Here is a 57,671-nt window from a genome sequence, read left to right on the forward strand (position 1 = left end):
ATATAAATCAAGGTCTCTGACCCTATCGATTCAAGGTCTCTGACCCTATCGATTCCAAGGTCTCTGACCCTATCGATTCAGATTCGATTCAAGGTCTCTGACCCTATCGATTCCTACTAGGTTAGAGTACCTTGCGACAAAGATGAAATTTCATTTAGTTAACGGAGATTCATTAGATTCGGTAGCCAAAGCTTTTAACAATGAAAATAAAAAACAAATAAATACTATTGGTGAAAGCGATGGTGTTAAAAGAGATATAACACAGGGCGATAGAAGCCGCGGAACACTTCAATCGAGTACATGGACGTATAACCAATTTGGAAAACCAAGAAAGCTTTTTTTAGTTGTTACTCGACAAGATCAGCCTTGGGCTCAGAATCAAGTGAATGATGAAGAAAGTTATGCTCTAGCGATATCTATCACGGATCGAGAAAATGAAGAAGCCAGATTGTACCAACAAATATCTGAAAAACTCCAAGCCCGTGAGCAAGTGAAGCAGCGAGCTAAAATCAGCTAAAATGACCAGCGGGTCAGTATCTTTTGGATCCGCAATGGATGTGTATTACGCACATCCGTGTGCCTATGGCTTTCCTGTCGATTTATTGATGCTCGCGATAATCTTAACTGTAGCACCGCTACTGCTCACGCAGCTATTGAGTACATAACCCCAAACGACCATCATTCTTGGCCATTTTTTAAGAAATATAATTCTGTAAACCCCATTTTTACAAATTCGGCATCTCTAAAATTTCTTACGGTAGCTTTGTCTTTACTGATTAAAGCAATTTGCTGCTCAGTTTGTAAAAATTGGGTCAGGTCTAGTCCTTCAGCATCGGCCACTGCCTCATGCATATTTTGATGGCGGCTGTAAGAAAAACTTATTTCTTTTGCTACACCATTAAACTTATAACGTACTTTATGGGCCATTTCTACTCACCTGGGTCCATCAATTTCGAAACTATTTGACCGCCATTATAAACGCAAATAACGGTGTTTATTCAATAAGCTTAACAAAAAGCATAAATGTCGGGGCCAGAACAAGGATCTGCGAGGTCAGAAAATTAAAATGATTATCTCTGTAAATGTTGAGCCATTCCTATGCTCAGTTCAGTTCAACGCAGCTGCGTTTTTCTAGTATCTATTTACTAGCCCCTATTCACTGCTCTTTTCTGCAACGACCTGCTTAACTCTGCTCCACACTGACTTTTTCTTTGCGGCATAGCGCTTTGTTCACTGTGGTGAATAGCTTTAGTTTTTAATGGTTGGGATGATCGCTTTTAATCGCTCTATATCGCCAGTGCCGACGTTTTGCTGCAGAAAGTAGGTTTGCCATTCTTGGGTAAGTTGGCGTACTTCATCAATTATTTTCTTAGCTTTAAATGGTTTTAAGCCAAAACGCATTGATTGGCTGAGTAGATTGTTGATTGTGCCTTCTCGCCCGTCATGGCCAATGCCTATACCATGTTGAGCTGAGTTATTAATAGGTAGCACGTCAAAAGCAGGTGATAAACGCCAGTGAGCTTTTTCGAACGGATAGATAAATCCATGGTTGCGGGAGTGGTCGTCGGTGTTACCGAGTAATACGTTAAACACCATTCGGTGATAAAGGTCATGGGCGTCTTTTGGTTCAGCGCCATTTTTCATTATGAATTCGGCTAAGTAGCCGTAGGTATAAATACTGCTGAGAACAGATGTACTCACCTTGTTCTGATTGAATATTGAGTTGGCGCTTAAGTAATGACAATTAGGTTTACTATGTTGCAAATCAAATCGTTCTACCAGCAACACGTCGCCGCTTGGTGATGGTAGTAGGTGAGTTTTAGCCACGCGGCAGGGCAGTTCATTTAGCATATTCATCGCGGCATGTTCGACTCTAACTACGTTGATCACGTCATCAAAGCGGTTGAATTTGGCTAGATAAGAAATGTCGCCATTTTGTATAATAGTTTTTGGCCTTGCCCCCCCCATGCTTGAGCCATATTCAAATGCTAGTTTGGCTTCTTGGGGGATCTGTTTATCTGCAAGAATGTCATCTTTGGCTTTGAGTAACATAGGTAAGTCGGTAAGCGTGTTCTTGTTGTATTTGGGTTTTGATTGGCTGCTTGAAAGACTAAACACCAATGCGCCTACACCCATGCCAGAACCTGCCAATAAAAACTCTAAAGCATTTTTAGGCTTGGTTGTGTGCAGCGATAAAATGATTTTTTTGCCCCATGAATCAGCACCTGCATCTGACAGAGCGCCAAATACCCCCTTATTGAATTGGGTCGACAGCTCTTTTTCTGTTAAGGGTAAGTTTACGGGGTCAAGAGCAAAAGAATCTGTGCGATTAAGGTAACTTTTACCGTAACGAAAGCGGCCTGTTTTCGTCGCTTCATCTATTTGAATAACGCCACAAACAATGGGGGTATCTTCTAGACCGTCAATAAATACGTAGGCTTTAGAAGTCATTATCTAATTCTTCTATTGGTTTGCGAGATTTACGACTGAGTTTAGATGCGGTGTTGTTAAGCTGCTGCTCGATATTTGCCTGCAGTTCGTCAATGATGTTCAGGTGTTCAAGCACTAGAAATAGTGATTGTGCATTGACACTTTTGCCATTTTCTATTGAAGAAATTGTATTGCGACCCACGCCAACACGAGTACCTAACTCTGCTTGATCCATAGTTGTGCTTCTGGTGTTTTTAACCAGTTCACCTATGGACTTAAGTAAATCTTGTGTTTTATGCATGATATTTCAAATATAAGTTAGCTTGTGTTTGAAATATAGGGCAGGTTAATTGAAAAGTAAATGTTTATTAAATCATGCATTATGCATCATATGTTTAATTTATTAAGCATATTGTTGGGGTTTGGTCTTAGTGGTTTAAGTTTCCAGTGCTGTTTTGAGCTGGAGTTTATTTTGATGTTGTCACTGTGGATCCCTGCTAAAAGCGTGCAGGGATGACGGGGGGGAGTCATTGCTACAGTGTTTTGGCTGGAGTTTATTTTGATGTTGTCACTGTGGATCCTTGCTAAAAGCGTGCAGGGATGACGGGGATAAGGGTCGTCATTGCTGCGATGTTTTGGGCTGGGGTTTATTTTGGTGTTGTTACTGTGGATCCCTGCTAAAAGCGTGCAGGGATGACGGAGTGTAGTGGGGTCATTGCCTGTTATTTCTTAGTCATCTACCGCTTTTAGCTATGAGCAAGGGCTGTGTGAGATCATCGGCGTTGCCGAATAAGAAATTACAATGGGGGGCTGTCATTCTGAAATTCCAGTTACGCTTTGTTACGAATAACCTCGGCTCGACACATCAAACTGGTTTCATTTAACAGGGACTCTCCTTATTCTGTTTTAAATCAAATTCACTCGTATACTCCTTTTCTAAACCAAGCAAAGTGATAACAAGTGTTATTGGTCAATCTCAGTTATTTTTGAGACACATTTTTAGCCATTTAAAACGATATATTTTTAACTAACTAAAGGTAGATTCATGTTTAAGATACTTGTGAAATTCGGACTTTTTGTCTCGCTATTTTTGCCATTACTAAGCCAGGCTGCTCCTAAAGATAATCTTTCTGAATTTCATTTGTTGATCGATGAATTGGTGTCGGCTCAGCGTGAATTTGATGACAAAGCACTATCAGAGTTATTGCATAGTGACTATGTGGAAATTTCACCAGCAGGTGAAGTTGACCATAGAGAAGAGGTGTTGGGGTTCTATGATAAGTCTCACAAAGAGAAGGGGCAAAAAAGCCCGATAATTGAGATCAGTGAACTAGAGATGAAAATGGATGGAAAGTATGCATTCGTCATCGCAAAAGAAACGTTCATTATCCCAAATAGCGAGCAGAAATTTTCTATGAGGGTGTCTTTTACTTTTAAGAAAACCCAGGGCAGCTGGCTATTCTATCAGGCACAATACACTGGTATACGACCCTAACAGGTGCGCCCGAAACGCTGTGCGGTGAATAGTTTTTAATTTTTTAAATTTAGTCTTTGAATCGGTTGCTGTTAACAACTGACAGGAATGATGATGGGCTGGATTTTATTTTGATGTTGCGACTGTAGATCCCTGTTAAAAGCGTGCAGGGATGACGGAATGTGCAAAAGGTATTATTTGTTATTTCTTAGTCATTTATCGCGTTTCGTTGTGACCAAAGCTAATGTTCTTCGAAACAATTGAGTGAGATCCGCTTTATAGGATTTTACTGAAAGTCTCTCTCCTTCAAATAAATTGAACCTACTTTTAAAGCACTTCTGTAAGTGCGTTGGTATGAGAAATGGCCGAATCAAAATCGTATTGTCTTAGTGCTTTTTCAGTATTTTTAAGTTCCTTCATCACATCAGGCGACAAACCATTAGTATTCTTTAATAGCTCCTCAAGAACGTCAATTGCTCCTGTATCATAATCGTCTAGTAAGCCGCGTAATTGCTCCAACGTCGCCTTAAATGTCGTTAAATCAACACTGTCATTTAGATACGTCTCGGTGGAACTCAATTGAGCAGATGCAGAATCTATAGATGAAATAACAAGGGCCAAACTATTTAACATGACTGCCATTGCCTTATCTGAGCCGAAATCTGCTTTTCGGGCTAATTCCAAAGCTTCGGCATCTTGATAGAGTGCTTGCGCACCAATGCTGCCAGCCAACCCTTTCATAGTGTGTATATTACGAGTTGTATCCGTACTGCTATTCTCTTCATCATGAATATCTAAGGTATCTGCAAACTGACGATATTTTTCTGCGAATTTAAGTAAATGCTTCTGGTAAAGTTCAGCATTATAGTTTGTTGATGACAGCCCTTTCTTAATATCGATGCCATTAAGGGTATCCACTGGAAAGTCAATTTGACTGACTTCATCGGCTTCATTGGTTTCAACAATAGCATGCACTTGATTTGGCGCTAAAATGTGCGTAAGTGTTTCATACATACCTCTTACGTTTATAGGCTTTGCAATGTGCGCATCCATACCACAGGCCCTTACTTCTGCTATGTCATCAGACATAACATTTGCCGTCATTGCAATAATAGGAAGGTGCTGATACTTAGGCTGCTTGCGGATTTCTCGGGTCGCAGTATAACCATCCATTACCGGCATTTGACAGTCCATCAAGATACCGTCAAAGCTCTGCTCTTCTATAAGGGACAACGCGACTTGGCCATTTTCAGCCAAGGTTGTTTTAATGCCAACAGCATGGAGCAATTCACATGCTAACTCTTGGTTTAATTCGTTATCTTCTACAAGCAGTAAATGAAGTCCAGAGAGTGCTTGGTTGAAGAAACTTTTTTCAGTTGCATTTTTTAAGGTGGTTTTCGACACTTTATTTATGCCCACACTGCGTGAGATTGTTTCTAACAAGGTTGACGCAGTCACTGGCTTTGTTAACGCACTTTCAATATTAAGTTGATTCGTTTCTTCCTCTATGTCTTTGTTATTAAACGCCGTCATTACAATAATTTTAGGTTGATAGGTCATTGATGACGAACTTCGAATACGCGCAACAGTTTCCAGCCCATCCATTTCAGGCATTTTTCGATCCATCAATATTAAGTCAAATGGTTGAGTATGCTGTTGAAGTTCTAGCAAGGACAAAGCTTCTTTTCCACTTCTTACCATTTGATGCTGTATGCCAAAGCTCGAAAGTTGCTTATGAAATACCTCTCTAGCAGTTTCACTGTCATCCACAACTAAGATATTTAACTCAGGTTTAATGTCATGTTCGAGGTGTCCTTGGCTTTTCTGTTTATAACCAAGATTGGTCGTAAAACAGAATTGGCTTCCCATATCTACTTCTGATTCTACCCAAATTTTCCCTCCCATTAACTCAACGAGATCTTTTGATATCGCGAGTCCCAGCCCCGTGCCACCATACTTTCGTGTAATAGATGAATCTGCCTGACTAAAGGACTGAAATAGTTTGGATTTTTGCTCCGGCGTCATGCCAATACCGTTATCCGCCACGGAAAACTCGATACAACAATGTTTAATGTCCGAGTTAGCAAGTTTTACCGTTAGGATGATCTCTCCGTTTTCTTTGGAGAATTTAACCGCATTGTTACCTAAATTAAGCAAGACTTGTCCTAACCTTAATGGGTCACCAATAAGGGTCTTTGGTACGTCTTTATCAATATCAAAGTACAGTTCTATACCCTTTTCATCAGCTTTAATTGCAATGGAGTTCGACATATTTTCCAGTACTTCGTCGAACTCAAATGGTACTTCTTCAATATCTAAACGGCCTGCCTCAATTTTAGAAAAATCGAGAATGTCGTTGATTATACCCAGCAGTAATTCTGCACTTTTGTGTACTTTTACGATGTAATTTTGTTGCTTCTGATTCAATTGTGTTTGTAAGGCAAGGTGGCTCATTCCAATAATGGTGTTCATCGGTGTACGAATTTCATGGGACATATTTGACAAAAAATCTGATTTTGCTTGGGTCGCACTTTCAGCTTTGTCTTTTGCTTCTTTTAATGCGGTCTCCATTGCCTTTGCAGTATTAACATCAAGATGGATTCCAAATACTTTGAGAGAGTGTGTATCGCTGTGCTCTCGAATCGCACGGCCCACGCTTAATACCCACTTATAAGCACCATCAGCGCATCTAACGCGATATTCACACCGATAGTCGTGAGTTTCATTTAATAGGTGTTTTTTCAATTCAAGCTCACATTTGTCTTTATCATCAGGATGAATTAAAAAATTAAGAAGATTGGAATCAACACCATATTGTTCTGAAAGTTTGTCCTTTGAATATCCCAACATTGACGCCCATACGGCATTTGTGATTAACGTGTCGCTCTCAGGATCCCATTCCCAGGTTCCTGCATTCGCGCCAGTCATAGCTAACTCCAATCGTTGCTCTGCTTCGGCAAGTTCTTCAAATGAAAGACTATTAGATATTGCAACGGAGGCAAAACTTGAGGCAATGCGGAATATGTTAATTTGCGATGTATCGAAGGCTTTTGGTGTGTTCGCATGAATTGCTACTACACCTAGTAGCGAGTTCCCTGCCATGAGCGGTTGGCATACCGCAGACTGCGTGTGTTCGCCATTTAAACTTAACGATGGATCTATTCCAACTTGCTCCCATTGCTCGGTAGTCTGTGCGATAAACTCCTTTTTATTATTCATTGTCCAAGCAATAGGGTCGTTTGACTGGTTGGACTTTACAGAAGAAGGTTGGATCTGTCGGCCATCAATCATTGAGAAAATAAAACTAACATGCTGAGACTGCGGATGGTACAAGCCCACCATAAAGCTACTAGCTTGAAGCGCTGTATCCAATTGTTGATGCAGTAACTTAGCAATGCTTTCTGTATCAGTAGTTGCCGCGAGGTCACGCCCTACGTCACCTAAAACAAAAATGTCTCGAGTTCTACGTTCAACTTGTGCAGATAAATATCGCTGTGTCGCTTGATGTTTTTTAACACGACTTGTGTAGAAAGCAAAGGCGAGAAGCAACAGTACCAGAGGGGTCAAAATTTTGAACCATGTAGTTTGATACCATAACGGGGGCACAGTTAACGTTAATGTTTGTGGATTAAGGTTCCAGGTGCCATGGTTATTACTGCCAATAACTTCAAAAATATAGGTGCCGGGTTGCATACGTGCATACGACACTGTATAGCGATCGGTTATATCTCCCCAAGAGTCGTAGTAGTTTACTAAGCGAGTACGATATTGATTGTCTTCGCTGGCATGGTAATCCAAGGCGGCAAAGGTAATGGTTAATTGTTTATAATCATTCGGAAGCTCAAACGATTCTGGCACTGGAAATATGACGTCTCCATCCACCTCGATACCGGTAATTGCAATAGGTGGTATAGTATCGTTGGTGTTTACTGCACTAGGGGCAAAACCTGTTAGGCCATCAATACTACCAAAGTAAATAAAGCCATCAGGCCCCATTAATGCTGAACGGGGTAAAAATGTATTACTGTGAATACCATCATTAGTCGTAAAATATTTAAAAACACGTGATTTAGGATTTAGTCGATAAATACCCTTTGATGTCGCTAACCAAAGGAACCCTTCGCTGTCTTGCACGATAGAAAGAACCGCAAAACCCACACCGTCTAAGTCTAAACTGATGCTTTCAAATTGGTCTGTAGATGGTGTGTATTTTTCTAAACCCCGATTGGTAGAGAACCAGATGGTATCGTCATCTGTTTGGATGGCGGCGTTTATATGATTGCTGCTCAGTGCATTGCTTTCGTCGTTGGTACTATAGTTTGTCACTGAATGAGTAGATGAATGTATCTTAAATAAACCCTCGCCTTGGGTACCTACCCAAGCATTGTTTTGTTTGTCTACGAAAGTGAATTCAGCATCAACCTCGTCTAGAAAGCTTTGAACCTCTTTAGTTTTGGGGTTCCATCGCACAACATGACGATATTTAGCTAAATTCAACCATAACCAACCATCAGCATCTACTTCAACCCATTCAACTGTGTTGTTTAGTCCCCCAGCCCAATCTAAAGATACTTCCTCCAAATTGCTCGTCGGCGTTGCTAAATAATACAGACCGAAATCAGTGCCAAGATATAAACCGTTATTATTATCGTAGCTCATACTATCAATGCGAAGTCGATTTAATTTGTCTAAACTTTGTTGGGACATGTGTGGTGTAAATTTTGAAGTACCGTCAAAATTGACCAAACTTCTGCCTGTGCCCAACCACATTTCTCCATTGGGCTTTTGAACCATTGAAATTATCTGGGAAAAAAGACCAGACAACATTTCACTACTTAGAATATCAGTCCAACCTTGAAAGTGAGGGGGCTTTAAGAAAACCTTTTTGATACCAGAGTAGCGCGTGGCGGCCCAAAGAAGCCCTGAAGATTCCACCAACACTTGACGTACATCGCGGTTTTCCAATAGTGCCCAATCGCCATTATCAGCAGCAGGTTCAAAAGCGGCTTTTCTAGTATCAAATTTAAAAATGCCAGCGAAGGTTGAAAGTAATAGAACGTCCTCATAGGGCGTAATCTTGGTAATACTTGGAATTGTGCTGGCGGGGAACGCTATAGGTGAATAGCGATTTAAACTAGGGTAAAAACGACCAAAGCTGTTGCGAGTGGCTAGCCAAATAGCACCTTTGTCGTCAATATAAATTGATCTAACCTCGGGGTGGTCCAATCCTTCTGCTGAATCGCCAAAGCGCTCAAATTGCTGTGAGGAGTGATTTTTTTTATAAAGTCCTTCAGAGGTGCCTACCCAAATGTTGCTATTTGGGTCTTCTGCAATACTCCATACTCGATTGTGTCCGAGAGTAGATTCATCATTAGGTTTGTGTACATAACGAACAAAGGTGTCATCGACATCATTGTACAGGTTTAGGCCGCCACCATTAGTACCAATCCATACTTGGCCAGAGCGAGACTCGAAGATAGCTTGAATTTTATTACCTCCTAAAGTGGATGGATTGGCGTTGTCGTGTAAATAGTGTTTGAAGTTTTGTGTTTTACGTTGATAAAGATTTAATCCTCCGCCCCACGTGCCAACCCACAATCTATTTTTCTTGTCGATTAACATTGCCCCCACGCTGTTATTAGATAACGATGATGAGACGTCCTTATCGTGTCGAAATGAAATGAAGTTATAACCGTCGTAGCGTTTCACCCCATCGGCTGTACCAAACCAAATAAAGCCTTGTTCGTCTTTCGCAACGTCGTAAACTTGAGGGTTTAGTAGGCCATCATGAAGGGACAGGCTTTCAATTTTTTGTTGGCTATATACTGGCAGCAAAACACAAAAAAATAGCAATAGTGTAGTAATTGTCCGTATGATTTTTAAAGAGCCATGACGAAGTAGTGTGTTCAGATCTTTAATGTTTAAAACCATGTTGCTTGCTGGAATAGGATTGCGATCACACATCAATAGTACCCTAACTGTGTAGTTCGAATGACTCGTCGCTGAAACGTGCCTGAATATCTCTTACCTTTTCTATACACTCTAGAAATAATGGAACTAGATTTGGGTCGAAGTGTTTACCGGATTCGGACTTAATAAGTGCGAGTGAACGCTCTTCGCTCCATGCCTTTTTGTAAGGACGCTCACTGGTTAATGCGTCAAAAACATCTGTAATTGCTACGATACGTGCCGAAAGAGGGATCGCCTCACCCTTCAGACCTTGGGGGTAACCACTTCCATCCCATTTTTCATGATGGTTCAGCGCAATGTCTCTTGCCATGTTCAATAAAGGCTCATCGCTATCGCCAATAATTTCGCCTCCAAATTGGGAGTGCTTTTTCATCACTTCCCACTCTTGTGGATCTAATTTTCCAGGTTTAAGGAGTATTGAATCCGGTATACCTATCTTTCCCACATCATGCATAGGGGCAGCGTTATGAAGAAGATCAATCCACTCATTAGAAACATCGAGCTTTTCGGCTAAAAATTTACTGAAGTAACTCATGCGAATAACATGCATACCGGTTTCGTTGTCTTTATATTCCGCGGCTTTACCTAATCGTCGAATCACCTCGAGTCGAGTATGGTGCAAGTCTTCGGTTCGCTTTGCTACGAGCGCTTCTAGATGTCGAGCTTGGTCATAAAGCGCAATTTGGGCATTCACCCTAGATACAACGATAGGGGGGCTTATAGGCTTAGCAATATAATCTGCTGCGCCCAGATCGAAACCTTTTTGCTCGTCTTCAATCTCGCTTTTTGCAGTAACAAAAATAATGGGAATGGCGGCGGTAGAAACATTGCTCTTTAGCTGTCGACAAACTTCGTACCCATCTAGATCAGGCATCATAACGTCTAGAAGTATTATGTCTGGTTTACTTTTACCCTGCGCTATTTTAATAGCCAATGCACCGTTCATGGCAGCTTTGACTTTAAAATACGGACTAAGTACTGCTGATAGTAGATCGATATTTTCTGGTGTATCGTCGACAACCAAAACGGTTTTCTTTTCTCCTAGCAACCTAAACTCTCCTTTTTACATGCTCGTCTAATGCTACAAATTAAATCTAGCATTATTACAACACATAATAAAAAATGATTGATTATTACGGAAGGAGACGGCTATAGATTCGACTTTAGTTTGGATATTAAACTGATGAAATGAAGATTTACAATATTCATCTTAATTTGAGGAATGTAAATCCATACCTTTATCGCTATTTTTATACGTAACACAATGAGTAGACCATCCACGATAATCAAATTTTGAAATAAACTTAGTTAAAACAATCAGCTATGATGTTTGATGTTAATTGCTACGTCGCGAGAAACAGGATTCTTTAGAAGCAGCGAAGCGCTCTGTGGTGAATAGTTTTTAATTTTTTAAATTTAGTCTTTGAATCGGTTGCTGTTAACAACTGACAGGAATGATGATGGGCTGGATTTTATTTTGATGTTGCGACTGTAGATCCCTGCTAAAAGCGTGCAGGGATGACGGAATGTGAGGGGGTATTTATCTGCTATTTCTTAGTCATTATTCGTTTCTAGCTATGAGAAAAACGCAGGTAATTACCAAGACATTCAACGCAATTTACTCAAGATTAAAATGTCCTCTGTAAATGTTGAGCCATTTCTTTGCTCAGTTCAGCGCAGCTGTGTTTTTCTAGTATCTATTTACTATTCACTGCTTTTTTCTGCAACGAACTGCTTCACTCAGCCTTTAAAAAGTGCATATCACGCCACTCATGTGAGCTTGAAGTTTTGGTAGAAAAGGGGTGAAGTTTAGCGGCTATAACTTTGCGCTCAACATCTAACTCAAAATGCATAAAAGCGTCGGAGGCCGCATTTTTATTGTCCCACTCTATTTTGTAGCTGGCATCTTGAAAGGCGCTAAGCGTGCCGCGTAGATTTGCCATGCGAGAGGAGGTGATGCGAAGCCTATTTGCTTTTTTGTTGGTTGTTTGTTCAGTAATGATAAAGTCACCAAACCATTGATCACTATAGGTACCCACCACCTGTTTATTACTAAGTGTGCCTTTGGCCAGCGCTTTTGGGGTGGTGTCGCCTCGGGATAAGTAGGCTTGCTCACGCTCGTCTTGATAAGCCACATACTCAGCCACCCAATCTTTTTGTTCGGTATCAATAAACATTTTCAGAACGGTTTGCATAACGGCGCTGCGCGCTCCGTAGTTAGATCCGTTATTAAGCACTACCACGCCAAGCTCCAATTCTGGAATAAGGGCAACAAAAGCCTGATAGCCCGACAGTGTGCCAGTGTGAGAAATATGTTTATAACCTTCGTAGTTACTTAAACGCCAGCCAAGGCCGTAGTTACGAAAATAGGTTGAGTCCCATTCGGTATCCGTGTCAGATACACCTAATATGGTGTACGACTGCCACATTTTATTTAACTGTTTATTAGAAAACGGTAATTGTTGGCTGCTCTGTGGTTGTTCACTTGTTTCGCTAAGGTCACTAAGCTCATCAGCCATTTTAGCGTCATTCAATAGCGCGCTGACCCATTTGCTCATTTCTGCGGCGCTGCACACCATGCCACCGGCGGCAGCAGACATTAGCGCGTCACCTTGAATGGCGTTGCGTGGAATAGGATAAATTCCCTCGCTGTCTCTATGGCCGTAACTCATGGCGCTTTTATTCACCGCAGTTTTGGGCATATCGCCGGCGTAACACTGCATTCCCAAGGGTTTAAATACGTGTTGGTCAACAAAGTCTTCAAAGCTCTTTCCTGAGATTTTCTCAACAATTTCACCGGCGGTAATGTACAGCACATTGCTGTATGCGTAGCGTTGTCTAAATTGATCGCGAGGGGTTAAATAGCGTAAATTTTTGACTACTTCTGCCCGGCTAAAACCGCTAGGCTCAGGCCAGATCATACTGTCGCCTGCGCCGCCAACTAAGCCACTTTTGTGGGTGAGTAAATCTTCAATGGTAAAATGCTGCGTGGCATAGTCGTCTTGCATTCTAAAATGGGGAAGGTGGTCGATAACCAAGTCTTTCCAGTCGAGCTTTTCTTGATCAACCAGTACCCCAATGGCTGCGGCTGTGAAGGCCTTGCTAGTAGAAGCTAAGCGAAAGTAAGTGTTTTTATTCACAGGCAATTGTTTTGCAATGTTGGCTAGGCCAAAGCCTTTTGCATATATCAACTGATTTTGGTGCACAACAGACACGCTCATGCCAGGAGTATAAAAGGTATCTATGGCGTTTTTCACAGTCGCATCAAGGCTTTGCGGATCCCACTTTGCTGCTGCGCTAGGTACCAGTGCTAATAATATGAAAATCAATGTAAAAAACTTCATAACCAAAGGTCTACTCGCTAACAAATTATGCGTTCAATTGTGCGTAAATTTTTCCGTAAATTCAATCTCTTAGGGACAAAGCGGTTGAGTTACTATAAATATGAATAAATGGTGCCAGAGCTTTTGGGAGCCCCTGGCAATCTATAGATGAAATGTTGGCTCGATTGTAGGCGTTTGTAATATTGCTTTAGCTGCCACCCGGTATCGTTTTAGCAACCTGTTATTTTCACACCTTTAGGCCCATAAATTGGTTGATTTTGTCACTGTGGATCCCTGCTAAAAGCGTGCAGTGATGACGGAATATTTGGGGGATCGTTGTCTGCTATTTTTTGATCTCCTATTGTTTTTCGTAGTATTTTACGAGCTCTGCGTTGAATGTGCTCTGTGCTTTAAATTCTTTGCGGTGTAGCGGTACTTGTGCTCTTTATTGCTTAACCCTGCTCAACACTGTCTGATTCCGTTTAATTCTGGTTCTAGCAGTATTTCCCTGCGGCTTTTCTGAAGTTACTCTTCACCCGAATAGCTAATCACTTTATTGGCAACTGAATAAGAAAACCCTTGGCCAATCAAATGTCGCAATGCTTTTTGTTTGAGTTTTTGATCTTCAATAGGGGATTCCCCGAATTTCTTAATTTTAAGTGCTAGGGCTTTATCTAAATAATCGTCTTCGGTGTTATCTATTGAATCTAGACATTCATTGATTATTTGGGATGTGAAACCTTTGGCGTAAAGCTTTTGTTTTATTTTATTAGGGCCAATATTCTTTTCTGAGAAACTTTGAGTCAAACGTTGTGCATAGCGAAGATCATCAACAATGCCTTGTTCGATAAGATAGTTAAGAGCTTCCTGATTAAATGAGGTGTCTTCTTGGAATAGTGTGTTGGCCTTTTGCATTAAGGTTTTTGCCGTGTAATCGCCATATTTTCCGATTAGCCACAAGAAATACCCTTTGACTCGTTCGTAGGTTATTTCCTTAGGTTTTTCATCCTGCTTTTTCTTAAACATGTTTCAGCGCTGTGATTTTACTTTGGCTTCAAAGTGCTAATAATAGAGTTAATCGCGGTAACAATAAAATGAATCTACTTTGCAGCAATTTCGCAGTGATCCTTGATTGGCAATTTAGCTGGGTAAGCGGGTAATCCTTGGCTATTGGATAAATTTGCGCGGGTTGGATTGCTTTGCCATGCATAACTAACACTCACTAACTTATTGGCTTCTTTCACTTTCAAAACGATGGAAGTCGGATGTAACTCACCTTCAATCCATCGATAGTTAGCGTTATCTTCACTAATAGAAAAACCTTGTACTTTGGTGTCTTGCCCAGTTATCGCTAATGGGGAAAACTCGCTGTGTATTTTAATTTCGTGGCCACTGACTCGTTCTGCGCAAGTTAACACTGGCCCTTGGTAGGAAAAATCAGGTTTGTTATAGACTTTTTGTAAAGCCGCGTTTGCGAGACGTTGACCCACAGATGCTTTATTTTTGGGGTGAATATCGTTCCATTCACCTAAGTCAATTGCCGATACCATAGCGGTATTACTGACGGTTAACCCTTGAGTTTGTGCTGCGCGAATCTCAGCCCAACCAGCAATGCTTGGATCTTGCTGCGCCTGCATATAGTTAGCTAGTTGCACATACAAAAAAGGTAATGTTGGCTGCGAAAAAAGTGCGCGCCATTGCCTTATCATATCTGGAAATAAGCTTTGGTATATAGTTGGCTCTTCGGCGTTACTTTCCCCCTGATACCAAATGACTCCCTTAAACTGGGTGTTAGCCAGTGGAGCCAACATCGCATTATAAAACACTGAGGGTTGTTCATTAGTTTTGAATTCAGGGCTAGGCATCGCATTAATCATGCGATGACCCACCTGATAACGCCACAAGCCATTTAGCGAAATCAGCGAGTCTTTAAATTCTAATTGATAGGGTTTCGCTGGCACAAAACCGGCGTGTCCGGGACGATGCGCCACAATTCGTACACTGATTTGGTTCTGGCCTGCTTTAAGTACGCCAGAGTCGAGTGAATATATGCGTTGCGGATACTGATATTGGGTTTCACCAACCTTTTGACCATTAATGTAAACATCGTCTTGATCTACAATGCGCCCAAGTACCAGTCTTGAAGCTTGGGAGGCTTGTTCAGCAGAAACCCAGAATCTAGTTCTAAACCACATGCTACCACTAAAGGCTTCTTGTCCTTGATTGGTCCAATATCCGGGAACAGAAAGTTGTGGCCATTGGTTGTCATTAAAGTGCACAGCAAACCAATTATGGTGTAAACCTAGGTCCTTAGCCGCCAACTCTTGTTGCCAACTTTGGTAGCGTTTTTTATCGCGTGTTTGTAACTTCTCTATTTCATGTGATTGTTTATTGCGCTGTAGCAGATTGACTTCTTTAGGATAGGCCGCCAACGCACTTTCGCTCATCCAGGCTTGAATACGTGAACCAGCATAGGCGTTGTTAATGATGCCAATTGGTATGCCTGTGTGAGTGTGAACTTGCTTTGCAAAAAAGTAGCCTACCGCTGAAAACTTGCTTAAGTCTTGTCCTTGGGCGATTGTCCATTGCCCTTTGGCGACGGTACTTAACGGGCCTTGATAAGCGGCATTCCGATCTACTCTGAATTGGCGGATATGTGGCAAGTTAGCCGAGAGTATTTCTGGCGAATAGTTACTACCTAGGGTACCAAGGGTGTACTCCATATTAGATTGCCCAGAGGCAAGCCATACATCACCAAACAGAACATTGCGTAATTCAATCAACTGAGTGGATGTTTGTATGTTTAAGGTATGGGGGCCACCAGCAATGTGTGCTGGCAATGTAAGCTGCCATGCACCTTGTTCTACTAATGTGGATTGCAGTTTTCTGTCATCTAAATAAACACTAATGGATTCAGGTTGGTCGCTATACCCCTGCAATATATTAGGGGTATCTCGTTGTAATACCATATCATTAGCAAATTGTGGGGCGAGAGTAATTTTCGCATTAGCAGAAAATACCGCCATCAAAATCAATAGCTGTGCGCTAATATTGACTGTCGCCTTCACAGGTCTAAGGTTATTTAACAACGATTTCATAAACCGAAATCGGGCAATCGTTATGGGTTTTCAAAAACTTAATTCTGAGGTGATCGGCATTAATGGGTGAGGTGAAAACACAGTCAACTACTGCTTGATAGTTATCTGTTTTCTCATACAGAATCTCTCCCTGCTTATCTAAAATTTGAAAGTGTTCAACACAAAAGGGTACACGATCTTCTGGGTGGCCATAAAGTGTGGATTCAAGGGCATGATCAAAGTCAGCATCAAAATGTAAAATTATTTCACTTATACTTTGTGGTTGTTGCCACTGCAGTGTTAATTCAGCATCAGAATGCTCCGTTGCCGCACACCACACATTGCTGCGTTGAAATGGTCGCGTATAGCCATTTGTGAGGTTGGTTGTGGCAAAGCAATTGAGCGGTGGACTAATTGATAAGGCAAAGTTATGACCGCCTGGGCGTCTTTCTGGTGTCCAAAATTCAAATTCATCCACCCCTTTGTCACCGTCTACAGTTTGTTTGCCTGTGTTAGATACTGCTTTGTTGACACCATTGAACACTGCGACCAATGATGAAATACGACTAGTAGAACAAGCAATTTCTATGTCTGGATTCGCTAAAAAGCACAGCATGGCATATTGGTCTTGTTTTAGGATCTCGGCAAATTTAATCTCGAGTTGATGTTCGCCAGCTTGCAACTCAAAACTCTGCTGACCCAATATGACCTCTGGGGTAAAGTTGGTTGCTTTTTCGCTATGACGCAATTGGGCGCAAAGCGTTGTGTTTTTTAATGCTCGTACTTTTACTGCGAATTGATAGGTGGTGTCTTTTAGCAAAGGTAACAACTGGCCAGCTGAGATATTTAGGGGCCGCCACGGCCCATTATTTGGCAGGCTGCTCAATAACAGCTCACTTGAAGCACTGATTGTCGCTTTACTCGCTAGGTTATATTGAGGGTGCATCGGCACATGGGGAATAAAATGCCCTTTTTCGTTAAGGTTTTGCTGTAACTTTTTAATATGTGTGGGTTGCAATAAATCAGTGGTTGAACAGTTGTCATTTAGACAATATGCAATCGCTTGACCAACCGCTTGACCACCGTGTCCGCAGGTAGCCATTACCCGGGTAGAGCCAAACGCAATATGTGAGGTACTAATGATGCGTCCAGCATAAAACAGGTTATCAATATCTTTGCTAACAAACGATCCCAATGGAATTTGATAAACCCCTTTGGTGTGATATTGCGTACAAGGAGGTTTATTGCTGTAAACACCGTCGCCAGGGTGATGGTCAATTGCCCACCCTCCGAATGAGATAGCATCATCTACAAGACGCTGCTCTACCACATCTTGTTGTGTCATAAATGAATGTCCAATAAAGCGACGGCTTTCACGTTTACCGGGGATAGTGCCAACCCACTCTAACGTGAGATTGTCGACATTTTCAAATTTACCGCTATTTTTGATGTAATCCCATATCCCATAGACGACTTTCCATAATTGCCACTTAATCTCTTCTGACTCATCTATCGTTTCACTGTTGCCTCCATATTCGAGCCACCATAGGCGAGGTCCAACATCTTGGCTGCGAATACGTTTCATGCGATCTTCTGTCATACCGTCAATTGAGGCAAATGAAGGGGCAACAAACTTCACAGGTTTACCCACGTCTTTACTGTAGAAATATATAGAGTGTCCTAACAGTTCTTTTCCTGGCTGTTCTGGCGCCATTTTTTCTGAAAACTCGTCAGCTGCTTCTGCGCCCATGCGAAATTCTGCACCGGCTTGAAAAGCGACAATACCGTCTCCAGACGCGTCGCAAAAATAGGTCCCATGAAGATCATAGAGTTTACCGTTCTGAGAGCAGAATCCTTCCACTGAAGCAATCTTACTATTGCCATTTTTGTGTGTGGCAAATACTGAGGTGTTGAGCAATAAAGTGATGTTTTTCTCTTCTGCCACTTTTTCTAACATGATGGTGTCAAAGATTAGTGCATTACCTTCTTTATTTCGAAACAGGTTTTCTAATAATAGTTCACCTATTATTCCCCCTTCGCGTGCCCAGCGATTGTTATTACCCATATGGGAGGTTGCACCTAAAACCCACAAGCGTACTTCGCTAGAAGCATTACCACCTAAAACTGGACGGTCCTGCACTAATGTGACTTTTACACCCGCCCTAGCTGCTGATATAGCACAGCACACGCCAGCGATACCGCCTCCAACTACGACAAGGTCCGACTTTATCGTTTCTACAGTAGATGACCTACCATGTGGTTCGCTAAGTTCGTGATACATGATTACTTTGCTCCTAAGTTACTTTATTCGTTTTAACAAAAACCACAGTGACGGCAGCGCAATGACAAGTCCCACACTAAGGGTCTCGATATTGGCTGAATCGGTAACAGCGCTTAAAACCATCAGTAAAATACCGATGGCACATACTCCAATACTGAGTACTTTTTTGCTGTAATCGTTGTCAGTGGTTTGTACTTCTGTGTTTGATTGTGTGGTTGCTTGGCGGCTTAATTGGTATGCGCGATAGTTATCGTAGTCAGGGTTAATGTTTCGAGTCTGGTAGTAGTAAATTTCAAATCCAATTAACCACAATACTGGGGTAATAACTCCTAACATCATTTCCCATTCTCTACTCAGAGCAAGATCAAACAAACCAGGCGTTACAAACTTAAAGAACGCATTGATTAGCAAGCTAAAAACGGTGGTTAACAACAGGCTTTTGCCAGTTTGACGTTTTGAAAAAATCGCCCATATAGGTGGCAAATACAGCGATGCGCCAGTGAGTGCGGCAATACTCAACACAACTTCAACAATTCCACCCATGCTTTGCACCGCCAAAGCCACAGTTATCGCCAAAAAACCAAAAACAAAAGTGGATATTCGGGCTGCTTTCATCAGACGTTGAGAAGGGTAGTCAGGTTTTAAGGGTTTAAGTAGGTCATTGGTGAACACTCCAGCGGCTATATTAATGGCCGTGTTGACCGAACTGGCGGTCGCAAATACCATGGCCGCCAGTATCAAACCGAGTAGCCCTTCCGGTACAACCAATTTGCTCATAAGCAGGTAAGCTTCTTCGGCTTCAGTGCCCGATAAATCTGGATTAACCACACGATAAATCATAGGGGGGAGCATCCATATGATTGGAGCCACTAAATACAAACTGCCAAATAGTAGGCCCACTTTTCGGGCTTCTTTGGGTTTTTCCACACTGGTGTAACGTTGTACATATGCCCAGTTACCACCAATAAATACGGTGTTGTAAATCACAAATGCAACGAGAAAAATCCAACTGTAGTTTTCATTTTGTAATGCGAGAAAACCCTCGGGTAACTTGTTTAAAAAAGTGTTTACTCCTCCAACCTCATTAAACGCTAAAGGAATAATAATAAGCACCGCTGCTGTGAGTACCACAAACTGCAATACATCAGTTACCAATACTGCCCAAAGTCCACCAACTGTGGTGTAAGCGATAACAAACAAACCTAGTACCAGTATCGCGATGTTCAACGGTATACCCGTGGAAACCTCAATAATTTTACCGACTGGATAAAGAAAGGCCCCCGCAGTAAACAAATTAATGAATAGAAATGCTGATGAGTATATTTTTTGCACAGACTTTCCGGCGCGATGGGTAAGAAAGTCCGCCACCGTTAAGGCCCGCGTTTTATTCCAAGCCGGGGCAATGATGCAACCGATAATGATCCCTGCTATGGCCATAGTTGATTGAATAACAACTGCCACTAAACCATCGCTATAAGCGATTGACCCCCATACAACAAAGGTGCCTACCGAGAAAAAACTCATAAACAGTGAAAGGCCACTGATCCACCAAGGCACGGCGCCACCGGCGGCGAAAAATGAAGTCATGCTCTTACCACTGCGAGAGAACATTAATCCGAGAAATAGAATAATTAACGCAAATGCGATAGCGACGTAGTAATCAAATTGGTTCATAAGGTTTCTTTCATATAATTGGGGCCAGTTACGCCAATGATAACGACAATACGCTGCAATTAGGGGGCTATCGGTTTAACCTTAGCAACGCAACGACATCTTGTGGTTACTCATAAAGCTGCTAATACCACGGAATAATGTGGATTTTGTATCACTAATAGAAACAAGTCAATGTAAATTTATTGTTATCTTATATGTGTTGTTTATGTTTTTTATGTCTGCATAGTTGTGTGTGGTGGAAGGATTCTTATTTAGCATGGGTTTTCGGGCAGATTTGGTTTTTTTAGGTGCAAACGAATAAAGTTTATTAAATGTTATAAATGTAAAAAAATATAAAACAAAAGCTTGTAATGTATCTATTATAGATTTATAAATGTCGTAGATACATAAATAACATGTAATGAACCACATTATGCTGACAGGTGTAATGTCTTGTTAATCAAGGGGGCACAATGAATAATTCAAAAAAACACAACTTTAAACTTAATAAAATAACTAAAACCTATATTGCAATGGGAACGGCCATTTTGACGTTTTCTGGTTATGCACAGGCGCAACAAGCTGAAGTTGAACAAAGCGCTGAAGATGTCGAGCTTATCCAGGTAACCGGTATTAGAAGTCAGCTCACTCAAGCTGTCGCTACTAAACGTGATAGCGTACAGTTTGTTGATGCTATATCGGCAGATGATATGGGAAAATTGCCTGATGCTAATGTGGCTGAATCGTTACAACGGGTTTCAGGTGTACAGTTAGAGAGAGGGATTGGAGAAGGCAGTACCGTATCTATTCGGGGGTTAAGTCAAAATGTCATTTTGGTTAATGGTCGCCAAGTCACAACTGCTGGTGGCCGCGGTGATAAAGGTCCAGATACCTTAGAATCTTCATCTTATAGTATGTTGTCGCTCATTCCTTCTAGTTTGGTGTCTAGCCTCGAAGTGTCAAAATTACCCAGCGCCAGCCAAATTGAAGGCGCCTTAGGTGGAGTGGTGAATATTAAGACTCGACGCCCTTTAGACAATGATGGCCAAAAAATTGTAGCCAGTGCAACGGGCTCTTACAATGATTTATCTAAGGACAATGGTTCCGAAGTTTCTGTTTATTACTCAAATAGCTTTTTAGATAATACTTTAGGTATTCAAGTCGCCGCCTCAAGAGCTAGCTCAACGTTTCAAGAAGAAGGGCTTAATACCTTCTCAGGATATAGTTATGACGCATCGGTAACTGCCGACCCTAATGAAGAAACCTTGGTTTTTAACGATATGCGTTATTGGGAAATCAATGACAAACGTGAGAAAACAGGGTTGAATGCCATGATCCAGTGGCAAACGAGTGATTCTTTAGAGCTGTACCTCGACACTTTTTATAGCAAAGTTGATTCAGATCGTGACCGCTTTTGGACAGGGTTTTGGACCTGCTGTGGCTATGAAAACACTGAAATTTCAGACAATGGAGTGTTGACTGCTGCTAGCATCAACCGGCCGGTGCAAGCAAATACCGAATATGCCCCAGCCTATATGGAATTCACTAGTACTGCGTTAGGCTTTAAATGGTTCGCCGAAGATTGGGAAGTAGAAGGTGAACTCGCTCGCACCGACTCAACGTCTAATTCGCAACAGGATTTTATGCGTTTTCAAACTGCAGAAGCGGCCGCTGTAGATTTTGATTTATTAGCTGGCGATGATGCTCCTGACGTTATTTTTGGTGGTGCTGATTTAACTTCACCAGATGGACTAAATCTAGCCATTGTCTACGATAATACCTCCTACAATGAAAACGTAGATACCGCTGTTAGGTTAGATTTCACCCGTTACTTTGATGGCGATTTTTTCACGTCGATTGAGTTTGGTGGACGTGCCAATAGCTTTGAGACTGACCATGACTATGTCGCTCGGGCAATCACCCCCAATTTTGCACTAACTGATTTGCCACAAATTTATACTATGTACAATAACAGTAATTTTTTCTCCGGTGATGGCCCGGCAGTTAATCATCAATATTTGATTGTTGATAAAAATAAATGGCAGGGATGTACCACTCTAAGTGAATTTTATGATGAAGCACAAACAGCCGAATGTGCCACTACTCATGATCTTTCGCCTTCTTACAATATAACCGAAGATTTGATCGCGCTTTATACTCAAGCTAATTTTTCGAGTGAAGTGGGTGGCTATGCAATTTCCGGTAATTTTGGTGTGCGTTATGTGCAACGGGATTTAACTTCAGAAGGTCACTCTGAAGATGTGACTACCGGTGTTGCGACACCCTTTACTACTAAAGTGTCACACTCAGAGTTGTTACCTTCTGCGGTTGTTAAAATGGACCTAACTGATGATGTGGTTTTGCGCTTTGGTGCTGCCCGTACCCTTACTTTTCCAGATACCTCAGATCTAAGTAGTGGTATCTTTGTTCGCGGAGACTTTACTGCCAATGGCGGTAATCCAGAGTTAGATCCTTTTGTTATCAATCAACTAGACTTTTCTGCTGAATGGTATTTTGGTGAGAGTAGTATTTTGTCCGCTGGGTTGTTTTACAAAGATGTTGAGTCTTTCATTGTGAATACTATCCAACCCCGCGATTTGCCAAATTATAGTCAGCAGGTATTTGTTGAACAACCCATTAATGGCGAGAGTGGCACGATTCAAGGTTTAGAAGTTCTGTATCAACAGGCGTTTACATCGTTACCCGGGTTTCTCAAAGATACTGGTGTGATGGCAACCTATTCATACATAGACAGTGAAACACCTTTTGAAGATGGCCGTGGTAATAGTCTTCCTATTCCTGGTTTGTCAGAAAATAACATCAATATGGTCGTTTACTACGAAGTGGAATCCTTTGGAATGAGGCTTGCTTACAACTGGCGAGACAGTTATTTAGGCTATTTAGGTGCTGGAGATAACGGCGTATTTTATAAAAGTTATCAAGATTTAGCCGCCACTGCGAACTATAAAATTAATGATAATGTCAGCTTAAACTTTCAAGCTTTAAACTTACTCGATACTAGACAAAAACAATATGCCGCATACGAAGAAGCGATACAGCGAAATGTTGAATTCGGAAGAAGTTATAAATTGTCTGTTTCAGTTAATTTCTAAATAAGTGTAGGCAATACGCTGTCACTTTGTGACAGCGTCACTATATTTTGCAGTACTGCCCAGCTGTTTTTCTATGTAGAATGGTGGGTAATAACAATAATTTCTAATAAGTCTATTATGTTCAATTCCAGCACAACTCTTAAAAAACACGGTAGTCAATTAAACCATAGTCTGATTGAGGGGATAAACGTCTTACAGGGTTTAGCTTCTTTTGAACGCCCCGTGGGTTGCCGTGAATTAGCACGTTTTTTGGAGCTGGATACCACTAGGGTGAATCGCCTGTTAAGAACATTGGATTACATTGGTTTAGTACAAAAGAACAGTGACCGAAAGTATGTAACTGGCCCAGCGATGTTGGTTTTGGCGGCTCAAGGTTTGTGTGCTTCAGGTGTGACTACCAAGGCCATTAAGCCTTTAGAAGAGCTGCGTAAATATGGTTTGGTAGTGGCCATGGGAGTGTTATGGCATGACAAAGTCACTTATCTTTATCATTCTCTGCCTGATATGGGAGAAGAAAGCCCACTTGGGCGTCTAGGATATTTCCCCGCAACCGAATGTGGAACAGGAATTTCTTTGTTGTCTGAGCTTGAAGATGAAGAAGTGCGAGCGTTATACCAAGAACGCGATATTCCTGGTTTTCCTGAGGGTATTGAAAGTTTGATGAGTGCGCTCAATCAATATCGTGAGCAAGGTTATGTAAAAATGCAAACTCACTATAAAACCCATTTACCGCACCACTCGGTTACTATAGCTGTTAACGTAAAAGGTAATATGCACAGTTCTATCGCACTTTCTGGTTGGATCCCGGAAGAAGCCACCGAAGAGTTAGTTACTTTGTTGAAAAATAAAGCCAAAGAAATAGAGTAAATCGTCTAGCAACCTAATGGGGTTGATTAACTGATAAGTCGACTCAGCCTCAACCACATATTCAATGACTGAAACCAATTGTACTCATGATGCAGACCAAAGCCGTGCCCACCATGAGGTAATAACAAAAGTTGTACTGGTACTTGTGACTCCTTAAGTGAATAGTAATACCTCAAGGAGTTGTCTACTGAAACGTGACTATCGTCATTGGCATGTAAAATAAATGCAGGAGGAGAATTTTTATTGATTTGAGTGTCATTCGAAAAGTACTCTGTGTCTAGTGAATTGGCATTCTCTCCTAATAATAAAGTTCTAGAACCTAAATGAGTAATCTTTGGATCCATACTGATTACTGGATAAATCAAAATTTGAAAAGCTGGTTTGAGCAATTTAGAGTCGATTGTTGGCAACACGGGGCGCTGATAGTGAACCGCAGCACTAGATGCGAGGTGCCCTCCCGCAGAAAACCCCATTACCCCTATTTTTAAAGGATCGAGATGCCATTCCTTTGCACCAGAGTTAACAACATGCAGTGCTTGTTGTAGGTCTTGCAGTGGCCCTAATTGTGGCGTGTCCATCGTTTTATCAGATGGCATTCGGTATGTAAGAACAAATGCGCTAATGCCGAGCGTAATGCAGCGCTTTGCAATGGCATGTCCTTCCATATCTACTGATAAGCCCCGGTAACCACCACCAGGGCAAATCACTACTGCGCAACCATTATGCAAGTCTTTACTAGGCCAGTAAGCGGTTAATCGTGGTTGACTCACGTCTACTACAAATCTCCCTGTATCGTCTTGCGATTCCACCGACTCTTGATTAATAGAATCTTTGGCTCCAGGGATTTGGGCTGTGTATAGTGCTATGGTTTGAACCGTTTCATTTTGCATATTGTTTCTAGTCTTAAAATCGTCAAAGCTGTTCTTAGTGTCACAGAATCAGACAATGACCTAAGTGATGTTTACTTTAGGTCATTGTTATCGCTGCTATGTTGTTTTACGAGTTCGAAAAAGTGTTTCTATTCAAGCACAATTTTATCGATAGCTATTTTAAATCCTGAACTACTTGGGTTTTGACCTGTTACAGTGAACCTCAATAATTTATCACCAGCGGTATTCACGTTAATTGTCCCTAATGTTGTTAATGGCCAATTTACAGCGGCACTATACTGGTCAACCTCCGAACCGAAATCCGTTCCTTCATATCGAGTTTGCGCTATGCCTCTAATGCTATGAGTCTTATAACTGTACTTAACGGTATAAGTACCAACGTCAATATTGGGTAGGGTAAATTCCACCCAATCATTCACCCCGTTATCCTGCAACATAATATATTCGCCTTCACTGGCACTTACATCGGAAATTACACTCACAGTGGCAGTGTTGCTAAAATATAAATCTTCAGCTTCATAAACTGTAGGAATAACTGGGGCGGGGATATCGGTCAGATCATCCTCCACAAATAACCCATACAACTTACCAGAGCTAGAACTCACAGAAGTAGGAGCTGAAGCATAGACAACGTCCTCGTCACTGTTCTTCACTTTAACATTCACTCGTTCAATCGCTTTGTCGCCGGACAAAGTGTAGGTATTCCAATCGCCGCCAGCAATTTTTTGGGATACATGTAACTGCTTGTCGTTACTCACAAAATAAGCTCTTACGCGATCGCCAACAATAGTATGACCTAGGGCTGCAATAGTATCTTGCGCATTGTATATGTTGGTTTTATCCACCCAATTGTTGCCGTTCCAGCGAATTCGAAACACCTCATAATCCCGACCACCACTACTAGAATCATCAGTACGGAAACGATATACCACGCTGGGGCGACCAGTACTACCAAGCGCCAACTTCGCTGATTGAATACCCTTGCCCACATCAACTGACGAGAAAGATTCGCCGCTCTCTAATCCTTGGTAAAATAGATTCGAGGTAGACAAGTTTACTGGCGCAGACACAGTGCTTCCGTTAGCCGTTTTAAACAATCCTGTATCTGGTTCATATTTTAAATAACTCCCGTAGTGTCTATCTGCCCGAGGATGGCCATAAGCCCATTCCCATATAATGTGCACATCACCGTTACTATCAATAACCACATCATCAGGATAAACACGGGTATTAGTTTGACTCGCGAATGTACTTATGTGACTCCAGATATTGGTATTGTCGTTCCAGTGAAATAGTTGCCCCTTACCAATATCCGAGCCATTGGTGTCCCTAACAATCAAATATATATCACCATTAGGTGCTGTTGCGGCTATGGGGTAAGTGTATATGCCAGAGTTATTGACAATATCTGAGCGCTTCAGCAAATTGCTCACATCTTTTGGGCTTGAAGAACGAAAATACCGCCAGTTGTTATTGTGATGGTCAGCAAAAACGTGAATATCTCCGTCACCATCTACCGCAATGGTTGGTTGGTCATGGCCATTGTCATCGCTGTGCTCCCAAACGCTACCATCGGCATTTTTTAAGAATCCAGATACCCAAGTCCCTGTCGAGGATCGTTTGGCCACTTTGACTTTATGTTTGCTGTTGATTGAGCCTGAAGAGTTAAACGAAAAGTAGGCTTCATCGTCATGCAAAGCTAAAGGAACCCACCAACCGGCTTGATTGCTCGAATCAACAGTGGCTACTTCTTCAATTACTACAGCAGCCATTACAGAGTTAATTACAAATAAACATATACACCCTTTAAATAGAACAGATCTTAAACTCATAATATCACCCTAAATGTATCTTTATGTGGAACAGGTATAAATTTAAACATTGTTTTTACAATTTATCAACATTTAGGTTTTATGGCTTTTTTGTCGATTTTCAATCAATTTTAGGTGTTTATTAGCGGTTTGCTTTTGATTTTCCTATTTTTTAATGTAAGGTTTTTATATTGGAGGGATATTCCTTCTTTTAATTGTATCTAATATAGATATTTATGAGTGTAATCTGTCAGTTGTTGCGACCACATGTTTGATGCAAGTTTGGTTAATACTTTTATTCTGCGTATTTGCTTGTTATCTTTCGATACTCGGTTGATCAAATTAAAGAGCAGGGCGAGTTAAATGAATGTGAAACAACCATCCGAATTAACCGATCAACAACTATTAAATGAAGTGGACAGTATTAAAACCTCAGGCAAAACTCACGCTCTGTTCATAGGGGTTATGTTTGGGATAATCATTTTTAGTATTTGGAAAAATACAATAGGCCTGTTTACCCTCATTCCTTTGTTTCTTATATACAAATTGTTAGATAAATCTAAACGAAAGCAAGCTTTAGAGTTGGAGCTGAAAGCTCGTAATTTAAGTTAGCTTAGATAATTTTTAACCAAGCTAAGTTTATAACTCACGCTCTGAATAAACTGGGTGTAGATAAATCAATATTGTAAGCCACTGAAGAAAAGAAAATATGGTTTTACTGCGAGATCTCTACTGCGACAGTGGTGTAATTCTTTGGCGGCGAAGCCGTGAATTTACGTTTAGCCGTTGATTACCTAAATTCGCCTATCGAAGATTTCATGACAAAGTAAATGTTTAGTAAACTCTCTTGTGTTTTTGATGGCTAGTAACGTTAAATAGCTCCTCGAACACTATTCAAATTAAAAGTGAATCACTCTAAAACTCAATGTTGCAGCGAGCTAATTGCTATTCAAGGCAAGCTTCTAACACTGTGGCTTCTAGCTTGTTTAAAAAATAAAGGGTCAATACAAAGATGTCCGATTGGAAACAGAGCTTACAAAAATTCCGATACGTAATGGATATCGTATTATTAGTGAGCTTTATGCTAGTTAGCGCCCCGCAAGCTACGGGTGTGCCGCTTCATGAGTGGTTTAGTTTGTTTTTTATTATTCCTTTTTCCATTCATTTATTGCTGCATTGGGACTGGATACAGCGCAGTTTCAATCGATTGGTTTCAAATATTAGTGGCCGCGAACGATTTAATATTGTTTGGGATTACTTAATTTATCTAATGATGCTTTTGGTATTTGTTAGTGGCTTTTTGGTGTCAGTCGCCTTGCTACCGGCTTTAAATCTTAGCTTAAATATCCAAGACTTTTGGTCAAAGATTCACCACGACTCTGCCACCATTATTATGCCTATGTTAGGTGTGCATTTAGCGCTAAATTTTGGTTGGATAGTCAAACTTAGCAAACGCATGTTTGTTAAGGAGATCAAGGAATGAAACACCTGCAGCAGAACTGGAAAACTCGCACCAGCCTAGTATTAATTGTATCGGTTTTAATTGGTCTATTGTTAGTCACTCTCGAACTTACCGATTGGGCGGCGCAAATTAATCAACAAGGTTATAGCCATGGTGCACCTGAAGGCGAACAACCTAATATTCCTTCATTCTTGATATACATTTTACCTTTTCTCAAAGAGTTAATATTAATAGGTGTGCCTATGTTTCTCACACTTGGTATTGCTAAATTGATTGGTTTAACAAAACGACGTTTTAAAGCACCGAGATAGATTTTTTATCTCAGTTTTGACAATAGTTACGTCAGATGTTTTGTAAAACATGACTCGTTCAAAGGGGCCGCAACAGCATCAAATTGGGTCTGGTCACGGAGACTAAACTATCTGTTACTTGACTTGCATCAAATCTAGTCAGATTTAAATACTGCATAATGTTAAGCGTAAAAGTATGGGGAATATCTATCATGGCAAGTGGCTTAAAGAAATCTTTGGGGGCCATAGTTGCCATTATTACAATACTAGTGATTTGGCAGTTGTGGCAAATAATGCAGATTCCAGCAGTGCCTGAAGGAATCGCTTGTGGTAATGGGCGCATTGAGGCTGTGCAAACCGACATATCCACTAAAATTTCTGGGCGCGTCGAATCTATCGTTGTTCAAGAAGGGGATTTAGTTGATGCGGGGCAAGTTGTGGCAACAATTGAAACTAATCAATTACGTGCTCAATTGTTGCGTGCCCAAGCCGACGTGGCTATTGCACAAAGTTTAGTTGCTTCAGCGCAAGCGACTATCGCACAAACCAAAGCCCAACAATTATTAGCTGAGCAAGAGCTTGCTAGATCCCAAGAATTAGTTAAGAAACAGTTAAGTAGCAAAGAAGACTACGATACTAAAGTCAGTCAATTGACTGTAGCCAAAGCTAACGTTGCTGCTGCGCAAGCTACTTTAGTGTCAAAACAACGTTCTGTTGATGCTTCTAAAGCCAATGTTACCGAAGTACAAACCCAAATTGACGACGCCACTTTGTTTTCACCTAGCAAGGGGCGCATTTTATACCGTTTAGCAGAGCCTGGCGAAGTGATTGGTAGTGGCGGTAAGGTGCTCACATTATTAAATTTGAATGATATATATATGGAGGTGTTTTTACCTGCTACCCAAGTACAGCGTATCTCTATAGGCGCCCCAGCTCGTATCAAATTAGATGCTGTTGATATTGTTATTCCAGCCACTGTGAGTTTTGTTTCACCGGAGTCGCAATTTACTCCAAAAACAGTTGAAACCGCTAGTGAACGTGAAAAACTCATGTTTCGCGTTAAAGTCCGTATTCCACAAGCATTGGTACGCGATCATATTGAAATGGTCAAAACCGGTGTCCGAGGAGTTGCATACATTCAGCTTACCCCTTTGCCTAATGAAACTATTCCACCATGGCCCTCTTTTTTAGAAAAGTTGCCACAAGAATCGCTCTCTAAAACCACTGAAACACTATAGAGCTATAAACAGCAAATGGCTGATTCAACTCCAATTGTTAGTATTACTAAGCTTTCGCACCGATACAAACAGGTGTGTGCCTTAGATTCAATTAGCCTTGAGATACCTAGAGGTCAGATGGTGGGTTTACTTGGGCCTGATGGTGTAGGCAAGTCAACTTTGCTTGGATTGATTTCAGGAGCGCGAGTAATTCAATCTGGCAGCCTTAATGTCTTGGGCGGTGACATGGCTTTGGTTGGTCATCGTAATCAAGTCGGGCCGCGCATTTCCTATATGCCACAGGGCTTAGGAAAAAATTTGTATGCTGAATTGAGTGTTGCAGAAAATCTCGATTTTTTTGCAAAATTATTTGGCCAAGGAGCTGCAGAACGTAAAAAGCGTATTACTGAGCTAACCAAGGCCACCGGGCTGTATCCTTTTTTGTCACGTCCAGCAGGTAAGTTATCTGGGGGGATGAAGCAAAAGTTGGGTTTATGTTGTTCGTTAATTCATGATCCCGATTTACTTATTTTAGATGAGCCAACCACAGGTGTTGACCCTTTGTCTCGGCGCCAATTTTGGGAATTGATCCAATCGATTCGTGAGCAGCGAGACAATTTGAGCGTGATTGTGTCTACCGCGTACATGGATGAAGCCGAAGGTTTTGATTGGCTGGTCGCAATGGATGCCGGAAAGGTTTTAGATGTAGGAAGTCCGCAACAGTTAAAAAACCAAACCCATACCGAAAATTTAGAAAGCGCCTTTGTTAAATTATTACCAGATAATATCGGAAAGAATCGTTCAGCCCTTGTTATTCCGCCACTAGAAATAAGTAACGAACCTCCTGCCATCGTGGCTAAAGGTATCACTCGACGTTTTGGTGAGTTTGTTGCCGTTGATAATGTGAGTTTTGAAATCCAAGCAGGAGAAATTTTTGGATTTTTAGGATCTAATGGTTGCGGTAAAACAACTACCATGAAAATGCTTACAGGGCTTTTACCCTTATCTGAAGGTGAAGCTATGTTATTTGGTAAACCCTTAGATGCCAGTGACTTAGAAACCCGTAAAAGGGTGGGGTTTATGACCCAAGCCTTTTCACTTTATGGCGAACTGAGCGTTAAGCAAAACCTCGATTTACATGCTCGTTTATTTCACTTAAGTCCTGAACAGTCATCGCAACGAATCGCTAGTTTGATTCAACGCTTTGGCCTAAAAGCTTATCTAGATGAAAATGCCGACGCTTTGCCTTTAGGTATGCGGCAACGTTTGTCTTTAGCTGTGGCTGTTATTCATGAACCCGAAATATTAATTCTTGATGAACCTACATCAGGTGTTGACCCGGTTGCTCGTGATGGATTTTGGGAGCTGCTAATTGAATTATCCCGCAAAGACAAAGTGACTATATTTATCTCGACTCATTTTATGAATGAGGCGATGCGATGCGATCGTATTTCACTGATGCATGCCGGACAAGTTTTAGCCTGCGATACTCCTCAAAAAATTATCGATAGTAAACAGGCCGATACCTTAGAAGTTGCATTTATTCATTATCTTGAAGTTGCCAGTGAACAACCTGATAAACCTAAGGCAGCTAATGACACCTCCAAAGACGCTACTCCTGCTATGGTCCCTCCCAGCCCAGAAACCTTAGGTAACATTGCTTCGACAAATACCAATAAAAGCTACGGTTTTAGTTTAACTCGTCTACTGGCATATAGTTATTTGGAAATTATAGAGGTGATGCGTGATCCTGTGCGTATCGCATTTGCTTTCTTAGGTAGTGCAATTTTACTACTGGTGGTGGCATATGGAATTTCTCTTGACGTTGAAGATCTTCGTTATGCTGCTTTTGATAACGACAAAACGCCAGAAAGCCGTCAATATTTAAGTCATTTCTCGGGTTCTCGATATTTTCTTGAACAACCAGAAATTGTTAGCCAAACAGAAATGGAGCGACGTCTAAAGTCCAATGAAATTTCATTGGCCATTGAAATCCCAGCGGGATTTGGACGGGACTTAAAAAATGGCCATGGCCCTAGTGTGTCAGCATGGATTGATGGTGCAAATACCATGCGCTCAGGAATTGTCGAAGGTTACGTGTTAGGTAACCATGCTAAATACTTGACCCAGCTTGCTACTGAAGCGGGGATTGACGTCAGTGCGCTATTACCGGTTTCTTTGCAACCAAGGTTTGTTTATAACCCGTCTTTTGAGTCGATTTATTCTTTTGGCCCGAAAACACCGGCGTTATTATTACTGCTTTTCCCTGCGATATTAATGGCGGTCAGCATTGCTAGAGAAAAGGAAATCGGCACCATTACCAATTTCTATGTTGCCCCAACTCGAAGACTGGAATTTTTAGTGGGTAAGCAGTTGCCGTACATTGGTATTGGTATGGCTAACTTTGTGACATTAACCTTGTTAGTGGTGTTTGTGTTGCAAGTGCCTATTAAAGGAAGTTTGTTAGGATTAACGTTAGGGGCGTTTCTTTATGTATTTGCCGCTACCGGTTTTGGTTTGTTAGTGTCTTCAATTACTAAAACCCAAGTGGCAGCGGTGTTTGCGACTACTATATTAACCATCATTCCGTCCATCACCTTTGCCGGATTTATCCATCCTACGTCGACATTAGAAGGAGGGGCTCACTTTTTAGGGACTATTTGGCCCGCCACTTATTATTTGCATCTTAGTGTGGCGGCCTTCACTAAAGGGTTGGGCTTTACTGAATTGAGATCTGATTTAATTGTACTGGCTATAACTGGACCAATATTGGTGGCCATTGCTACCTTGTTCTTAAAGAAGCAGGAAAAGTAAATGTTGAAGATTTGGTCAAACATTTTCTGGTTGGGCACTAAAGAGTTACGTAGTGTGTTAAGTGACAAAGTGATGGTGATCCTGATCATCTACTCGTTTACCTTAGCTATTTATACTCAAGCGACGGCTACCAGTGAGTTTGTTAATAATGCCTCAGTTGCCATAGTAGATGAAGATCAGTCAGCTCTATCAAGGGCGATAGCCAATGCCATATACCCACCATATTTCAAGAAACCAGTACTGATCTCATCTGATCAAGTTGACCTCCTTATGGACCACGACCAGTTTATGTTTGTGATTGAAATTCCCCCAGATTTTGAGCGGGATATTCGCGAAGGCCGACAACCTAGTGTACAAATTAATATAGATGCTACAGCAGTTTCCCAAGCCAGTTTGGGTAATAGTTATATTCAAAGCATCGTCACAAAAGAGGTGAATCAGTTTATTAATCGCTCGAGTGAACAGTCAGAAAGTACCGTAGAATTAGTTCAGCGTTTAGCCTTTAACTCCAATGGAATTGGCATGTGGTTTGGTGCCATCAATGCTTTGATTAACCAAATATCCATGATTACCATCATATTGACAGGTTCGGCTTTGTTGCGAGAACGTGAACACGGCACCATAGAGCATTTAATGGTGATGCCTCTGACTTCATTTCAAATTGTAATGGCTAAGGTTTGGGCCAATGGTTTGATTATTCTATGTGCATTTACCTTTGCTTTATTAGTGATAGTTAAGTGGGCCTTAGACATACCATTTGCTGGGTCTGTTAGCTTATTTTTGTTTGGCACTACACAGTATCTTTTTGCGGCTTCTGCTATCGGTATTTTCTTAGGCACTATTGCTAGCACTATGGCACAGTTCGGCTTGTTAGTGATGATGGTGATTGTTCCTTTGATAATGCTATCTGGCGGAATGTCACCGATTGAGAGTCAACCCGATCTCATCCAGCCTGTCACTTGGCTGCTACCTTCTCGGCACTTTGTATCATTTTCACAAGCCGTCGCTTTTAGAGGCGCAGATTTTAATATCATCTGGCCACAATTACTCACAATGACAGGGTTAGGCGGGTTGTTTTTTGGTAGTAGTTTATTGCTATTTCGTCGTTCAATGGCCACCAATAAATAAACATCTAAATAGGTCGAATAACATAAATCTTGAATTCCTGGCCTTGTAGACGGTATTACACCGTCCATACTAAAGATTCTCTGCTAACAGAATACAGGTGCCGGGAATCGAGGCCAATACGATGGGCGTTAACGTTTCAATTCAATTGAGTAAATATACTCACAACCGCCGATGAGTGCCTAGAATCTAGAAATAACCCATTATTACTGCCTTCTATAACGCTTAAGATTGTCACGTTTTCTTATTATTTTTGCGCAGCTTGGGAACGCTTCCATGCTATGAGTTCCCCTGAGGTTTTGTTTCTTTATCAATAGGTATATCGGTTTGACTCAGGTAACATTGTCAGTAATTTGATCTAAGCGATAATGATGCGATAACTAGGTAGAGCTCATCTTACCTTTTTAAGGCATGGTACGAGTAAAGTAGAGTAGATAAAGATTTGATACGTATTTTTTTGTGTTTTTTAGTGGGGGTTATTCCTTCTTCGTATGGTGCGTCGTTAGACGTGTATATTGCAGAGTATCCACCTTTTCAGGTGATAGATAACAAAAACGGGCACACTGGGTTTTCGGTAGAGTTGTTTAAGGAAGCATTAGATTTAACCGATATCGATGCGAATATCATAGCGGTGCCATGGGTGCGTGCGTTAGAGTTTGTTTCTCAACAAAGCAATAGTTTATTGTTTGCTATGGCGAAAACTCCAGAGCGAGACAAACTCTACACTTGGGTTGATACTATTTATATGGTGAATGAAGGGGTCTTTTCCCGCAAAGATAGAACCGACATTAAAATAGATAGCCTTGATGACGTGCATCAATATTCAATAGCACTCCCCCGCGGTGACGTATCTGTAAGTACCTTAAATATTTCATCAGAGCCTTCTGAAGATGTTTACATAGTCGAGCATCAAGAACAATGTATTAGGATGCTAGCGATAAATCGGGTTGACCTTAATTACAACAATGACGTAGGCTTTTTTAATGCCGTTAAATCTTACGGGATTGACGCGAATCAATTTAAGCAGGTCTATATTACCAAACGCACCGAACTTGGCATTGCCGCAAATAAAAATATGGATGCAAAAATTATTGCGCAAATACGTGAAGCGTTACAAACCTTAAAGCAAAACGGTGTTTATCATAAATTGAAACTCAAGTGGTTCGCGAATAACTAAAAGCGGTGTTGGGTGTCGATAGATTGCCGGGAGTCAACTGCACATTTATGGCGTAGCGAAACCCCCAGTTGAATTCACTCAAATTGGGGGTGGAACTTCAAGTATGGCTTAGCGTTTTGCACTTTTTCTAAGCATTTCAATTTAGCAACAACAACCTTGTTGCTATCTTGAAGTGTTACCCTTGCAGCATTTTCACACTTGGCTTTGAACGAATCATAAGCGTTAAGTCCGTCATGAAGAATCTCTAATCCATCTACAAATTGTACTTCCATAGTCTGTTCAAATGAACTGCAGCCTTCTATAGGATAAGTTTTTATATAGTCATCATTGCTACTGAAACTAACGCTTTTACAATGGGATTTCATCAGATTATGAATAACTTGTTTTCCCCAATGTTTGAGGACAGAGTTAGGGTAATCTTCAGAATATTCAGGGGATATTTCTGTTTGTTTAAACCATGAAGCAATTTCCATTTGATTGTCTAAATCACTAATGGTGCTAAAATTCTCAAATGCTAAAGACAGTTTTTCGGAGCCGGCTAGACGATTTAACGCGTCAAAATAATCCTCTTGGTTATAAGTTCTATCCTTACTATTTGCATCAAACACATGTTTCCACACATCAAAAACAGTTTTACTGGAATCTTTTGCTTTAACCGCAACATGAGTCGCCAAGCCCATTGCCGCACCACAATCATAATAATTGCGATAACGCCGAAACTGAGCTGATTGTTGTAACGACTCATTGCCCTTTTTTAAGAAACAATTATTGGCAGCATCTTCAAACTTCAAAAGCATTTGTTCATCGTTTATTAGCCCAAACTCCATCATTGCAAAATTGGCAAAGGTATCGGCACCGCCTTCATGCATCCAAGCGTGGTTTTGATCTTCAATTGAGAACATTTGACCGTTCCAAAAATGTGCAGCTTCATGAGCCAAAAAGTGAAATAAGCTATTAAATTTGTCTTGGTTCTCCAAGTTCCAACGTTTTCCACTAATAGTGAGTTGAACAAGTCCATCCAATGTGCCGCCACTATAGTTTGAATAGTCACCATCGACTTGGTCATAATTAAAAAAAACAACCGGTTTAAAACTTAAAGAATGCCCAGTTTTTGATTGGTAGTAGTCGAATAGCTTGGGGAAGTATTGCTGAGTCTGATTCCACGCCCACTTAGGTAAAGCAGGATCAACAACAGCGATCATATTGTCGTTTTCAATGGGTTGAATATTGCCGAAATATATATAAGTGCCTTCGCCTTCGAGGTTCCAAAAAGCTCTATTTTTGGCACTTTTCCCTAAAAATACGATATTTTGATTCGGGCCATAGAAATGAAATTTTGTACCTTTAAATGATACGCCAATCGGACTGATAGACTTATCTTCAATGACGTTAGCACCTAAGGCTAAATAATTGGTATACAACAACACACTGCCATCCGAGTATTTAATGTTGTGTGTGTAATCTTTGGGGATGAAGTCATAGTAAGAAGAAAAATGAATATTCACAGAGGTAAACTTTTTGCCATCTATACTGCGAATTAATTGTATATCGCCTTTTTTATCCCACTTAAATCTTGACTCATCTATTTTGTAAAGCATGCTTCGGTCAAAGTTGCCGAGTCTACTAAAAGCAATGTGATCTACAGCAATCGGTAACTCGTAGTTAGCTTCCCATGAATCTGAATCTTGCTGATAGTGAACATGAACCTGTAGTTGCAAGTCTTTATCTGATGCTTCAGTGCTTGCTAATAAAAAGATGAGTAGTGCGAGGAAAATACTATATACAAGGTTTTGTTGATATTTCATTATTCATCTCTTCAATCAATTTGTTTTCTTTAATGTTAAGTTAATTCAATTGGGGAGCCAATTAGTGACATAAACTTTAATTTGGACAGAGGTCAAAATTAACCACTGCGTACATTTTCGGCGCAAAGCCAGCAAGTTGGGGGGTAGTCCACTTACAATAAAGTGTAATCAACACAGTAAAATAGTATGAAGTGTATTCTATCTACAAATTTAAGCAGCTCTCACGCAGCATTTGTAAGTAGAAGTTGCAATAAGCAAGTCGTCGACGTTAAGTGGTATCTCGACGACTATGCTTTGCTTGATAAAGAAAATGCACTTATAAACAAGACGAATAAGCGACAAGATTAATATGCATTGAATAATAGTGGAGGATTTTATCGAATTTAAGGTCCACGTTATGTTGTCGGCTAAATTGTAGTGTTTAAATAAGGTATAGAGTTAGCAGAAAATAAAACTTAGTCACAACAAGTGAGTAGATAGGGGTAAGACTTTTGATTGTTATTGTACCTCAGGTTTTTTAGTCAACCATTGTAACAATGCATTAAGGCATCAACTGTGAAGGAAATAACGTGCAAGCGAATGACATAAGAGTATTTGTGCCTAGTAAGGATTACCAAACATCTCAATCCTTCTATCAAGCTATGGGGTTCAAAATGGATCCTGCTGGTGACGACCTTGCTATTTTTACAAATGGTACCTGTACATTCTTTCTGCAAAGGCATTTCAACGAAGAATTTGCAAAGAATCTAATGTTGCAGTTGATTGTTGCTGATATCGAAGCGGCATTTGATGTTATTTCCAAAATTGAAGGCTTCAATATTAGGTATGAACCCATAAAATCCGAACCTTGGGGTAAGGTCATTTATTTATGGGGACCTTCGGGCGAACTGTGGCACATCACCGAACTTAACCGTTAATAACGCAGTTAAACAATTCCCGCGAAAAAATCGAGTTTGACGTGCTAATGCTCGCCTTTGAACGCGAAGTGAGCTTATCCAATCGAACTTCGTTCACTTTAATAAGGACACAAATATCATGAAGTTATTTTCAACCATTATTGCCACCGTTACTTTGATTGTTTCAAGCCTTAGTTATGCTGAGGCCCTAACAGGCAAGGAATACCAAGCCGTGGTTGCAACCGCTTATAATTATTTCAATGGGGCTGCCAATGGAGATCAAACACTACTTTCCAAAGCATTTGATCAAGAATTTGGTGATGTGAAAATGATCACAGTTGACAAGGACACCGGAAAAGAAATCATCAGAACCGTACCACTTAAAGAGTTCTCTGGATACTTCAAGAATGCCACCCAAGATAAATGGGAAGCCAAGGTTTTGTCTGTTGATATCGTTGATGATCAAATGGCTATGGTAAAGCTTAATTTTGATACGCCTAAAACTCACTACATCGATTATCTAGTCATGTATAAGCGTGAAAATGAGTGGCGCATAATCAACAAAACCTTTGTTGCAAAGACAAAGTCGTAATTATCCTGAGCTCGGTAATATATTAAACTGACAGTCCACTATGGGACTGCCGGTTTAATCCTCCAACAGTTATCGTTCAGGATAACTGCAAGTCAGAACCTGTTGATTAAAGCAGAGTTTTTTATCTAACTTAACCTGCAATAAATGTCATTTCATGTACTGAAAATTCAGACACCGAATTTTCAGCCGCAGCTACATAATCAGCGAAATGTTGAGTGTCGCCATGGGCTTGCCATAACTCACGCGTTTGCCACTTTTCGTAAATCATGAAATGCGCCGGATTTTTATTATCTTGGTGTAAATTGTAGTTGATACAACCTTCTTCAGTAAGAGTTTTTTCAACAAGTTTTACTAACTCAGCTCTTATAAAGTCAATTTTATCGGCATTGACAATGATGTTTGCCACTATAGTTAAATTCGCCATGTAAATTTCCTATCATGTTGTGCTTAATTGTTCAGGGGGTAGTTTTAAAAACCTTCTAAAACGATTTTTCCTATTGATTTGGTGGATTCAAGTTCTTGGTGAGCCACTCTTAAATTCTCGGCATTGATTAAGCCAAGGTTTTTACCTACTGTTGTTTGGACGTGACCTTGATCAACCAAGTCCGCAATATTGTTCAGAATGTGATGTTGCTCGCTGATATCCGCTGCTGCAAACATTGAACGAGTAAACATAAATTCCCAATGCAGTGAAATACTCTTGGGTTTGAGTTTGGCGATATCGAGTGTTTCTGGGTCGTCGATTAATGCAATTTTTCCCGCGGGTGCCAGCAATTCCGCATAGTCGTCTAGGTAAGAATCTGTATGAGTCAAACTCGCTACATGAGTGACTTGACCAATGTTTAGGGCATTAATTTGCGCTTTTAGTGGCTTAGAATGATCTACCACATAATCTGCCCCTAGTTTTTTCACCCAAGTGGCAGAACTTTCCCGCGAAGCCGTGGCGATAACGGTTGAACCAGTCAACTTACTCGCTAATTGTACTAAAATGGAACCCACTCCTCCTGCCGCGCCCACAATAAGAAGTATGTCGTTTGTGGGTTGCACGTGAGTTGGACTAAGTTGTTTGATTGCCAAACGTTCAAATAATAACTCCCAAGCGGTAATCGCGGTTAGAGGTAAGGCAGCGGCTTCGCTGTCAGATAAACTTTTAGGTTTATGGCCAACAATACGCTCATCCACCAATTGATATTCTGCGTTACTACCTTGGCGATTGAGATCGCCTGCATAAAACACTTTATCACCCGGCTTAAAATGACTGACAGCTTCACCTGTTGCGACTACTTCGCCTACTGCGTCCCAACCCAATACCTTATATTCGCCAACAGATGGCCTAACGTTTTGACGGATCTTGTAATCAACTGGATTAACAGCTATTGCGTTAACTTTTACTAATAAGTCATGTCCAGCGGCTTTAGGTTGTGGTAAATCAATGTTGATTAACGCATCTGAATTGTTGATTGGTAATGGTTGTATGTAGCCAATTGCTTTCATGGGGACGCTCCGGTTAATTTTTAAATGTGGAGTTGTGGATAAACTCAGCTTGGAACCCATAATAGACGTTGAATATAAAAAGAAAAACAGCATAATAATTGAAACATTATCAATATATTATTGAAAATAATGCAGCTTGAAGACCTTAATATCATTTTGAAAGTGGCGGAGTTTCGCAGTATTACCGCGGCCGCGGAGAGTTTAGATATGCGAACCGCAACTGCGAGTGCGGCAGTTAAACGTGTTGAGCGTTCACTTGGGGTTGAATTGTTTATTCGAACGACACGGCAACTAAGGTTGTCTGCCGCTGGCGAAAAATATATTCCTAATTGCGAGCAAGCGTTGCAAATGTTGCAGCACGCCCAGCAAAACGTCAAAGATGACCTAGATATCATAGACGGTGAATTAAGGATTTCTGTGCCTTCTGACTTAGGTCGAAACTTAATTTTACCTTGGTTAGACGAATTTATGCAGCTTCATCCTGGGGTGAGACTGAAGCTACACATATCCGACAGCAATATTGATTTTTACAGAGATCCCATTGATGTTGCATTGCGCTATGGTTTTCCAAATGATGCCAGCCTCTATGGTTTTAAAATTTGTAACGTACCTAGGGTGATTTGTGCCGCACCTGAGTACATTGATAAATATGGTTTGCCTAAGCACCCCAATGATTTGGCCTCTCATAACGGGCTTCTCTATCAGTTGCACGACATCGTCCATGACGTTTGGAAGTTTTCGAATCAAGGGCAGTCAATTAAAGTAAAGGTTCAAGGTAATCGCACATCAAATGACGCGGAGTTGGTGAGACGCTGGTGCGTGAATGGAAAAGGCATCGCGGCAAAATCCTGTTTAGATATGGCACCAAACTTACTAACTAAACAAGTTATTCCCTTGTTATCAGAGTTTACTGCAAAGCCTACAGAGTTGTGGCTTATCTGTCCGAGTAGGCAAGCGATTACACCAGCAGTCAGGTTGCTCAGAGAGCATATTAAAGAGAAGTGCGCAGATATTATTACCAGTCTGATAGAGCAGGGAATTTTGGAGCAGTAGTGGTAGTAATCCAAAAACATACCCGAATAGTAAAGTTAGGGGGAAGTTGTCCCTAACTTCACTGTTTATCTGCTAATTTCTGTTTGTTGTTAGTATTAATTTTTTGGAGCGTGTGACGGGCTCAATACTAATCGACTAAAAGTGACTTGAGTATAATCGCCATTTTGTTTGTCAATTTCCCAATCTCCGGTACCTAAACAACCTGCATACCAAGTGGTGTCAGCGACCTCTTTGGTACTGCATTGGTTATATGCTCCCGCTTTAAAATACATAGAATCGGCGGTGTAACCTAAGGGGGGATCGTATTTATCAATTTCACCGTAGGCGTCAAGGTTATTGGCAAGGTTAATTGAATAAGTGACTTGTTTTTTGTTTTCTGCATCAAAAGTAAGATACATGGTGTTTTGGTGTAGGTTAATTGTGTAACTAAACTCTTCGCCCAAGGCTATGCCTGAATCACCAGGTTCTGACGAGTTTTCCCAAGTATTGCCCCATACCGGGTAGGTTATGTCGGTGCGATTAGGATCATCTTTAGGTAAATTGCGTTCATAATTCCAAAAAACTGAGCCTCTTTCGTGATTGGGCCATTTTTTGAAGTATATTTTTATGGGTTCGTTACCCCAACCAAATCCTAGGTTTTTAGCCATTAAATCTTTATCTTTAAGCGCGTGGATTTGCCCAACTACCACTGAGTAAGCGGCAGGAGTATTAGGCAAGTTCGCGCGAAGTGCCACATGATCCACTTTTAGCGTTGCTTGCATTTTCCCACCTACTGCCGCAAACCTTTCTGAAAGAGGATGGGCGGCAATAGCAAAGTTATTGCCAGCATATTGAGTTTTAATTTTTTTGTTTGCACCGCGGAGCATTTGGCGTAGTTCACTGCGAGTGTTTGTGGAAGTGGCTGTGGTAATCGCTTTGTTGGGAGCAGCAAATACCATACCTCGATTTTCATCTAGATAGAAAAAATCAGGGTGTGCGTAATTTTGAATATCACTAACGCCAACTTCATCAATTTTACCGTTGTTATCTAAATCAACAGGAACGGTGATTTTCCAATGAGACAAATCAAACTCAGTGGCGGGTACTATGGCTTTATTCGATTGTGGGCTTGAAACTGTAGTGCCGTTTTCAAAGCCAGAACAAGCGGCTAGCAGCAAGGCACAGCTGGAGAAAATAATGCTCGACTGCATAATTTTTTTTATGTGAAATTGGGTCATTATTGGTTTATCTCTATATATAGAATTAGCTTTTAATAGCGGTGATTGTAGACAACTTTAAATTTAATTAATAACGCTAAAAATTTATCTCTATTTTTTTCTTACATTCGATTTGGCTCAAGCGGTTTTTTGGGTTTCCATGGCGAGTGTTGATAGTTGAGTGTGCTCTTTTACATTGTGGTGTTCAGCTATTTTTAGGTTGGCTAAATGCTTGAGTATACGGGTTTGTATCGCTTTATAGTGCAACGCTTCGGGTTTTTTCCAATCTCCAGGGATGACATATTCGTTTTTTAAGAATTCGATAAATCCTTTTAGTAAATGTGGGTCCACGGAAAAACTATCCAGAGTGTTGATATGTTGTGAAAGTGCTGGCGTCGAGCGAGCACCAAGTACCATAGACTCAATATTGTAAAATGCCTCGCCTAACGTAATGACCTTGGTGCCCAACAGCAGGGACTCTAAACCTACTGTGGAATTAATTGTAATGACCGCCTCTGCATGGGCAATAATCTCAGATAGTTCACTTTGTTGATCAAAACATACGCGGGGGTGTTTAGCGGCGAGTTTATACAATGAGTTATACTTAGTTTTAGCACTAGGGTGCTCACGAAACACTATATGCAGGTCCTCTGTGTGACTCATTTCTAAGGCTTCGATCAATACATGAAATAGCTGGCTCATGGATTTTATCCAAGGTGAATTGTCTAATATCTGTGAGTCGCGGTCTTTTTGAAACGGTACCAGAAGGTATTTTTTAGGCCGATTAAAACTAATCTGGGGGTTTTTATGTTGTTTGTATTTCCGCCCTTTGATTTTGAAATTGGACTCTATATTTTTAGATACCACTGAGTCATAAAAACGCGCTTCGCGTGGCACACTGTTTAAGGCATTGATACCATTAAAATCCATGGTGGTTGATTGGGGTAATACCCCATTTTCAAAATAACTGACGGCAATGCCAAAGTGTTGATTAACGGCGTGAAATACATTGTCTTGCCATTTGTGACCGTTCCATATGGCCACCAATTTAGGAGGGCTTTTTGTCAGGTAGTGAAACAAACGTGAATACAGAAGTCTAATTTGCCCTATTAAAATGGGGCGGGCCAGTAATTTGACTCTCTGCCAAGATTCGGATTTAGCGTTGTATAGTTCTAATTCTGCTTTGTGCACAATCTGCTGCAACACCCGCTCTGACAGCAAGACTGAAGGCGCGCTTGGCAGCCCGTGGTAAGATTGCACTTGGCAATTTAATAAGGTGAGTGACTGTTCTTTGAGTAAATTAAAATAGCGTTTCTTTTTTTTGGTTCGATACAAAAATAACACATCAGTATGGGGTGATTTTTCCGCAACCGGAAGATTTACTGGCTTCATTGTTAAGGTTTCCATGCAGATGGCTTATAAATTTCACTCTTACAATATCAATCACATTAAAGCTGTGTGAGTGGAGTCGTGTTAGCGAATACTGGCAACAGTGCCCATTTAGCGTCTAAAGACTAAATTAGCGGTTTTTAAATTTTGTCCACGAATACGTAACCAAGACCAAACGCTCCCTTTGGTATAACGGCCTTTTTCTTGATGTTGAATACGGTATACACCTTCTATAGGAAGTCCTTGTCCTTGTGTGCCCAAAAACCAGCGATAAACGCGATCTTCTAAGGCTTTACACCAGTGCCGAGCAGGCTTTTGATAAATTTTTGACTGTTTGCAGTATCCTAGTGCTCTTGCCACGTCACCATTGACAATTTGTAGTGGGCCCGTCGCGCGAGTAATAGTAGTGGCCGTGAAATCTTCTGGATCAATATCCACTAATGTTGACTTTGAGGGATTTAAATTTAGCTGCTCGTGTTGCAACGATAGCGGTTTACTGCGCTTTTCAATCAAAGGAAATACTAAAGGGGATCGTGCTTTTGGAAGTTGTTTTGCCAGCGAGTTAAAACAACCCTGATGAAAGATAGAATCACAATCGCTAAACCAGATCCAATCAGCTTTAGTATTTAAGGCTGCATGGTTACGCCCGATTGAGCGGCGAAATAAAAACTCTTTAGGAAAACTTTGCCAATTCCAGCGGATATTAGTTTTTTTTATTTGTGCAAAATAGTCCAATGTTTGTTGCGTTTTTAGATCACTTTGACAGTAATAAACCGTCATGGTGACTTTTACGTCTTTTGGAGCATATAACACCAATGATGACAATTGATAACGCAATAGGTGGGCGTATTGCCAACAATGGCTCACAATTTCAATGGAAAGAGGCTCGTCTGTAGAGGTGGCCTTTAGTGAGGGCTGCTGTAACTCTTTATAAAAAAGTGTGGCAGGTAATATGCCCCCGGCAAATAGTTTGATTACCGCTCCTTTTAACGCATCAATTCTAGAATAGTACTTTAAGGGACCGCTGCAATGGTTTTGTAACATATAAACCGGCACTGTGCGCATAATAGAAAGAGATTCAGTGTATAGGTTGTTTATGGCAGTTTTATGTTATTGCTGTGGTCAAAATCACTGATACAACCAGCTAAGGCGCCCCAGAGTTGCAATATTTCTGTCACGATAGTTGGTTTACACTGTCGAGGTTTTTCGTCAGGAGATGCACTTTGCAACAGCATAGAGTCAAGGCGCCACAATTTGAATGGTCTTTTTTATTGCCCAATTATTGGTTGGTTTGGTTAAGTATTTTGGTGCTGTACCTTATTTCTTGGTTGCCGTACAAAGTGCAACTGGTTTTGAGCAAAGGAATGGGTAAGTTACTGCAAATTTTTGCACACAAACGTTATCAAATTGCCAAACGTAATCTTGAACTGAGTTTTCCTGAATATAGTCAACGGCAAAGAGATGATTTGTTACAAGCGAATCTAGATCACGCTGGTATGGCCATTTTTGAAACGAGCATGGGCTGGTGGTGGCCAAATTGGCGAGTAGCCAAAAAAGCGGAATTTGAAAATTACCAGTTAATTGAAGAGATCTTAGCCAAGGGAAAAGGTGTGTTGGCGTTTGCCATTCACAATATGAATCTAGAGTTTGCTTGTCGTGTAATGGGACTTAAAAATCCGTCAGTAGTGTTTTACCGTAAACACAAAAATAAACTCATGGAGTACATGCAATACCATGGGCGTACTCGCTCGAATAAATACATGATCCCCAGAAAAGATGTTATGGGTTTGCTTAATGCCTTAGACGACGGCGAAGTTTGTTTTTACTTGCCAGACCAAGACTATGGACGCACTAAGTGCGAATTTGCTCCTTTGTTTGCGGTCCCACAAGTGGCAACAACTACAGGTTCGATGTTATTTGCTGGGCAATCAAATTGTGAAACGGTGTTTTTAGTGTCTATACGTACCTCGACAGGGTACAAAATCAAAGCCTTACCAGGTTTAGATAACTTCCCTAGTGGCGATGACCAGTATGATGTCACTCGTATGAACCAAATGATCGAACAAATGATCTTGTTAGCACCAGAACAATATTTGTGGATGCATAAACGTTTTAAAACCCGTCCAGACCCAAAGGAGCCTTCCTTATACCGCTAGATTCCACCAATTTTAGGTTGCCGCTGCTGGCCGTCTATTTAGAGACTCTATCTGACACATAATTTACACATGAGTGTTTTAGACTATTGGATATCATTATGTCTGGCGATTATTTGGAAGCCTAATGCATCTAACAACAGTCTACTGTTTATTATTGGTCAAGCTCTCATATGTTTAAATTTTTCAAGGCGCAACTTGCTTTTAAACGTGCTGCTCAGGCTAATTCACAGTCCAATAAATTAATTCGTTATTTGGTTTCAGCGCAGAATTGGTCCATCAATCATGATGGCGAGTGTTTAATGGCAAATTTGCCGCGACCCATCGGTGAATTAACGATAAGTCACAAAGGTATCCATCAAGGCATATTTCACTTTGGTGGTATTGCTGATGCCTTGAGTCATGGAAAAATGCGCTGGCCACAAGCCAAGATAAGCTGCGGTCTAACCTGGTTTCATGTACTGGAAAATGACAAACGACTCAAACTTGTGCCTGAATTAGACAAAAGGTTAGATTTTTGGCATTCCTCCTGTCAGAGCACTTTAGATAGGTTAATTGCTTGCGGCGCTACAGCCTCAAAAACACATTGCATTCCTTTAGGTGTTGATACCGATATTTTTACGGTTGCTACACAACAACAAAAACTAAAACTCAGGCAACAACTCGGTATTGACGACGATGCTATTGTGATTGGTTCTTTTCAAAAAGATGGTCGCGGTTGGAATAATGGCCAGCACGGAAAAATGGAAAAGGGCCCTGATGTTTTGTGTGATGTGCTTGAGTCTCTCGCTAAGTCAAATAAGCTATTTGTTTTATTAAGTGGGCCAGCGCGGGGCTATGTTAAAAACCGCTTACGTGCCTCAGGTATCGCGTTTTATCACACCGGCTATTTACCACATGCCAATGACGTGGCGCCTTATTTTCAGGCGTTAGATATTTATTTGATTCCGTCGCGAATAGAAGGTGGCCCCAAAGCCTGTTTAGAAGCGCCGGCGTGTGGCATACCACTGGTGAGTACTAACGTAGGCATGGTGCCAGATATCATCAAACACGGTCATCAGGGATTAGTGGCTGATGTGGGGGATACCCGCACTCTAATTGAGCATTGCCAGGCGATCATTGAAGACCCCAATCTAGCAAAAAACTTGTCTCAAAATGGCCGAACCATGGCTCAAAATTATACTTGGAAAAACATAGCACAGCGCTATTATGATGAACTTTACTTGCCGATACTTGAAGGTCAAGCGGCTGTTACAGCATCGCTCAAATAAATATCAGTAGTTGATTATCTCGTTTCAAGATCTATTTAACCTGATGTGATGGTCATTTAGGTTTATTCATTATGATAAGACATATCTAGGTATTTTTTCAGAGCTAATATTTTATCAATAATACTAATATACTAGTGCCACAATGCGGTAAAGGTTGTTTTGATGGGGGGAGACTCAACAAAAAAAGAGCCACTTGAAGTAGAATACCTCTAAGTTGGTGCCTGTTCATCGCGGGTTATCTCGTCGTCAGTGATTGTTTTATAATGCATGACGAGCCTATGTTTTTTCCGTATATTAATTGAAATAGTTTTTTTAAAGCCAACGTATATGTTTGTAAATGTTAAATATATAGCGTTGCTGATTGCTGCAGAACGAGCCAATCCTACTTAATAGAATTGCTGGTCTACAGATACAGGAAGTAATAATGAGTTGGAGTAAATTGTTCAAAATTGTTGGGGTGCTAGCTTTTATTAGCTATCAAACTAATGCACAGATGATTTCAAAACAGGGATTATTGCAGTTTCAATCGAATTTTGTTGAGGCTCAACAACAATTAGACGCCCGCCTTGCTGATACCTCTAGTGACGCCAATGTTGCATTGGAACTTAACCTTCAAAAAGCCCAGTTGTATATGTTGTATCAACGAGCCGATTTATTACAACCTTTGTTGAGTCAAATACAGCAACAGATATTTGCGCAGAAAGATGAAGCAGTGCACAGCCAATGGCATTTATTAAATGGGATACAATTTTATTTGGTTGGCAAATATGCTCAAGCTGATGAGAGTTTGTCGTTATCTCTGGAGTTGCTCAAAAGTAATAACCGTCATTTGGAAAACGCTTATCTAGAAAATTTTATTTTGATGTATCAAGCGGTTAACCGGGTGTATTTACAGCAATATGAAGCGGCACTAGCCGAGTTAACGGCAGTATATAAAAGAGCTGAAAAAAATAACTGGTCAATTATTCAGGCGCGTAGTTTAGTTTTTATGGGTGAAGTGAATTACGCCTTGAAAAACTACGAACAGGCGTTGGAATATTATCATAATGCTTATAACACCTATCCCGAGAATGCATTAATCTATCGCGCTGAAACCCTCATGTTTGAAGCTCAGATGGTCAATATTGTGGGTGAGCGCAGTGTGGCGTTTACACAATTAGAACAAGCCATGGACGTTTTTATTGAACAGCAAGATGATACTAGATTAGCCAATGCCTATCTGTTGAAGTCGTATTTTTACAGTAAAGTACCAGATGACTTTCAAGCGTTAGAATGGATAGCTAAATCGGTTAAAAAACGCGAGCAGTTAGGCAATGCTATTGAAATAGCGAATGCCTACGTGCATTACAGTTCACAACTGGGGACCAATGGGCAAATACCTTTGGCATTGGAATATGCCAAAAAGGCTGCGGATTTAGCCGAAGTTCATGAGGATATCTCGGGTCAATGGGATTCATACGGTAATTACGCCGATTTGTTAAATCAAGCCGGAGATTATCAACAAGCATTTCATTATATGCAGCTGAGCGAGCGAGCTTTGCTCAAGAAAGCGCGATTAGATATTACCTCGCAAACAGCCACCTTAAATGCCGAATTTAATTTAAGCCGTGAACAATTAAAGAGTGAGTTTTTGGATAAACAAGGCCAGTTATTAGAAGAGCGTAATGCGTTGTTGAACGAACAGTTATTGATGGAACAACGACAACAGCGTCACCAAAACTGGGTATTAATGGTGTTATCAGCCGCATTAGTGTTCTTTTTGATTATGTGCGCAGTTATTTATCGTTTGTATATCAAGAATAAGTTGTTAGCTAGCCGTGATCCGCTTACCTCACTGCATAATCGACGCAGTGTTTTAGTGCTTGGGGAACAAGTACTCCACAGTAGCGATCGCTATCAATTTGCTGTGAGTGTTTTGATGTTAGACATCGACAGCTTTAAGGCAGTGAATGATCGGTTTGGTCATGAAACTGGCGATCGCGTGATTCAATACGTAGCAGATATTTGTTTAGCCGCTATCAGAAAACCAGACTACGTTGGGCGGGTCGGAGGTGAAGAGTTTTTATTGGTTTTACCGCATACCGACGAACAAGCCGCATTATTGTTAGCTAAGCGTTTATGCGAACAAGTGGTAAATGCAGACAAAAAGAGTATTGAGCAAGTTAAAAAAGTGACTGTCAGTATTGGTATTGCAACTAAAAATATTCATAGTGAACAGCCATACAACAGTGATCCACACAAAGATCTTAATCAACTTATTCGTGAAGCTGACGCGGCTCTATACATCGCAAAAGAAAAAGGTCGCAACCAAGTACAGGTGTACCACACCGATTTAGATTTGAAAGATCACGCGGTAAACTTAGATGCGTCTACACCGAATATGTTGCGAACATTGCCTGACTAGTGAGTCATTTACTAAAGACTTTACCTCCAATCATTTTAAATGCGGGAGTGCCTCTTATTAAGGCATCTCTGGCAAAAACGTTATGGCATTTAGGGCACGTGCACGGGGACAAAGTGTAGTCTTTGGTGATGCGTTGCTTAAAGCATTTTAGTAGAGAACCTTTGCCTCCTTTACGGTATTTAAATAACTGGGTTTTACATTGACTGCAGAAAACATCGACCGTGGACTCAGGGGCTTTTTTATTGGGTTTGGACATTTTTTGTGGCTAAGTAGATAACTGATAAGGTAACTTTAAAAAAGAATATAACACAAGCGCTAGTTTAGATGCTGTAGCTGGCTCACCTATTGATATCACCATGACTGAAATAAGAAGGAAGGCAATGAAAATTGTTACATTAGTTTTAAGCTTTTTCGTGGCTGCTTCTGCTGTTTCGGCAAGCGAGCCGCTGGCTATTCAAGCACAAGAGCAAACAGATGACTGGGCGGTCGAATGGTGGATGCCGCGCCATAATGAAAAGTTATTAGTAAAAGAACAGATGAAAAATGTCGACCTAGTGTTTCTAGGTGATTCAATTACCCACGCTTGGGAAGATAAAGGTAAACAGGTTTGGCAACAATACTATGCTAAACGCAACGCTCTGAACCTAGGTTTCAGTGGTGATAGAACTGAGAATGTTTTATGGCGCTTACAAAATGGTGAGATATCAGGCATTGCTCCTAAGTTACTGGTGTTAATGATAGGCACTAATAATACCGGGCATAGACAAGACAAGTCTCAAGACACTGCGTTAGGCATTAAATATATTATCGAGCTTTTAGGTGAGCGGTTACCTAATACCAAGGTGTTGTTGTTGGCCATTTTTCCACGTGGTGCCAGCGCGGATGATCCTCTACGTAAAATAAATGATGGAATTAATGACATTATTAAAGAGTATGCCGATGGCAAAAATATTCATTATTTAGATATTAATCACTTATTTATTGACGAAGATGGCAATTTGAGTCAAACCGTTATGCAGGATTTATTGCATCCCAATACCGAACAATACCAAATTTGGGCAGAAGCAATGGAGCCAAAAATTAGCGCTCTAATGTCTCAGTGAGTGACCCGATTTAGGGTTGATGCATAATCCAACTGGCATGCCCCTAACGTTTGGTGTTTAGGGGCTGTCCTGGGTTTTATCGATTATTCGATTTTTTCAAGTTGTAAAGTATCGTGTATTTCCGAAACTTGCATTAAAGCCGCTGAGCCGTAGTATTTTGTCATTTCATAATCAAATATCCCCGCTTTGACTGCAGGATCGGTTTTGACTAATGCTTGTGCTTCTTCAATGGTTTTAACATTAAAAATGAGCAAGCCACGCTTAGGTTTATCTTCCATTAACGGACCTGCAAGTACTAGTTTAGAGGCTTTTGCCAATCTGCTCATATTTGCAAAATGGCCCCTAAATAACTCGTTGCGTTGTTCTTGGTCAGATATTTTTTCATCATTTGGGCCGGTTTTTAGAATAACTAAAACATAGGACTTCATACCGTATGCATCGGCTCCTAATTTTGCAGCGAGTTGGGCGTCATAAAGTGGATTGGTAGTTGGCTTATTTTGGGCTTCTGACGCAACCGTATTATGACAATGGACTAAAAATAGACAGGTGAACAACAGCTTAGATAGTTTCATTTTTGTTCTCGTAAACAAACAAGGACAACAAAATATACAAAACTTTATGACACAGCAAACAATTTGACCTAGTAAATAGCTGGGAGTGCTTCAAAGTGGGAATGAAATAATGACCCATAGGCAAATATCTCGTCGTGTTATGTCAGTATTTTGCCGTCAATTTGCTACCCGATGAATGTCGAGCAAACTTTAATTGAAACGATTTAAAACTATGAATCAGAATTATCCAATCACTATCAAATTAGCATAATTAGACATGCCTATATTAAATCTCTAAACTGCTATTTTCTTCAATGAAATAAGTAGGTTGTCTTAAGAATGAATGTGAAAATTATAATCTCGATTATATTAATTATTGCTGTTTACATAGTATTTAAATCAACCTCAGAGGCGCCCCAACCAGTGAATGATACAACTGCCGCTTATGGATCTTGGCCATCTCCTATCACTGCCGCGAGTATTTTTGAAGCATCAGACAATATTGCTTATCTGACTGTTGAAAACAACGAACTATATTTCGTTGAATCAAAAGCCTCTGCAAATGGCAAAAATGTGCTGTTCAAACTAAGCCCGCAAAATACTGCGGTAAAACTTACGTCAACTGACGTCAGTGTTAGAACTCGCGTACACGAATACGGAGGTCGTCCTTACCTTGTAGATGGAGAAAACATTTATTATTCGCAATTTGCAGATCAGAAAATTTATCACCTATCAAAAAATGGCAATGCTGAAGCTATTACCAATGAAAACTTGCGGTATATGGAATGTATTGCGGACCAAAAAAATAACCGGCTAATTTGTGTCAGAGAGGATCATCGTGGTATTGGAGAGCCAGTCAACACTTTAGTGGCCGTTGATTTAAGCGAGACAAATCAAGACATAGTGTTATTTGAAGGAAGCGACTTTGTTAGTGCCCCGGTTTTATCGCCCGACGGCAACTCAGTGGCCTTTATTACCTGGTCACATCCTAATATGCCTTGGGATGATACACAGTTACGGGTTGTAAGTTTGGACGACAATGGTGCTGTCGCAAACGTTAGTGAAGTTCTAAACAGTGGCAACGTATCCATAAAACATCCTCACTATGCTGAAGACGGCACACTTTATTTCATCGCAGACTTTGATAATTGGTGGACTTTGTATCGTGTTAGCGAATTATCAGCGCAACCAGAAAAAGTACTCAATGAAAACATTGAGGTGAATAGTTTTGGTTTTGAAAACAACGAAAACGCGATTATTGCATACTCTAAAGAGGGAATTGGCCACATCGCTAGAGTGGATCTAACAACCGGTGAAATGAACAACATCGGTGATGGATTCTCTTCAGCTGATTCAATTTCTGTCGCTCAGGATAAGGTTTATTTTAGAGCTTCTACCTCTCGTACTAGCAACGCAATTTATCAATTAGCAGGTATTAGTTATGAGAAAATTTATCAACCTAATGGCCCTGTTATTGAAGACGCGTTTCTTTCAATTCCGCAACCCTTTGAATTTCCAACCGGTAACAATGAAATCGCATACGGATTTTATTATCCGCCACAAAATGGTGATTTCACTGGGGCAAAAGGTACTTTGCCACCACTAATTGTTAAGGTTCATGGAGGCCCTGTTGGCGCAACTGACTCGAGCCTAAATGCGGGAATTCAATTTTGGACAAGTCGTGGATTTGCAGTATTTGACGTGAATCATCGAGGCAGCACTGGATATGGAAGAGAGTTCAGGAAAAAACTCTATCCTAACTGGGGAATAGTTGACGTCGAAGATGCATCAAATGGAGTAAAATGGCTGGCTTCTCAAGGGTGGATTGACGCAGATAAAGTGGCTATTCGAGGTGGCAGCGCCGGAGGATATACCACCCTTGCAGCATTAGCTTTTCAAGACGTTTTCAAAGCAGGAACCAGTTACTATGGCATCAGTGATTTGGGCGTTTTAGCAGGAGACACTCACAAATTTGAATCTCGATATCTTGACCAACTCATTGGCCCGTACCCTGAAATGAAAAGTGTTTACGAGCAACGCTCGCCAATTAATAGTGTGCAAAACATAACGGCTCCCTTGCTTTTACTGCAAGGCTTGGATGATAAGGTTGTGCCACCCAACCAGTCCGAATTAATATTTAACGCTCTAAAAGAAAATTGTATTGATACCGCATACATTGCTTTTGAGGGCGAAGGCCATGGTTTTAGACAACCGGCGAATAATATTAATGCTTTAAATTCTGAGCTGAGTTTTTACGGTCAAGTATTTGGTTTTGTACCAGCCGGTAACATAGATGCTGTACAATTGATTTCGTGCGATAACAGTCAATAAACGCAATCGTCTAACTTTGATTTAGCGCTACGAGCTTTAGGGTAATTTGCCCGGATCTAATAGCGTTATTCTGTTTTCAGACGTTCATAAGCATCGTGAAGAGCCACTGTGTGGCTGCTATTGCCGCCTTTGTCAGGATGGTGCTGATGTAACATTTTTCGGTATTGTTGTTTAAGTTGCTGTAACGAAAAGGGCATGTTGAGATTGAGTATATCTAGCGCTTGTTGCAAAGGCATGGTGTGGTCGGGAGTATGATTCGGCAAGCCTGAAAAACCGGCCCAAAAGCTGTCGAGCAATGCTTCTACTTGGGATTCATCTGTAGCATTTAAGTTTGTCCAATCGAGGTAGTAGGCACGCAGTTTGTCTTGGTTGGCGATGCCATTTTGCCCCGCCTTCCATGGATCGCGACGAATGCAACTACAGTTAATTTGCAATACTCCTGTCCTATCTCTAAGCCAAATACCTTGCAACTGATATAAAGCATTAAACACAATGAAGTGACTTTGGAAAAGCGACAATGGCTGCTGTAAGGCGTTTTTGCTAAACAATTCATAAGGAGGAGATTGCAGGCACTGAAATAATTCATATTCCGAGATGCCACTCTCGTGAGCAAGTAAAATGTGCTGCAATATGGGTTGCAGTGGTGCCCAATCGCTAGGAGTCTGTGGCATACAAAGTCACTGGATCTCTATTTAGAATGAGAAATTGATTTATTGACAAATTCTGCATGAATATCTTCGAGTCTACGTCCTCGAGTATCGATGCCACTTTTAAGGAGTACAAAGGCAAAAAACAGCAAAGGTATCGCAATTAATAACGCCCCTAAAGACATATTGTTAAAGATGCCAAAGATACCTAATACAGCGCCTACAATACCTCCAAATTTGGAGCTGGCAGCGATGATTCCAGTACCAGAACCCCGAAAATGTACCGGGTAAATTTCAGCAGCGTAAGGAATTAACATCGCAATGACGCCACTAGAACTGACTAATAAACAAGCTGTGGCAATCATAATCGATTGGTTAGACAGTACGCCGAATAATTCACACAACCAGAACAACATTAAACTTGCCGCGGTTAACACTACAAATAACACTAATGTCTTAACGCTGCTCCAGTGCTGATATAACCAAATAACAGCCAAAATCCCTGGAAGAGCGATTAAGCCGGATTGTGCTAACAGTGCGTTAGTGTTTGCAGCGCTCAATCCCATTTCTTGTAAGTTAGTGGGTAACCATAATAAAAAGCCGAAGTTGACCACTCCCCAAACTATGCCAACGCCTAATAGCCCTATAGTGATGTTTAAATAACTGTTTTTTATTGTGTGAAAAAAACCGTTGTTAGTGGCATGTTGTTCAGTAACGGGTTCTACTGAAGGGGGATCCATTTTAACATTGTACTGAGCCAATACCGTTCTGGCTTCGTTACGTAACCCTACACTTGCCAAGAAACGAGGAGATTCAGGGATATAACGATTCAGAAAAATAACCGCAATTCCAGTGGGTAATCCCAACATCCATAAAATTCGCCAGCTAAACAATGGCTCTAGCATTGCCGCGGCGCCCGAAGCCAATAAATATCCAGCTGCCGTGCCTAAACCACCTAGGGCGACTAAAAGCCAACCACGATGACGGGCTGGTATCATTTCTGCCATTAAGGTAAATGTGATGGGCAGCAAGCCTCCAGCAGATAAACCCATAAGAAAACACATGGCTAAATTCCATTCAAAACTCGGCATAGCCCCACAAATTGAGGTACCAATAAACATTAATGCCGACAACAAAATTGCAGCTCGACGACCTAATTTATCAGCCATTGAGCCCCATAAAATAGAACCTAATGCGGTGCCAGTTAATGCCACAAGAGCCAAAGTTCCCGCTGTTTCAGTCGTTATTTTGTATTCCTCGACCATACCGGGCATAACAAATCCTAGTGTGGCAGGTTTCATGACATCAACTATGACTGCAACCAATAATGCAAAAACTAGGGTGATATGTTGCCAATTTAAGGGGCTATGATCTGCTACGTGAAAATGAATCGCATCGTTAGCGTTATTTTGTCGTAATAAATTTAATCTTGGCATCAAGCCATAACAAGAAAGCAATAGACCAACAGGGATCAAAGCCATGCCGACTAGCATTGTCATATCCATAGGCATACCCACCATGCGGTAACCCATATGTGATGCGTGCACAAACATAGGAATATGTGACAAAACACCCAAGGTAATTAAAATGCAGCCGACCCAAAAGGCACCGGGGTGATGAAATGAATATGTTTTAATTTGCACTAATTAAATGTCCTAACGGCGAGCGTTTTAGCAAAAGGCTATTGATACCTAATATTGATAGGTTAAACAAGCTGTATCGTTACTCCTGTTAAAGCTACGTTATCTATTTCCTAACTGGTGGCATGGAATGAAACGCTTAGTTTTTATGTGAGCGCAACGTTAGGTTTGGCAATAAGTCTAAAAACTAAGCTTAGAACAAAGTGCATTGACTGGCCTAGTGTGCATGGTCTTAATTCAACGTTTTGATACTTCTCAATACATAATGATGCTTGGTAGTTGTGTCGCAAATTGGTTTTAATAAGCTGTAACTTGGATTTAGGAACGGTAAGAAGTATGGGTACAAACGCAACAAACACTCAGCAAGTCACTTTCATAGACGCAGAAATACCACATGCAGGCAAGCTTCAAAAAGTAGCGACAGGTATTTATTGGTTGCGTATGCCGTTACCTTTCGACCTCGATCATATCAATTTATATCTACTCGAAGACAATCAAAACGGTCAAGAGGGATACGCATTAATTGACACCGGTTTTGGCAGTGAAAAAACCCAACTACTATGGGAGCAGTTGCTAGAAGTTTTAGCCAAACCCATTACAAAAGTGATTGTTACTCATTTACATCCTGATCATATTGGAATGGCTGGATATTTAGTGGATAAATTTCGGGCTCCATTGTACATGAGCCAAACCGAATATTTCACTGCTCGGGCATTGTCAGCTGGGGCGTGTGGCGCGTCTGATTGGCAAGACGAACAATACTTGGTACGTTGCGGTTTATCTGAAGAATATGTACAAACCGCAAGAAACAAAAGAAAACAAAACAGTGGCATGGGGCAAGCGATACGACCTATTCCGTTGCAGTTTTATCGATTACAAGAAGGAGATAAAATTCGTATCGGTGGCCGTGATTGGCAAGTGTATATAGGGCGTGGTCATTCTCCAGAGCATGTTTGTTTATTTAATAATGAATCCAATATATTGATTTCGGGTGATCACATTTTACCTGGGATCACTCCGAATATTGGGGTGTACAGTACCGAACCCGATGCCAATTCACTGCAGTTATACCTTGATACTTTGCCACAATTTACAGGACTACCAGAAAACACTTTAGTATTACCTGCACATAGGCAGCCCTTTTACGGTTTACATGTGAGAATCAACGAGTTGATTGGTCATCATCATGAACATTTAGATAATCTTAGAGATTTTTGCAAGTCAGGTAAAACCATCGAGCAATGCTTACCTGTGTTATTTAAACGCAAGTTATCTCCGCAAAATATGTTTTTTGCGGTTGCTGAGGCATATTCTCATCTTAACTATTTATATTTTGCTGGTGAATGTAGTCGTAAAATCAATGCCCAAGGGCACTTTGTTTTCACATTGGAATAAGCCGCGCTCAATTTTTAGTTACTTTTAGCTACGGTATGTTTTGTTTGACCTTCGATTTTAATGAAATAGTCTTTTAAATAATCGAGTAATAGTCTGAGTTTTTTTGAGGCGGCGCTTCCTGGTGGAAAAACCCCATAGATGTTGATGTCTTTTAATTGGTAATCGTCTAATACGGTTTCTAATGTTCCTGCTTGAATTTTGGGCCAAGCGTCATATATTGGCACTCTACCTATGCCATGCCCGCCTTCAAGAAAGGCTGTACGAGCGGCGGCGTTATTGGTGCTGACCCCACCTTGCACAGCAACGCTGTATGAAAGACTGCCCTTGCTTAGCTCAATAGCCCCTGATGTCATTTTGTAGACTACCCATTGGTGTTGCTGTAAATCAGCTGGGGTCTTTGGTCTGCCTCGCTTTTGGAAATAACTAGGTGCGCCACATAAACACGTCGATAAGGTAGATAGTTTACTGGCCTGTAAACCCGAATCAGGTAGTGGCGCACCACGGATAGCAAGGTCGATACCCTCTTGCATGATATTGACCACTTCGTCGGTAAGCATTACATCGAGGTCAATTTTAGGGTAAAGGTCGCGAAACCTATTCAACGCGGGCACTATCATTTGCAACCCCACGTTGACGGGACAAGTTAACTTTAACAAACCTTCGGGTTCGTTTTTAAGATTTTCTATTTGTTGGTTAGCTGTAGTCGCCCGCTCTGCAATGATACGGCAAGATTGATAATATTCGCTGCCAGCTTCGGTCAAGGAAATTGAACGAGTA

General features: G+C 40.9%; 43 protein-coding genes (1 of these 43 running past the window's edge). 20 read left to right on the forward strand and 23 right to left on the reverse strand.

The annotated features are described in order from the left end of the window. The first annotated feature begins 142 nt into the window (after positions 1 to 142). The gene (locus KO534_RS18865) at positions 143 to 517 is read left to right on the forward strand and encodes a hypothetical protein (RefSeq protein ID WP_215932108.1); all 375 of its coding nucleotides are present in this window, start codon (positions 143 to 145) and stop codon (positions 515 to 517) included. Between the two features lie 161 nt (positions 518 to 678). Here the strand turns inward: KO534_RS18865 and KO534_RS18870 are convergent, their stop codons facing one another. From KO534_RS18870 to KO534_RS18880, 3 genes are all read right to left on the reverse strand, one after another. After that, positions 679 to 927: a DUF2960 family protein gene (locus KO534_RS18870; protein ID WP_215932110.1), complete on the reverse strand. Its 249-nt coding sequence runs from the start codon at positions 925 to 927 to the stop codon at positions 679 to 681. 321 nt (positions 928 to 1,248) lie between these two features. After that, a complete protein-coding gene (locus KO534_RS18875) occupies positions 1,249 to 2,451 on the reverse strand; it encodes a type II toxin-antitoxin system HipA family toxin (protein ID WP_215932112.1) in 1,203 nt (400 codons plus the stop codon). Continuing rightward, entirely contained in the window at positions 2,441 to 2,731 is a 291-nt protein-coding gene (locus KO534_RS18880) for a helix-turn-helix domain-containing protein (RefSeq protein WP_215932114.1), read from the reverse strand. The genes KO534_RS18875 and KO534_RS18880 overlap by 11 nt, the downstream gene beginning before the upstream one ends. A 744-nt stretch (positions 2,732 to 3,475) precedes the next feature. Here KO534_RS18880 and KO534_RS18885 point away from each other — a divergent pair. Then, positions 3,476 to 3,925 (forward strand): nuclear transport factor 2 family protein, encoded by a 450-nt coding sequence (locus tag KO534_RS18885; RefSeq protein WP_215932116.1) that lies wholly within the window; start codon positions 3,476 to 3,478, stop codon positions 3,923 to 3,925. A 306-nt stretch (positions 3,926 to 4,231) separates the two neighbouring features. On the opposite strand, the gene KO534_RS18890 is transcribed toward KO534_RS18885, so the two are convergent. The 7 genes from KO534_RS18890 to KO534_RS18920 all read right to left on the reverse strand — a co-directional run bounded on the left by KO534_RS18890 (position 4,232) and on the right by KO534_RS18920 (position 20,229). Further along, positions 4,232 to 9,868 carry a response regulator gene (locus KO534_RS18890; protein ID WP_215932119.1) on the reverse strand — a complete coding sequence of 1,879 codons (5,637 nt, stop codon included), beginning with the start codon at positions 9,866 to 9,868 and terminating at the stop codon, positions 4,232 to 4,234. Positions 9,869 to 9,878: 10 nt separating this feature from the next. Beyond that, positions 9,879 to 10,922, reverse strand: a complete 1,044-nt coding sequence (locus KO534_RS18895; RefSeq protein ID WP_215932121.1) for a response regulator — start codon at positions 10,920 to 10,922, stop codon at positions 9,879 to 9,881. 688 nt (positions 10,923 to 11,610) lie between these two features. Continuing rightward, positions 11,611 to 13,218 carry a serine hydrolase gene (locus KO534_RS18900; protein ID WP_215932123.1) on the reverse strand — a complete coding sequence of 536 codons (1,608 nt, stop codon included), beginning with the start codon at positions 13,216 to 13,218 and terminating at the stop codon, positions 11,611 to 11,613. A 504-nt stretch (positions 13,219 to 13,722) separates the two neighbouring features. Continuing rightward, positions 13,723 to 14,223, reverse strand: a complete 501-nt coding sequence (locus tag KO534_RS18905) for a regulatory protein RecX (protein WP_215932125.1) — start codon at positions 14,221 to 14,223, stop codon at positions 13,723 to 13,725. 74 nt (positions 14,224 to 14,297) lie between these two features. Continuing rightward, complete coding sequence (locus KO534_RS18910) at positions 14,298 to 16,295, reverse strand: sialate O-acetylesterase (RefSeq protein ID WP_215932127.1); 1,998 nt, start codon at positions 16,293 to 16,295, stop codon at positions 14,298 to 14,300. Beyond that, positions 16,276 to 18,555: an FAD-dependent oxidoreductase gene (locus tag KO534_RS18915; RefSeq protein ID WP_215932129.1), complete on the reverse strand. Its 2,280-nt coding sequence runs from the start codon at positions 18,553 to 18,555 to the stop codon at positions 16,276 to 16,278. The genes KO534_RS18910 and KO534_RS18915 overlap by 20 nt, the downstream gene beginning before the upstream one ends. An 18-nt stretch (positions 18,556 to 18,573) precedes the next feature. Next, complete coding sequence (locus KO534_RS18920) at positions 18,574 to 20,229, reverse strand: sodium:solute symporter family protein (protein ID WP_215932131.1); 1,656 nt, start codon at positions 20,227 to 20,229, stop codon at positions 18,574 to 18,576. Between the two features lie 452 nt (positions 20,230 to 20,681). On the opposite strand from KO534_RS18920, the gene KO534_RS18925 reads away from it, so the two are divergent. Together KO534_RS18925 and KO534_RS18930 are read left to right on the forward strand one after the other, a co-directional pair. Then, positions 20,682 to 23,321 carry a TonB-dependent receptor gene (locus tag KO534_RS18925; RefSeq protein WP_215932133.1) on the forward strand — a complete coding sequence of 880 codons (2,640 nt, stop codon included), beginning with the start codon at positions 20,682 to 20,684 and terminating at the stop codon, positions 23,319 to 23,321. 117 nt (positions 23,322 to 23,438) lie between these two features. Further along, a complete protein-coding gene (locus tag KO534_RS18930) occupies positions 23,439 to 24,188 on the forward strand; it encodes an IclR family transcriptional regulator domain-containing protein (RefSeq protein WP_215932135.1) in 750 nt (249 codons plus the stop codon). Between the two features lie 26 nt (positions 24,189 to 24,214). Here KO534_RS18930 and KO534_RS18935 read toward each other — a convergent pair whose 3' ends face one another. After that, the gene (locus tag KO534_RS18935; protein WP_215932137.1) at positions 24,215 to 25,078 is read right to left on the reverse strand and encodes an alpha/beta hydrolase; all 864 of its coding nucleotides are present in this window, start codon (positions 25,076 to 25,078) and stop codon (positions 24,215 to 24,217) included. Positions 25,079 to 25,206: 128 nt separating this feature from the next. Continuing rightward, complete coding sequence (locus KO534_RS18940) at positions 25,207 to 26,910, reverse strand: BNR-4 repeat-containing protein (protein ID WP_215932139.1); 1,704 nt, start codon at positions 26,908 to 26,910, stop codon at positions 25,207 to 25,209. 342 nt (positions 26,911 to 27,252) lie between these two features. On the opposite strand from KO534_RS18940, the gene KO534_RS18945 reads away from it, so the two are divergent. From KO534_RS18945 to KO534_RS18975, 7 genes are all read left to right on the forward strand, one after another. Further along, positions 27,253 to 27,501: a hypothetical protein gene (locus KO534_RS18945; RefSeq protein ID WP_215932141.1), complete on the forward strand. Its 249-nt coding sequence runs from the start codon at positions 27,253 to 27,255 to the stop codon at positions 27,499 to 27,501. A 400-nt stretch (positions 27,502 to 27,901) separates the two neighbouring features. Then, entirely contained in the window at positions 27,902 to 28,372 is a 471-nt protein-coding gene (locus KO534_RS18950) for a DUF4405 domain-containing protein (RefSeq protein ID WP_215932144.1), read from the forward strand. Then, positions 28,369 to 28,662, forward strand: a complete 294-nt coding sequence (locus KO534_RS18955; RefSeq protein ID WP_215932146.1) for a hypothetical protein — start codon at positions 28,369 to 28,371, stop codon at positions 28,660 to 28,662. Before KO534_RS18950 ends, KO534_RS18955 begins: the two co-directional genes overlap by 4 nt. Positions 28,663 to 28,853: 191 nt before the next feature. Beyond that, positions 28,854 to 29,879 carry an HlyD family secretion protein gene (locus tag KO534_RS18960; RefSeq protein ID WP_215932149.1) on the forward strand — a complete coding sequence of 342 codons (1,026 nt, stop codon included), beginning with the start codon at positions 28,854 to 28,856 and terminating at the stop codon, positions 29,877 to 29,879. A 15-nt stretch (positions 29,880 to 29,894) separates the two neighbouring features. Next, positions 29,895 to 32,672, forward strand: coding sequence for a ribosome-associated ATPase/putative transporter RbbA (rbbA, locus tag KO534_RS18965; protein WP_215932152.1), 2,778 nt, complete (start codon positions 29,895 to 29,897; stop codon positions 32,670 to 32,672). Then, complete coding sequence (locus KO534_RS18970) at positions 32,673 to 33,800, forward strand: ABC transporter permease (RefSeq protein WP_252732277.1); 1,128 nt, start codon at positions 32,673 to 32,675, stop codon at positions 33,798 to 33,800. A gap of 439 nt (positions 33,801 to 34,239) precedes the next feature. Then, positions 34,240 to 34,974 (forward strand): substrate-binding periplasmic protein, encoded by a 735-nt coding sequence (locus tag KO534_RS18975; RefSeq protein WP_215932155.1) that lies wholly within the window; start codon positions 34,240 to 34,242, stop codon positions 34,972 to 34,974. Between the two features lie 74 nt (positions 34,975 to 35,048). Here the strand turns inward: KO534_RS18975 and KO534_RS18980 are convergent, their stop codons facing one another. Continuing rightward, entirely contained in the window at positions 35,049 to 36,779 is a 1,731-nt protein-coding gene (locus KO534_RS18980) for a hypothetical protein (RefSeq protein WP_215932157.1), read from the reverse strand. Between the two features lie 569 nt (positions 36,780 to 37,348). Between KO534_RS18980 and KO534_RS18985 the strand changes: the two genes are divergently transcribed. Both KO534_RS18985 and KO534_RS18990 read left to right on the forward strand, forming a co-directional pair. Beyond that, on the forward strand, positions 37,349 to 37,696 hold the full coding sequence (locus tag KO534_RS18985) for a lactoylglutathione lyase (protein WP_215932159.1): 348 nt from the start codon (positions 37,349 to 37,351) through the stop codon (positions 37,694 to 37,696). A gap of 118 nt (positions 37,697 to 37,814) precedes the next feature. After that, on the forward strand, positions 37,815 to 38,267 hold the full coding sequence (locus KO534_RS18990) for a nuclear transport factor 2 family protein (protein ID WP_215932162.1): 453 nt from the start codon (positions 37,815 to 37,817) through the stop codon (positions 38,265 to 38,267). Between the two features lie 130 nt (positions 38,268 to 38,397). Here KO534_RS18990 and KO534_RS18995 read toward each other — a convergent pair whose 3' ends face one another. Together KO534_RS18995 and KO534_RS19000 are read right to left on the reverse strand one after the other, a co-directional pair. Continuing rightward, positions 38,398 to 38,691 (reverse strand): putative quinol monooxygenase, encoded by a 294-nt coding sequence (locus tag KO534_RS18995; protein ID WP_215932164.1) that lies wholly within the window; start codon positions 38,689 to 38,691, stop codon positions 38,398 to 38,400. 44 nt (positions 38,692 to 38,735) lie between these two features. Beyond that, the gene (locus KO534_RS19000) at positions 38,736 to 39,761 is read right to left on the reverse strand and encodes a zinc-binding alcohol dehydrogenase family protein (protein ID WP_215932167.1); all 1,026 of its coding nucleotides are present in this window, start codon (positions 39,759 to 39,761) and stop codon (positions 38,736 to 38,738) included. Between the two features lie 129 nt (positions 39,762 to 39,890). Between KO534_RS19000 and KO534_RS19005 the strand changes: the two genes are divergently transcribed. Beyond that, positions 39,891 to 40,814: a LysR family transcriptional regulator gene (locus tag KO534_RS19005; protein ID WP_215932169.1), complete on the forward strand. Its 924-nt coding sequence runs from the start codon at positions 39,891 to 39,893 to the stop codon at positions 40,812 to 40,814. 95 nt (positions 40,815 to 40,909) lie between these two features. Here KO534_RS19005 and KO534_RS19010 read toward each other — a convergent pair whose 3' ends face one another. The 3 genes from KO534_RS19010 to KO534_RS19020 form a co-directional block, all read right to left on the reverse strand. Continuing rightward, positions 40,910 to 42,031, reverse strand: a complete 1,122-nt coding sequence (locus tag KO534_RS19010; RefSeq protein WP_252732278.1) for a polysaccharide lyase family 7 protein — start codon at positions 42,029 to 42,031, stop codon at positions 40,910 to 40,912. A 117-nt stretch (positions 42,032 to 42,148) separates the two neighbouring features. Then, positions 42,149 to 43,402: a capsular polysaccharide export protein, LipB/KpsS family gene (locus KO534_RS19015; protein WP_215932171.1), complete on the reverse strand. Its 1,254-nt coding sequence runs from the start codon at positions 43,400 to 43,402 to the stop codon at positions 42,149 to 42,151. A 108-nt stretch (positions 43,403 to 43,510) separates the two neighbouring features. Then, positions 43,511 to 44,443 carry a glycosyltransferase gene (locus KO534_RS19020; RefSeq protein WP_215932173.1) on the reverse strand — a complete coding sequence of 311 codons (933 nt, stop codon included), beginning with the start codon at positions 44,441 to 44,443 and terminating at the stop codon, positions 43,511 to 43,513. 179 nt (positions 44,444 to 44,622) lie between these two features. Between KO534_RS19020 and lpxL the strand changes: the two genes are divergently transcribed. From lpxL to KO534_RS19035, 3 genes are all read left to right on the forward strand, one after another. Then, a complete protein-coding gene (gene lpxL / locus KO534_RS19025; protein WP_215932175.1) occupies positions 44,623 to 45,555 on the forward strand; it encodes an LpxL/LpxP family Kdo(2)-lipid IV(A) lauroyl/palmitoleoyl acyltransferase in 933 nt (310 codons plus the stop codon). 170 nt (positions 45,556 to 45,725) lie between these two features. Beyond that, entirely contained in the window at positions 45,726 to 46,823 is a 1,098-nt protein-coding gene (locus tag KO534_RS19030) for a glycosyltransferase family 4 protein (RefSeq protein ID WP_215932177.1), read from the forward strand. Positions 46,824 to 47,247: 424 nt separating this feature from the next. Next, positions 47,248 to 49,227 carry a GGDEF domain-containing protein gene (locus KO534_RS19035; RefSeq protein WP_215932179.1) on the forward strand — a complete coding sequence of 660 codons (1,980 nt, stop codon included), beginning with the start codon at positions 47,248 to 47,250 and terminating at the stop codon, positions 49,225 to 49,227. A 4-nt stretch (positions 49,228 to 49,231) separates the two neighbouring features. Here KO534_RS19035 and KO534_RS23525 read toward each other — a convergent pair whose 3' ends face one another. Continuing rightward, positions 49,232 to 49,483, reverse strand: a complete 252-nt coding sequence (locus KO534_RS23525) for a hypothetical protein (protein ID WP_252732279.1) — start codon at positions 49,481 to 49,483, stop codon at positions 49,232 to 49,234. A 124-nt stretch (positions 49,484 to 49,607) separates the two neighbouring features. On the opposite strand from KO534_RS23525, the gene KO534_RS19040 reads away from it, so the two are divergent. Beyond that, positions 49,608 to 50,330, forward strand: a complete 723-nt coding sequence (locus KO534_RS19040) for a platelet-activating factor acetylhydrolase IB subunit (protein WP_215932181.1) — start codon at positions 49,608 to 49,610, stop codon at positions 50,328 to 50,330. Between the two features lie 83 nt (positions 50,331 to 50,413). On the opposite strand, the gene KO534_RS19045 is transcribed toward KO534_RS19040, so the two are convergent. Continuing rightward, the gene (locus KO534_RS19045; protein WP_215932183.1) at positions 50,414 to 50,902 is read right to left on the reverse strand and encodes a YciI family protein; all 489 of its coding nucleotides are present in this window, start codon (positions 50,900 to 50,902) and stop codon (positions 50,414 to 50,416) included. A 402-nt stretch (positions 50,903 to 51,304) separates the two neighbouring features. On the opposite strand from KO534_RS19045, the gene KO534_RS19050 reads away from it, so the two are divergent. Further along, on the forward strand, positions 51,305 to 53,212 hold the full coding sequence (locus KO534_RS19050; protein WP_354667963.1) for a S9 family peptidase: 1,908 nt from the start codon (positions 51,305 to 51,307) through the stop codon (positions 53,210 to 53,212). A 65-nt stretch (positions 53,213 to 53,277) separates the two neighbouring features. On the opposite strand, the gene KO534_RS19055 is transcribed toward KO534_RS19050, so the two are convergent. Further along, the gene (locus tag KO534_RS19055) at positions 53,278 to 53,883 is read right to left on the reverse strand and encodes a DNA-J related domain-containing protein (RefSeq protein ID WP_215932188.1); all 606 of its coding nucleotides are present in this window, start codon (positions 53,881 to 53,883) and stop codon (positions 53,278 to 53,280) included. 17 nt (positions 53,884 to 53,900) lie between these two features. Next, positions 53,901 to 55,502, reverse strand: a complete 1,602-nt coding sequence (locus KO534_RS19060) for an MFS transporter (RefSeq protein ID WP_354667964.1) — start codon at positions 55,500 to 55,502, stop codon at positions 53,901 to 53,903. A gap of 333 nt (positions 55,503 to 55,835) precedes the next feature. On the opposite strand from KO534_RS19060, the gene KO534_RS19065 reads away from it, so the two are divergent. After that, entirely contained in the window at positions 55,836 to 56,894 is a 1,059-nt protein-coding gene (locus KO534_RS19065; protein WP_215932191.1) for an MBL fold metallo-hydrolase, read from the forward strand. 14 nt (positions 56,895 to 56,908) lie between these two features. On the opposite strand, the gene KO534_RS19070 is transcribed toward KO534_RS19065, so the two are convergent. Beyond that, positions 56,909 to 57,671, reverse strand: the 3' portion of a protein-coding gene (locus KO534_RS19070) for a LysR family transcriptional regulator (RefSeq protein ID WP_215932193.1). The gene runs 167 nt beyond the window's last position; only the last 763 of its 930 coding nucleotides appear in the window; its start codon lies off the right edge, out of view — the gene reads right to left on this strand; it ends in the stop codon at positions 56,909 to 56,911.

It is taken from the genome of Paraglaciecola arctica (assembly GCF_018861065.1).
GTDB lineage: Bacteria > Pseudomonadota > Gammaproteobacteria > Enterobacterales > Alteromonadaceae > Paraglaciecola > Paraglaciecola arctica_B.

Bases quoted from the DNA above. Each gene is read 5' to 3' on its own strand.
- KO534_RS18875 (WP_215932112.1), bottom strand. From the start codon at position 2,451: ATGACTTCTAAAGCCTACGTATTTATTGACGGTCTAGAAGATACCCCC.
- KO534_RS18995 (WP_215932164.1), bottom strand. From the start codon at position 38,691: ATGGCGAATTTAACTATAGTGGCAAACATCATTGTCAATGCCGATAAA.
- KO534_RS23525 (WP_252732279.1), bottom strand. From the start codon at position 49,483: ATGTCCAAACCCAATAAAAAAGCCCCTGAGTCCACGGTCGATGTTTTC.
- KO534_RS18980 (WP_215932157.1), bottom strand. From the start codon at position 36,779: ATGAAATATCAACAAAACCTTGTATATAGTATTTTCCTCGCACTACTC.
- KO534_RS19040 (WP_215932181.1), top strand. From the start codon at position 49,608: ATGAAAATTGTTACATTAGTTTTAAGCTTTTTCGTGGCTGCTTCTGCT.
- KO534_RS19010 (WP_252732278.1), bottom strand. From the start codon at position 42,031: ATGACCCAATTTCACATAAAAAAAATTATGCAGTCGAGCATTATTTTC.
- KO534_RS18890 (WP_215932119.1), bottom strand. From the start codon at position 9,868: ATGTGTGATCGCAATCCTATTCCAGCAAGCAACATGGTTTTAAACATT.
- KO534_RS18955 (WP_215932146.1), top strand. From the start codon at position 28,369: ATGAAACACCTGCAGCAGAACTGGAAAACTCGCACCAGCCTAGTATTA.
- KO534_RS18885 (WP_215932116.1), top strand. From the start codon at position 3,476: ATGTTTAAGATACTTGTGAAATTCGGACTTTTTGTCTCGCTATTTTTG.
- KO534_RS18915 (WP_215932129.1), bottom strand. From the start codon at position 18,555: ATGTATCACGAACTTAGCGAACCACATGGTAGGTCATCTACTGTAGAA.
- KO534_RS18865 (WP_215932108.1), top strand. From the start codon at position 143: ATGAAATTTCATTTAGTTAACGGAGATTCATTAGATTCGGTAGCCAAA.
- KO534_RS19045 (WP_215932183.1), bottom strand. From the start codon at position 50,902: ATGAAACTATCTAAGCTGTTGTTCACCTGTCTATTTTTAGTCCATTGT.
- KO534_RS18905 (WP_215932125.1), bottom strand. From the start codon at position 14,223: ATGTTTAAGAAAAAGCAGGATGAAAAACCTAAGGAAATAACCTACGAA.
- KO534_RS18870 (WP_215932110.1), bottom strand. From the start codon at position 927: ATGGCCCATAAAGTACGTTATAAGTTTAATGGTGTAGCAAAAGAAATA.
- KO534_RS18910 (WP_215932127.1), bottom strand. From the start codon at position 16,295: ATGAAATCGTTGTTAAATAACCTTAGACCTGTGAAGGCGACAGTCAAT.
- KO534_RS19035 (WP_215932179.1), top strand. From the start codon at position 47,248: ATGAGTTGGAGTAAATTGTTCAAAATTGTTGGGGTGCTAGCTTTTATT.
- KO534_RS19015 (WP_215932171.1), bottom strand. From the start codon at position 43,402: ATGAAGCCAGTAAATCTTCCGGTTGCGGAAAAATCACCCCATACTGAT.
- KO534_RS19000 (WP_215932167.1), bottom strand. From the start codon at position 39,761: ATGAAAGCAATTGGCTACATACAACCATTACCAATCAACAATTCAGAT.
- KO534_RS19030 (WP_215932177.1), top strand. From the start codon at position 45,726: ATGTTTAAATTTTTCAAGGCGCAACTTGCTTTTAAACGTGCTGCTCAG.
- KO534_RS18970 (WP_252732277.1), top strand. From the start codon at position 32,673: ATGTTGAAGATTTGGTCAAACATTTTCTGGTTGGGCACTAAAGAGTTA.
- KO534_RS18945 (WP_215932141.1), top strand. From the start codon at position 27,253: ATGAATGTGAAACAACCATCCGAATTAACCGATCAACAACTATTAAAT.
- KO534_RS19020 (WP_215932173.1), bottom strand. From the start codon at position 44,443: ATGTTACAAAACCATTGCAGCGGTCCCTTAAAGTACTATTCTAGAATT.
- KO534_RS18880 (WP_215932114.1), bottom strand. From the start codon at position 2,731: ATGCATAAAACACAAGATTTACTTAAGTCCATAGGTGAACTGGTTAAA.
- rbbA (WP_215932152.1), top strand. From the start codon at position 29,895: ATGGCTGATTCAACTCCAATTGTTAGTATTACTAAGCTTTCGCACCGA.
- KO534_RS18920 (WP_215932131.1), bottom strand. From the start codon at position 20,229: ATGAACCAATTTGATTACTACGTCGCTATCGCATTTGCGTTAATTATT.
- KO534_RS19065 (WP_215932191.1), top strand. From the start codon at position 55,836: ATGGGTACAAACGCAACAAACACTCAGCAAGTCACTTTCATAGACGCA.
- KO534_RS18950 (WP_215932144.1), top strand. From the start codon at position 27,902: ATGTCCGATTGGAAACAGAGCTTACAAAAATTCCGATACGTAATGGAT.
- KO534_RS18990 (WP_215932162.1), top strand. From the start codon at position 37,815: ATGAAGTTATTTTCAACCATTATTGCCACCGTTACTTTGATTGTTTCA.
- KO534_RS18960 (WP_215932149.1), top strand. From the start codon at position 28,854: ATGGCAAGTGGCTTAAAGAAATCTTTGGGGGCCATAGTTGCCATTATT.
- KO534_RS18930 (WP_215932135.1), top strand. From the start codon at position 23,439: ATGTTCAATTCCAGCACAACTCTTAAAAAACACGGTAGTCAATTAAAC.
- KO534_RS18940 (WP_215932139.1), bottom strand. From the start codon at position 26,910: ATGAGTTTAAGATCTGTTCTATTTAAAGGGTGTATATGTTTATTTGTA.
- KO534_RS18925 (WP_215932133.1), top strand. From the start codon at position 20,682: ATGAATAATTCAAAAAAACACAACTTTAAACTTAATAAAATAACTAAA.
- KO534_RS19055 (WP_215932188.1), bottom strand. From the start codon at position 53,883: ATGCCACAGACTCCTAGCGATTGGGCACCACTGCAACCCATATTGCAG.
- KO534_RS19005 (WP_215932169.1), top strand. From the start codon at position 39,891: ATGCAGCTTGAAGACCTTAATATCATTTTGAAAGTGGCGGAGTTTCGC.
- KO534_RS18935 (WP_215932137.1), bottom strand. From the start codon at position 25,078: ATGCAAAATGAAACGGTTCAAACCATAGCACTATACACAGCCCAAATC.
- KO534_RS18900 (WP_215932123.1), bottom strand. From the start codon at position 13,218: ATGAAGTTTTTTACATTGATTTTCATATTATTAGCACTGGTACCTAGC.